Raw genomic sequence first — 57,671 nt, 5'->3', positions numbered from 1 at the left:
CTGCTCCGGCTCGGTATCGAGCAGGCCGAACAGGCTGTGGCAGGCGGTGATGGCGCGCTGGAACTGGTTGTTGACGTCGGTCAGGCTTTTCAGCGGCTTGAGCAACATCATCATGGAGGTGATCATGACAGTGAAGGTACCGGCAGTCAGCTCGCTGCGCACGCTGTCGATGGTGGCCACATAGAGGAAGGCCGCCAGCGCGATGGAGGCAACCATCTGCACCACCGGGCTGCCGATGGCATCGGCGGCGACCATCTTCATGGTCTGCTGACGCATGTTGTTGCTGACCTTGAAGAAGCGTTTCTCTTCCACCTTTTGGCCACCGAACATCAACACCTCTTTGTGCCCCTTGAGCATCTGCTCGGTGGAGGTGGTGATGTCCCCCACCGCCTGCTGGATGTGGCGGCTGATCTGACGGAAACGGCGGCTGATGAGACCGATGATGATGCCCACCACGGGCCCCACCACCAGGAAGATCACCGACAGCTGCCAGGAGTGCCAGAACATCAGGCCGAGCAGACCGATGACCGTCGCTCCTTCCCGTACCAGGGTGACCAGGGTGGTACTGGCGGCCGAGGAGACCTGACTCGCGTCATAGGTCACCTTGGAGAGCAGGTGGCCGGTATTCTGGCGGTCGAAGAAGCTCATCGGCATCGCCACCATGTGGTTGAATACCTGCTGCTGCAGGCGCATCACCACGTGGTTGCCGACCCAGGCCATGCAGTAGTTGGAGAGGAAGTTGGCGACGCCGCGTAGTGCCACGATACCCAGCACGAAGAAGGGCATCCACTTGAGCACGGTCGGATCGTTGCCGTTGATCCCCTTGTCGATCAGCGGCTTGATGGAATAGACGAAGGTGGTATCCACGGCGGCGTAGCCCAGCATGCCGATGATGCCGCCAATCAGGCCAAGCTTGCGGTCACGGACATAGCCGAGCAGACGCTTGAAGACAGGCCAGCTGTCTTGTGAGGTTTCTTGTTGCATGAATAGCCGTTAATAAGGGAAATGACGGGCTATTCTAGCCAAAGCGCAGGATTACACCAAGCAGTGCCCATCGCCAAGACGGCAAATGACGGTCGTTATCCCAGCCAAAGCGCAGGATTACACCAAGCATCGCCAGCGCATGCCCCTCGCCAAGACGGCAAATGACGGCCGTTATCCCAGCCAAAGCGCAGGATTACACCAAGCATCGCCAGCGCATGTCCCTCGCCAAGGCAGGAAATGAAGACCGTTATGCCAGCCAAAGCCGGGTTGACGCTCAGCGCTCAGGCCAGAATGCAGGACGCCACCAGTCGCCATTGCGGCGAAACCAGGGTCCCTGCTTCCGCTCGGCACGGATCCGCAGCCCGTCCGGCGCTGGCTCGACCAGGATCTCCCCGTCCAGCCCGGTGACCCATTGCTGCGCCTCCCTGTAGCGAGCCACCACCTCGGGGCGGGGAAAGCCCCACTGGTTCATGAAGCCGGCGCTGTGTACCACATAGCGGGGGGCCACCGCCGCCACGAAGGGGGCCGTGGAGGAGGTGCGGCTGCCGTGATGGGGGCTTACCAGCAAGGTGCTGGCAAGCCCCTCCCCTTCCAGCGCCAGCAGCCGCTGCTCCGCCTGCCGCTCGATGTCGGCACTGAGCAGGATGCGCCGTTCCCCGTCGCGGATCTGCAGCACACAGCCGTCGTTGTTGTGACCGCCTCCCGGTTGCTGTGGCCAGAGCACCGCCATCTCGAGCCCCTGCCAGCGCCACTGCTGGCCACGCCGGCACAGGGTCGTGAAGCGGCCGAAGTCGAAGGAAGAGAGCTCGTGGCGTACCGGCAGAGCCTGCAGGATGGCACGCCGGTTGCCGGCGTGATCCCGGTCCTTGTGGCTGATGACCAGATAATCCAGCACCCGCACATCGAGCCGGTTGAGCAGCGGCAGGATCACGGCATCCGCCATGTTGTAGCCGCCTGGGTAGCGATCGCCGGTGTCAAACAGGATGCCGCGCTCACCCCGGCTGATCAGCACCGCCAACCCCTGCCCCACGTCCAATACCCTCAGTTGCCAGTGGGTCGGCGCCGGCCAGGCCGCCAGCAGCAGGGCCACGCCCCCCGGCAACAGCAAGGGACGACCGCCCGGCACATGCCAGGCGCACCAGAGCAGGGTCAGCAGCGCTGTGAGCGGCAGCACCCAGCCCGGCACCGGCCACCAGAGCTGCCACTGGCTGGCCAACCTCTCCAGCGCCCACAATATCCACTGCAGGCCGACATCGGCCAGCCAGAACAGCAGGTGGGCCAGCTCCCCCGAAAGCGGCGCCAGCAACACCCCGACCAGCGCCAGCGGTATGATGCCGATGCAAAAGAGCGGCAATGCCAGCAGATTGAGCAGCAGCGACAACGGCGCTATCCCCTCGAACAGCGCCAGTTGCAACGGCAGCAGCCCCAACAGCAACAAGCCCTGCAGACGGACGAGCCCGGGTTTGGCCTCCAGCAAGCTCGCCACCAGCAGCAGAGCCACCGCCAGGAAGGAGAGCCAGAATCCGGTCGAATAGAGGGCAAAGGGATCCCAGAGCGTCAGCACCACGAAGGCCCACAACCAGACGCGATGGGCCGGCCACTCCCGCCGTCGCCAGCGCAGCAGGCTCCACACCAGCACCATGATGAGGGCCCGTTCGGTGGCCACCGCAAACCCGGCCAGCCAGCTGTAGAGGGCGGCAAACAGCAGGGCGAGCAGAATCGCCCCCCGCAGTCCGAACAGCCGCCCCAGCCACCAGCCGAGCACCGCCACCAGCGCGATGTGCTGCCCCGAGATGGCGATGATGTGGGTCAGCCCGCCGCCGCGAAACAGGCTCCACTGCTCAGTCGTGATGCCGCCCTGCTCACCGAAGGTAAGCGCCGCCAGCAGCGGCCCCTGGTTCAGATCCTGCCAGTTGGCAGCGGCCCGGGCCAGCCAGCGCTCGCGCAGCCCCGCCGGCACCGCTTCAATCAGGATCACCCGGCGCAAGTTGCCGGTGGCGGTGATCCCCTTGCCGAGCAGCAGGCGCCGCCCGTCCATCCCCGCCTCGTTGGCCAGGCCGTGGGCCGGCTTGAGGGAGACCTCCATGGTCAGGCGACTGCCTGCCGTCATGGTGGGCAACACCTGGTAGGCATTGATGCGCACCAGGGGCGCCGGGGTGAGCGCCTGCTCATCGAGCCTGTTCACCCGCAGCACCAGCCGGACAAATTTATCGCCCTCGGGTTCTGCACTTTGCAGTTGTGCGGTTATGATGTGGCTCGTTTTTTTGCCAAGCTGATCCAGCCAGGCGAGCCGGTGGTGCAAATTCCCCTGCATCCAGAGGATGCCGAGCAGCAGAAACAGCAGCCGCCAGCAGCGGCAACCGGCGAGAGGGAACGCGAGCAGCAGCATCAGGCCACCCCATTCCCATGAAGGCAACCATGGCCAAAGCAGTGAGGAGCTTGCCCCGAGGGCAAACGACAGCAGGCGCAGATCCATGGTGCAAGTATTTAGCAAGGTTTCAATATGCCCAAACGACTCATACAACGCTGGTTGCCTGATCCGGCGACACTCAAGGAACACAAGCACTTGCGGCTGTTTGGCAAGCTGCTGCTGGACGCCAACCTGTGGCACCTCAATCGGCGCTCGGCAGCTGGTGCCTTCGCGGTGGGGCTGTTCATGGCCTGGGTGCCGCTCCCCTGCCAGATGCTGCTGGCGGCCGGCGGCGCCATCGCCTGCCGGGTCAACCTGCCGCTCTCGGTAGCCCTGGTCTGGCTCTCCAACCCCTTCACCATGCCGCCGCTGTTCTACGGTGCCTACCTGACCGGCTGTCAGCTGCTGGGGCAATCCTCCCAGCACATCGAGATCGAGTTCACCTGGGCCTGGCTGGTGTCGGTGTTCGAGACCGTGGCCCCGCCGCTGCTGCTGGGTTCGCTGGTGCTGGCCCTGCTCAGCTCCCTCATCGGCTACGCCCTCATTCGCACCTGCTGGCGCATCAGCACCGTGCGTCAGTGGCAGAAACGCAAGGTGGCACGCGCATGCTGAATCGCTGGTTTGCCCGCTTCAAGATAGACCCCGATACCCTGCGCCAGCAGAAGTGGTTCGCCCTGTTTGGCGAGCGCCTGCTCGCCCCCGCCCTCTGGCAAGGGGGGCCGCGCGCCCTGAGCGGGGCGGTGGCGGCCGGCATCTTCGCCTGCTGGTTTCCCATCCCCATGCATTCACTCATCGCGGTCGGGCTGGCGCTGGCGTTCAGCCTCAACCTGCCGCTGGCACTGCTGGCGGTCTGGTTCAACAACCCGCTGACCCTGCCCTTCATGTACCTCTACGCCTATCGCACCGGTTGTCTGGTGCTGCACAAGACGCCGGAACCATTTCACCTTACCTGGACCCTGCACTGGCTGGAGCACGAGGCGGCTACCCTGGTGCCTCCCTTCCTGCTCGGCAGCCTGCTGCTGGCGGTGCTGACCGCCGCCAGCGGCGGCCTCCTCACCCTGCTGCTGTTGCGCCTCGGCAAGCTGGTCCGCCCCCGCTGATCCCCCGCCTCGTCAGCCTCTGGCGCGCTGACGAGGCACTGCCTTGCCATCCCCTGGCCCCGCTACCACACTCCTTGTAACCCGTTGTTTTTCGTCCCCCATTTGCCACAAGGAGCCCACCATGGCCGAACCGCTCACGCTGGCCCATGCCAGTGGTCATCCCCTCGCCCTGCTGCCAGCCATGGCCAATCGCCACGGCCTCATCACAGGGGCCACCGGCACCGGCAAGACAGTCACCCTGCAGGTGCTGGCAGAGGGGTTCTCCCGCCTCGGCGTGCCGGTTTTCTTGGCGGATGTGAAGGGGGACCTGAGCGGCCTTGGCGCCGCCGGAGCTGGCTCTGCCAAGCTGGATGCCAGGCTGGCCCAGCTCGGCATCCCGGCCCCCGCCTTTGCCGCCAGCCCCACCCTGTTCTGGGATCTGTTTGCCGAACAGGGCCACCCGGTGCGGGCCACCATCTCCGACATGGGGCCCCTGCTGCTCGCCCGCCTGCTCGGCCTAAATGACACCCAAAGCGGGGTGCTGGAGCTGGTGTTCAAGGTGGCGGACGACGAGGGGCTGCTGCTGCTCGATCTCAAGGACCTGCGCGCCATGGTGCAGTTTGCCGGTGACAACGCCAAGTCCCTCACCACCCGTTACGGCAACGTCTCCACCGCCTCCATCGGCGCCATCCTGCGCAACCTGCTCACCCTGGAGAGCGCGGGCGGCGATCACTTCTTTGGCGAGCCCATGCTGGACATCCAGGATCTGCTGCAGACCGATGAGGCCGGCCACGGCCATATCAATGTGCTGGCCGCCAGCAAGCTGACCCAGTCCAGTCGCCTCTATGCCTGCTTCCTGCTCTGGCTGCTCTCCGAGCTGTTCGAGCAGTTGCCGGAGGTGGGGGATCCCGACAAACCTGTGCTGGTGTTCTTTTTCGACGAGGCGCACCTGCTGTTCAACGACGCCCCCAAGGCGCTGCTGGAGAAGATTGAACTGGTGGTGCGCCTCATCCGCTCGAAAGGGGTGGGCGTCTACTTCGTCACCCAGAGCCCGGCCGATATCCCCGACAGCGTACTGGGGCAGCTTGGCAACCGGGTGCAACACGCCCTGCGCGCCTTTACCCCGAGCGATCAGAAGGCGGTGCGGATCGCCGCCAACACCCTGCGGGCCAACCCGGCCTTTGATGCCGCTGGCGTCATCACCGAGCTCGGGGTCGGCGAGGCGCTGGTCTCTCTGCTCGACGAGAAGGGGCGGCCCAACATGGTGGAGCGCGCCTTCATCGCCCCGCCGGCCAGCCGCATCGGCCCCTTGAGCGACGCCGAGCGGCAGGCGCTCATTCAGGGCTCATTGCTGCACGGCCGCTACGAGACGCCGGAGGATCGCGAGTCGGCCTTCGAGCGGCTCAACGGCGGCAAGCTGACAACCACAAGCGAACAAGCCAGTAAACCGTCATCCAGCGAGGAAGGCGGCCTGCTCGATGCACTCAATGGCATCCTGTTTGGCCGCACCGGCCCCCGTGGCGGCCAGCACGACGGGGTTGTGCAAACCGCCGCCAAGAGCGTGGCCCGCACCATCGGCAGCGAGGTGGGTCGCCAGCTGGTGCGCGGGGTGCTCGGCTCCCTGCTGGGGGGTGGCAAACGCCGTCGCTAAGGCCTGAGCCGAAAAATGAAAAAGCCCGCCGGGTCTACCCGGCGGGCTTGTTACTGAGCGGATGGCGATGACTCGCTTACAGCACCTTGGCGATGGCGTCGCACAGCGGATCTATGTTGGCACGGGTGATACCGGCCACGCTGATCCGGCCGGAGCCGACGATGTAGATGGCGAACTCGCTCTTGAGGCGCTCCACCTGATCCTTGGAAAGACCGGAGAAGGAGAACATGCCGTTCTGCTCGCGGATAAAGCTGAAGTCCTGGCTCACGCCGCGCGCGGCCAGTTTTTCCACCAGCAGCTCGCGCATCTCGCGAATGCGCACCCGCATGGCGGCCACCTCTTCCACCCACTCGGCATAGAGGGCCGGATCGCTCACCACGGCAGTGACGACGGCAGCTCCGTGTGACGGCGGGTTGGAGTAGTTGGCACGAATGACGGTCTTGACCTGGGTGAAGGCCACATCGGCGATCGCCTTGGTCGCGCTGACCAGGGTGAAGGCACCGACCCGCTCGTTGTAGAGGCCGAAGTTCTTGGAGAAGGAGCTCGCCACCAGCAGCTCGTCGTGGCACTCGGCGAAGATGCGCAGACCTTCGGCATCCTCTTCGATGCCGCGGGCAAAGCCCTGATAGGCGAAGTCAAACAGCGGCAACCAGCCGGCGGCGGCACTCTGCCTGGCCAGGGCACGCCACTGATCAGCGGTCGGATCGATACCGGTCGGGTTGTGACAACAACCGTGCAGCAGCACCAGATCGCCAGCCTGCGCCTCGGCCAGAGACGCCTGCATGGCGGCAAAGTCGAGCCCCTTGGTCGCCGCGTCATAGTACTTGTACCACTTGACGGTCAGACCCGCGGCCTGGAACACGCTGACGTGGTTGGCCCAGGTGGGATCGGAGATCCAGATGGTCTTGGCGAGGTTGTTGCGTACCACGAACTCGGCGGCGATGCGCAGGGCACCAGTACCACCCGGCGCTTGCGCCGTCTTGGCGCGGCCGCTGTTGACCAGCGCGGAATCCTGTCCGAACAGCAGTTGCTGCACGATGCGGCCGTATTCGATATTGCCTTCGATACCGAGATAGTTCTTGGTCTTCTCGTCGGTCAAGAGCTTCTGTTCGGCTTTCTTGACGCAGTGAAGAATGGGGGTGGCGCCGGTCTCGTCCTTGTAGATCCCGACCCCCAGGTTGATCTTGTGGCTGCGAGAGTCGGCGCGGAAGGCTTCGGTCAGGCCCAGGATCGGATCCGCTGGGGCGGCAACAACCTTTTCAAACATGGTATTCCCTGTATTCCGTTGAGTTCGTTGGCTGGCAAAGCGTGTTGGCACACCGTCCGTGACACGCAAAACACGTGGCAAACAAAAGCGCCCACTGGCGAGCGCTTCGTCAACTCTTTATATCATCGTGCAGGATGGGGGAAAACCGCTTTTTCGGCCGGATCTGCGGCAATCTCAACCGATGGCATGCCACTGTGGCGCCAACGCGCACACCTCGGCAGACAAGCCACCATTGGACTCAACCAAACCGCTACAAACTGCTAACAATGACTTGGGGATCCGGCTCGGCTCCCAGGGGCGGGAGTCGGCCAACGGCAGGGCATAGGCCGTCATGATGGGAGCCAGCACGGTGGGCAGCCACCAGCTGGCCGGCCGACCCAAACGCTGGGCCAGAGTCAGCACCCGATCCACCCCGCTCGGGTCGAGGGAGGTGAGATGACTCCACTGCACCTGAGGCGGCAGCGCGGCGATCACTTGCTGCAGTGCCTGTTGAGCCGAGGCGGGAGCCCAGATCAGCAGGGTCCCTGCCGGCAGCACCAGCTCGGCAAAGGCACCGACGCTGTCGGTGGTGATCACCCGCAGCAGCTCCCCCTCCCCCCACAGGATCTTGCCAAGGCTGGCCAGGTTGCGTTCCGGCAACGCCACCTCGCCAAGCGCCTGCAACCAAGGGGACGCATCGAGCAGGGTGCCGCCGCTGAAAAACAGGCTGAACGGCTCGGGGGCACGCAGGCGCACCTGTTGATCCAAACAGAGCCGGATCCCCTTGTCTTCGAAGTCGATCTGCTCGTTGGGGGTAAAGCTCACCTCGCTCTTGCGATAGAGCGCGGCCAGCACCCGCTCGTTGACCTGCTCCGCCAGCTGCCAGCCCTGCCCATGGAGCCACTCCTCCGGGGTTGGCGGTGCCGTGGCGATCTCGGCCAGCGTCAGTTCACGGGTCAGGTAGCGGCGGCCGGCGGGGGTGAGCTCATAGTGGTGGTTGCCCAGCGCCAGCAGCAGCTGGTTGTCCTTGAGCAGGCCCAGCAGGGGTTGCCACTGGCGGGCGCGGACCACCGAGGTGGGGTTGTCCAGCAGCTGGCGGGCCAGCTCCCGCCACTGCGGGTGACTAAAGTCAATCAAGCGTCATCCTTCCCTGTCTGCCGAACATCCTGCAACGAGCTGAATAATCTAGCTATTCGCAGACCGGGAGCCAAGTACAGAAAAGAGACAACGTGAACTGGCGCAAGCCAAACAGGAGCAGGAGAGGATCATCAACAGAGGAGAAGAGAGGCAATCAGGTGGGAAGCAGATAAAACAAAACGGCCAAGCAAGCTTGGCCGTTCATCAACTAAATCAGCGCAGAGACTAGATTAGAAGTTGTATTGCAGGGCAACGGTCCACTCGTCGTCCAGTTTGTCGATACCCTGGATCTTGTACTCGGTGTAGGCTTTCAGCTTGGAAGTGAAAGCGTACTGTACGCCCAGCAGGGTTTCGTCAAGCAGGTCTTTGTACTCTGCACCGGCAGTATTGGACTTGACTTTTGCTTCTTTGAAGTTGTAGCCAGCCAGGAAGGTCCAGGCATCAACGTTGTAGGAAGCTGCCAGCTCGTAGCCACGGCCCTTGTCCTTGTCACCACCGGTGGTGTTGTCGTAGCTCAGGTCACCCTGAGTATAAACACCGGCGAAGTAGAAACCGTTGATGGCGTAGTGTGCACCCAGTGCCCACTCTTTCTTGTCACCAGTGTTGTTAGTCTTGGTGTTTTCCAGATCGGAGTAGGAGTAACCTGCGTTCAGACCCAGACCGAAGTCGAAGTCATAACCGGCAGCAGCGGCATAACCGTAGTTACGCTTCACATCGGCACCGTAAACGGCAGTTTCTTTGATACCCTGACCTACGTCAGTAACCTTGACGGCTTTGTCGTCGTTGGTCTGATAGGACAGTTTGCCTTTGAAGCCGCCGTAGGTGTTGGAGTAGATAACCTGACCTTCTTGACGACCGTCATAGAAGTTACCTGCGTCACCCCACTCGTTGAAGATATCGGTCGGTTCCAGCACGTCGTAGAACGCGGTATCGGTCTGACCGAAGATGATCTTGCCGTATTGGGTGCCGTCGAAACCAACGTAGATGTGACGGGAGTCAAACTTGTTGGCGGAGTTTTCAGCAGAAACTTGCCACTCGGTCTTGGCGATACCGGACCAGGTGTTGTTCAGAGCAATCTTGCCGGACCAACCCAGACGGGAAGAACCAACCAGCTCACCGTCAACATCCTTGTAGCCAGATGCAGCGGTAGAGTCGGCGGTATTGTGGTCACCGTAGTAGTTAGCCTGAACACGGCCGTATACGTCAAAAGTGGTACCGTCTTTGTCGTAAACCACTGCAGCGTTAGCGGCGGATGCAAACAGAGCCGGGATAGCAATAGCCAGAATTGTCTTTTTCATAGTTTCCAATGCCTACTGTAATTAAACACTAAGTCGTTGTTATTCCCTGTGTTAGCGATGTACTTTGCATCACTATGGCGCCGAGACTAGCACCGGGTTTTCCAATCCGCAATGAAAAAACTTGGAACTTTTTACGAAAAGCATAGTCACAGCGGAAAAATTGTGACCTGAATCCCACATTGTTTGCACGCCATGGGAAAACGTTTACAGCGATAACCGCTGGCAAAATTCGTCCGAATTGGTGATTTATCACACAATAACGACGACTCGCCTTATAAACAGAAGAAGAGGTCGGATCTGTGCGTTGCCACACACCTCGACCCAGGTTGCCGGTTGCAGGTATCCTGTCTTCCTTCACCCTGTGCAACGGTCATTTTCTTCATGCTGTCTACCCGTCTCAAAACCACCATTCGCAATACCTATCGGCAGATTGCCGATGGTTTACCCGGTTTTGTGCCGCGCAAGGAGCAGAATTTTCTGGTGGCCGAAATAGCCAAGACGCTGACCGGGGAGTATGACAAACAGCGTCGCATCCTGGTGGCCGAAGCCGGCACCGGTATCGGCAAGTCCCTCTCTTATGCTCAGGGGGCCATCCCGGTGGCTCGCCTTACTCAAAAGAAGCTGGTGATCTCCACCGCCACCGTAGCGCTGCAGGAGCAGCTGATCCACAAAGACCTCCCCTTCTATCATCGCCACAGCGAGCTGCCGTTTCGTTTCATGCTGGTCAAGGGGCGCCAGCGCTATTGCTGCGAACACCTGCTGGAGCAGGCCGCCAGCGGCAGCGAGATGGCCAACTTCGAGTTCGACTTCGGAGCCCTCAGCAAACACAAGCCGTCAGACGCCGACAAGGATTGCTATCAGGCGTTGTGGCAGGCCTACACGGAAGGCAAGTGGGACGGTGATCGGGACAACTGGCCCAAACCCATCAACGATAACTGCTGGGATCGTATCGCCGCCGACCGCCACACCTGCAACAAGGCGCTGACTCATCATCAACACTGCCCCTTCCACCGCGCCCGCAACGACATGGATGCGGCCGACGTGCTGGTGGTCAACCACGCCCTGCTGCTCTCCGACCTCACCATGGGGGGCGGCATCATTCTGCCGCCACCGGACGAGTGTCTCTACGTGCTGGACGAGGCCCATCATCTGCCCACCATAGCCCGGGATCACGGCGCCGCCTCGGCCAGCGTCAAGGGCTCACGCCGCTGGCTGGAGAAGCTGGCGCAGGGGGCAGGCAAGCTGGCCAGAACCCTCAACAAGGAGAGCCTGCTCGATCCCCAGCTCAAGCTGCAGGACGCGCTGGCCTCCCTGCAGCCGGATCTGAAGGCGCTGGAGCAGTGGCTCGCCGCCAACGACCGCTTGTTCAATGAAGAAAAACAGTACCGCTTCGCCGATGGTGTCTTGCCCGACCCCCTGCCCATGCTGGCGGAGAACCTCAAGGAGGCGAGCAAGAAGGCTCTGCGAGCGCTGGACAGAATGCAGGGCGCCATCGGCGAGGCGCTGAAGGATGGCGAGATCCGTCGCAAGGATGCCGAACCCCTGCTGGCGGAGAGCGGCTTCTATCTGCAGCGGCTGGAGGGTTTCTGCGCCCTGTGGGAGATGCTGGGGCGGCACGTGGCAGAGGGCAAGACGCCGCTGGCCCGCTGGATGGTCAAGAGCGATGACGGCGACATCTGGCTGCACGCCTCCCCCATAGAGGTGGGCTACCTGCTGGAGGAGTGGCTCTGGTCCAGGTGTCTTGGCGCCGTGCTGGTATCGGCGACCCTGACCGCCCTCTCCTCCTTCAGCTATTTCCGCCACCAGGTGGGGCTCAAAGAGCACGACGGTACCCGCTATCTGCGCCTGCGCTCCCCCTTCGATTACCAGAAGGCCGAACTCTATCTGCCCAGGATGGAGCACGAGCCCAGCGCCCCCGCCTTTACCCAGGAGCTCGTCAGTATCCTGCCCCGTCTGCTGGCCGGCAAGGAGGCGAGCCTGGTGCTCTTCTCCTCCTACCGGCAGATGAACGAGGTGGCGGTGGGTCTGCGGGCCAAGGGGCTCTCCCTGCTGGTGCAAGGGGAAGCCTCCCGCAACGCCCTGCTCACCCTGCACAAACAAAAATGCGATGGCGGCCAGGCCAGCATACTGTTTGGTACCGGCAGCTTCTCGGAAGGGCTGGATCTGCCCGGTCACTACCTCACCAACCTGGTGATCACCAAGTTGCCGTTCGCGGTCCCCAACTCGCCGGTGGAAGAGGCCACCGCCGAGTGGGTCGAGAAACGGGGCGGTAATCCCTTCTTGCAACTGACGGTGCCGGAGGCGTCGCGCAAGCTCATCCAGGCCTGTGGTCGCCTCATTCGCAAAGAGGCGGACAGGGGCCGGGTCACCATTCTCGATCGCCGTCTGCTGACCAAACGCTACGGCAAGGGGCTGCTCGATGCCCTGCCGCCATTTCGACGCCGGATTGAGTAACGCCGGGGTTGACCAGGGTAGCCAACCCCACTGGCCCGATGAGTTTGCTTCGGGAAAGCCCGAGCCCAGACGCGACAGGGGCGCCATAAACGCCTATTGCCGCCCTCTGGCAAACCTGCAAAAATGAGCCCCTGTTTTTCAGTGGGCACTCGCCTGACTGTTCAAGGAGATGAAATGAAACTGACTGTTCTGGTGCCAGCCTTGGCTGGTCTGTTGTGGGCAGGTAGTGCCCTGGCCGATGCCCAACTGGAAGTGAATAACCCCTATGTGGTGCAGCTGATCGATGGCCAATCCATCAATCCCAAGCTGCTCGACAAGACGAGTACCTATCCTATCAAAGCCGGCAAGCACCAACTGGTCGTCGCCTTCGAAGGCAACTACTCCAGCCGCAGCGACACCAAGCTGGTCACTGCCGAGCCGCTGGTGATCAACTTCACCGCCGCCGACAACCAGAAACTGGTGCTGGACTACAAGAAGCCGCGCAACGAATCCGAAGCCAACCAGTTCGTCAAGGAACAGAAAGTCGCGCTCAAAGACAAGAGCAGCGGCCAGGTCGTCGCCACCGAGCAGTTCGTGCTGCCGAAGGTGGAAGGCTTCCAGCTGACCCGTGACTATCAGCAGGAGCTGATCAACATGGGCAAGGCGTTCAACCAGCCCAAGACTGTCGCTGTCTCTACCGCTGCCGTCATGGCCGCCAACAGCGTCCCGGTTCAGGTAGCCCCGAGCAAGGCCCAGAGCAACCCGGAAGCCCTGACCCAGCTGCAAAACTGGTACAACAAGGCCGATGCGGAGACCCGCAAAGCCTTCCAGATCTGGGTGATCCAGCAGCAGTAATTGCATCTGTTCGTCCCGAATTATCGGGCATGACAAGGGGAGCCTGGCTCCCCTTTTTCATATCTGCTCACAAGGCCCCGGCGTCATGTCACTGCGCATCTTCCATCATCCCCTCTACTCCGCCCTGGCCCTGCCAGCGCGCCATCGCTTTCCGCTGGCCAAATACCAGGCGCTGTTCGAACAGCTGGGAAACCTGGGTTATCCGCTGGCAGAGGCCGCGCCCGCCAGTCGTACCCAGATAGAGAGTGTGCACGATGCGGCCTATGTGGAGGCGGCCCTCACCGGCACCCTGGATGCGGGCGCCATTCGCCAGCTGGGGTTTCCCTGGTCCCCCGTGCTGATTGAACGCACCCTGCGCTCGGTGGGGGCCACCCTTGCCGCCAGCCGCCACGCCCTTGCGCAAGGCTGCGGCCTGCAGATCTCCGGTGGCTATCACCACGCCCACCGGGACGTTGGCAGCGGCTTTTGCCTGTTCAACGATCTGGTGATCGCCGCCCAGACCTGTCTGGACGAAGGGCGCTGCGAACAGGTATTGATCGTCGATCTCGATGTCCATCAGGGGGATGGCAGTGCCGCCCTGTGCCAGGGGCGGCGCGACATCATCACCCTCTCTCTGCACGGGGAGCACAACTTTCCCCGCCACAAACCCGCCTCCCACATGGATTTCCCCCTGCCAAGCGGCATGGAGGACGATGCCTACCTCACCACGCTGGCAGAGGCGCTCAATCTGGCGCTGCGGCTCTACACCCCCGATCTCATCCTCTATCAGGCCGGGGTGGACGTGCATCATGCCGACGAACTCGGCTATCTCGCATTAAGTGATGAGGGGGTGCGCCAGCGCGATGCCATGGTCTTTGACTGCGCACAACGGCACGGGCTGCCCATTGCCGCCGTACCGGGCGGCGGCTACCGCCGTGACTGGCAACAGCTGATCCCGCTGCATATGTCCTTGTTTGAAGAGGCGCACAGGCGCTACGGCTAGCCGTTGAGCTCTGCCTGGCCACCGTTGCAGACAACAAGAAGGCGGCCCCTTGGCCGCCTCTGCTTTATATGCGTGCCATCCAGCCCCCTATCGGGAAGCGAGGATGGAGCCCTCTACCGCCGACCACAGTTCAGGCGTGGGCCACCGGTGTCGAGTGTTTCCCCATGGGGCGCAGCAACATCAGCAGGTAGAGCAAGGCCACACCGGCGATCATGATGAACAGCAGATTGTCCGAAAGGTGCTGCATCAGGAGCGCGGTATAGGCCGGGCCGAGCAGGCTGCCAATGGTGTAGCTCAGCAGCAGCGCCTGGTTCATGGCCACCAGCTGATGGTGCTCGACCTTCTCGCAGGCCCACGCCATGGCCACCGGATAGAGGGTAAACCCGGCGGCGCCCAGGATGAACAGCGCCGGCCCCATCGCCACGCTGCCGAGCATGGCCCCGCACCCCAGGATCACCACCAGCACCTGCACCCGCAGCACCGGCAGACGGCCGAACCTGTCCGCCAGCCGACCCACCGGCCACTGCCCCAGGATGCCGGCACTCACCATCACCGCCATCCAGTAACCAATGCCGGCATCGCTCACCCCCTGATGATTCAGGTAGAGCGGCATCAGGCCGTAGAGGGAGCCCAGCACGATGCCGGAGATGATGCAGCCATCGACCCCGAGCCGTGCCTGACGCAGCCGCAACATGGACCAGACCCGGGTTGAGCCCTGCGCTTCGCTGCGCTCACTGACGATGCGGGTGAACAACAGCGGCAGGATAGCCGCCAGGATCAGCCCACTCGCCCAGGGCAGTACCTCCATCAGGCCGGTCGGCAACTTGCTGACCAAGAGCTGGCCGAGCACTGTGCCCAGGTAGTAGACCATCATGTAGGCGGCCAGCAGACGGCCCCGATTGTGCGCGTTGCCGCTGCACATCAGCGCGCTCTCCACCACCACCCAGATCATGGCGCAGCCTATACCGGCGATAAATCGCCAGCCGAGCCAGCTCCAGAAATCAAGGGTAATGCCGAGCCCGACACAACCGGCGGCAAAGAGGGCGGAGGCCAGGTAATAGCTGCGGTTGAAGCCGCAACGCCTGATCAAGGTGCCCGCCAGCAGGGTGCCCAGCAGGTTGCCGCTGAAATAGGAGGAGCCGACCATGCCCACCTGCCAGGTCGGCAGCTGTTCATGGGCAAGCCAGAGCGGTACCAGGGTATTGAGCACCGCGATGGAGAGGGTCAGCAGCAACAGGCCACAGAGCAATAACAGCACTGGCCGGGTGTATATGGTCATGGGTAAAACCGTGAGGAGAGTCAAAAATGCGAGCGCATCATGCCACCGCCAATGCCATTGTCAATCGGCACTGAAAGCAGGATCGCAAGGTTTTAGCGAATGCTGCTGGTGCGGTGCAGCACGGCACCGTTCGGCGCCTAGCTTATCCCCTTGATTCACGGACTCTTTGGCCATGATGACGGGCAGATGCCGGTTGCCTGTCGGCCTCTTGGCCTCCCCCTCAATCCAGGACGCCATAACGAGAAGAGGCGACCCCGGGTCGCCTCTTCTTTATACCTGGCACAAGGCCGGTCAGCGCTGACGCTTCTTGGCGTACTTGCGGCGGGCCCGCGCCTGACGCTCCTCTTCCCGCTCCGCCTTCTCCTTGGCCTTCTGTTCGGCCTCGGCATCGGCCTCCACGATCTCGCTGCTCACCATCTGCGGGGTCTCCAGCGAGATGCGGCCCAGCAGGCCAGAGCGGAACTCGTTGACCAGGATCTCGGACGCCTTGTGCAGATCCGACAGCCCCCCCTTGCGCATGAAACCGCGCTGGCGGGCAATCAGATCCAGCAGCTCGATCTCGGTCTCGGGCAGCGCGTCAATCTGATAGCGCGCCTGGATCCGCTCCGGATAGGCCTTGAGGAAGTAGTCCGCGGCGAACATGGCGATGTCCGCATAGTCATAGACGGTGTCCTTGATGGCGGCCGTGATGGCCAGCCGATAGCCGCAGGAGGGCGGGTTGAGTTTGGGCCACAAGAAGCCCGGGGTGTCGGTCAGGATGACATTGTTGTCGAGCTTGATCCGCTGCTGGGACTTGGTCACCCCCGCCTCGTTGCCGGTGCGGGCGATGATGCGCCCGGCCAGGGTGTTGATCAGGGTGGATTTTCCCACGTTGGGAATGCCCATGATCATGGCGCGCACGCCGCGCAGCTCCAGATTGCGCTCCGGCAGCATCTCGTGGCAGAGGGTCAGCAGCTGCTTGATCTTCTCCGGCTCCTGCTGGGTCAGGGGCAGCGCCTTGATCCCCTTTTCCTGTTCCATGTGGGCCACCCACAGCGCGGTGATCTCGGGGTCAGCGAGATCCGCCTTGTTGAGCACCTTGATCACCGGAGTATCGCCGCGCAGCTCGGGCACCAGCGGGTTTTCGCTGGAGAAGGGGATGCGGGCGTCGAGCATCTCTATGATGACATCGACCTGGGGCATGACCTCGGCAATCTCTTTGCGGGCCTTGTGCATGTGGCCGGGGAACCAGTTGATGGACATATCCGTTACTCTCATCTAGGGACTGCGGGCGCGGGCTTGCGGTGGCGCGAGCGGCGGGCGATGGCGGACGCAGGGCGTCGCAAGGGGGCGCATTTTACCTGCACCCGCCCCGATTTGACAGGCCATTCTAGCCGCCAGCCGGCAAACCGGCCAGATTTTCGCCCGCCCCCTCCCCTCGTCAGCCGGTGTGGCCAGTCTCTGCTATTGATAGATAAGTGATTGATACAACATAACATTCACGCAACACCTTCATCGGATTGTCATCCAGTTTCACTAAAAGTGTCATCTGCGACCTCTAGGCTGCGCTCAGGTTTTACAAGGAGCGAACCCCAATGAGAAAGATGGCAGGACTTGCATTGATGATCGGCGCCGCCCTGGCCGCCGGCTGCAACTCCAACAACGACAGCAGTGCGCCCGAGCCCGGTGCCAAGAACGTGATCTTCTTCCTCGGCGACGGCATGGGTCTCAACACCCTGACCGCCGCCCGCATCTACGGCGTCGGTGAAGAGGGCAGCCTCACCATCGATACCCTGCCGGAGACGGCCTTCATCAAGACCTTCTCCCACGACGCCCAGGTGACCGACTCGGCTCCCTCCATGTCCGCCTACATGACCGGGGTCAAGAGCAACAACGGTGTCATCAGCATGGACGGCGATGCCACCCAGGAGAACGACTGCAGCAAGAGCGCCGGCAAGCCGGTCACCACCTTGCTGGAGCTGGCCAAGGCAGCCGGTCGCGGCACCGGCGTGGTCACCACCACCCGGGTGACCCACGCCACCCCGGCCGCCACCTACGCCCACCTCTGCAACCGGGATCTGGAAGCGGACATCGCCGCCCAGCTGGTACCCGGCGGCGCCGGTTACAACAGCGCCCTCAAAGAGGGGGTGGACGTGGTACTCGGCGGTGGCAGCAGCTTCTTCTTGCCCAAGGCCGACAAGGGCAAGCGCGAGGATGGCCGCAACCTCATCGACGAGATGAAGGCCAAGGGCTATCAGTTTGCCGCAACCCTGGACGAGCTGAACCAGGCCGATGCGAGCAAGCCGCTGTTGGGGCTGTTTGGCTCAAGCCACATGAAATATGACCTGGACCGACCCGCCAGCGAGCCTTCCCTGACCCAGATGACCCTGGCCGCCATCAAGCAGCTCAAGGACAAGAAACAGGGCTACTTCCTGATGGTGGAAGGGGGGCGCATCGACCATGCCCTGCACGACACCAACGCCAAGCGTGCCCTGCAGGACACACTCGCCTTCGACAACGCCATCAAGGCGACCATCGACGAGGTGAAGAAAGCCGATCCCGAGCTGAAAAACACCCTGATCGTGGTCACCGCCGACCATGACCACACGCTGGTGCTGAACGGCTACGCCAAGCGGACCGGCAAGACCACCGCCGACAACCCAGGCGTACTCGGGCTGGTGAAGAACTACGAAACCGGCGAACCGAGCAAGGATGCCGACGGTATGCCCTACACCATCATCGGCTTTGGCAACGGCTACAACCGTGTGGATGGTCCGCGCAGCAGCGTGGCACCGCTGGACGACGCCACCGTCTCTGCCAACGACTATCACCAGGAGGTGGTGGTCAAGGTAGGCGAGATAGGCAACGAGACCCACGGCGGCACCGACGTCTTCCTCGGCGCCATCGGCCAGGGAGCGGAGAGCTTCCACGGCTCACTCGACAACACCGCCGTGTTCGGCAAGGTCAAGGCTGCGGCCGGGCTGTAAGGAGCATTCCCATGAAAAGCGCCATGAAACAAAAACTGCATAAAACCCTCGTCAGCACGGCCCTGCTGGCCGCCCTCGGCGGCGCGGCCCAGGCACAGGCCAGCGACGCCAAGAACGTCATCCTGTTTATCGGCGACGGCATGGGCCCCACCGTGCTCACCGCCACCCGCCTCTACAAGGTGGGGGAAGAGGGCAATCTGGAGATAATGAAGCTGGCCCGCAGCGCCCGCATCAAGACCTTCTCCAACGACGCCCAGACCACCGACTCGGCCCCCTCCATGGCGGCCTACACCACCGGGGTCAAGATGAACAACGAGGTGATCGCCATGAGCAGCGACACCAAGGCCGTCGCGCCCGGCAAGGACGTCAACGGCAACAAAGGCATCAACAACTGCACCAGCGACAACGGCAAGCCGGTGCCCACCATTCTCGAACTGGCCAAGGCAGCCGGCAAGTCGGTGGGGGCCGTCACCACCACCGAGCTGACCCATGCCACCCCGGCCGCCACCTACTCCCACATCTGCCATCGGGACGCTGCCTACGCCATCGCCGAGCAGGCGGTACCGGGCGGTGCCGGCTTCAACACCGCGCTGGGGGATGGGGTCGACGTGCTGATGGGAGGCGGCGCCAACCACTGGACGCCCTACAACAGCACCAGCAACAAGGGCGGTCGCGCCGACGGACGGGATCTCACCGCCGAGCTGACTGCCCAGGGCTACCACTACGTCACCACCAAAGATGATCTGGCTGGCGTCAACTCGGGCAAGGTGCTTGGGCTGTTCAGCGCCAAGTCCCACCTCGACTACGAGCTGGACCGGGTCGCCAAGGGGGCGGCAAGCACCCAGCCCTCTCTTTCGGAGATGACCGCCAAGGCGATCGATCTACTCAGCCAGAACAGTCAGGGTTACTTCCTGATGGTGGAAGGGGGTCGCATCGATCACGCCCTGCACGGCACCAATGCCAAGCGCTCGCTCACCGACGCGGTGGCGCTGGACGAGGCGGTCAAGACGGCGCTCGGCAAGGTGGATCTGAAAGATACCCTGATCGTGGTCACCGCCGACCATGACCACACCATGACCATCAACGGCTACTCCGCCAAGGGCAACAAGGTGCTGGACCTGGTGAAAAATGGCGACGGCTCGACCCAGAACGATGTGGATGGCAAGCCGTTCACTACCCTGGTGTTCGGCAACGGCCCCAACCGCGCCGACGTGCGCCCCACCCTCACCAGCGATCAGGTGATGGCGGACGACTACCTGCAAGAGACCGGGGTCAAGCTGGGCTCCGAGACCCACGGCGGCGGCGATGTGATGCTGTTTGCCGACGGCGCCGGCAGCAGCCGCTTCAAGGGGACGCTGGATAACACCAAGGTGTTCGGCAAGCTCAAGGAGGCGCTCGGTCTGTAAACGACAGGGCCCGGCCAGATGCCGGGCCCTGCTCGCTCGAGCGAGACGGCATGATGCGATATTTATTACCCTTGTGGCTGCTTGGTTGCAGCCTCTCTTTTTCCCTCCTGGCCGATGAAGTCCCCGACCTGGCTGCCCGCATCCGCTATCAGGACAGGGTGACCAGCAGCGACGGCATCAGCAAGGAGAGCCAGTGGCAGGAGAAGTGGCTGCGGGTCGGCGACCAGGTGTGGAGCCAGCGGCTCATTCCCCTCCCCCTGGCCCGTGCCTACCACGCCGCCCACGATGCCACCCCGGGCCACAAGCACTTTACCCACCAGATGGCGGCGCGCTGGGTGACCCGCAACCAGCAGGATGAGCTGCAGCTGCGCTACGCCGACAACTGGCACAACCAGCTGGTGGAGGTACCGGAGGAGGAGTATGGCCAGGTGGCCTTCAAGCCCGACTGGCCCAGGATCCGCCACCTCATCAACCCGGCCCTGCTGCAGGAGATGACCCCCCTCGACGAGGCGGCCCCCGAGCAGGCGCGCTGGTATGAGAAGCGCGAGGGCAAGCAGCGCACCCGCATCCTCTGGTCGAGCCGCTGGCAGCTGCCGCTGGTGGTGGAGTCGGCCAGCCTCGACGGCTATCGCAGCTACCGGATGGAGGTGACCCTCAAATCCCTGCCCAAAGCCCTGCCCTGGCAGCAGCTGGAGGGCTACCAGACCCTGGATCTGCGAGATTTCTTCGACTGACGGGACGCCCCGAACAGGGTGGGCTGACTTGTGCCGACGGGGTGGTACACTCTGTGTACTCATCCCGGATCAGGTCTGCCATGCGAATTTCCGCTCTCCTGCTGCTGTTTTGCTCCCTGCTCTTTTCCGCCCTGCCGGCCCGGGCCGTGGTGGTCATCGCCGCCGAGATCCCGCCTTATGTGATCCGCTCCAATCAGGGGGCCCCGAGCGGCATGGTCATCGAGGTGCTGGAAGAGGCCGCCCGCCGGCTCAAGGAGCCGCTGACCATCGAGCTGATGCCGCTGGCCCGCGCCCTCAGCCAGGCCCGCTATCGCCGGAATGTCTTGCTGGTGCCGCCGGTGCGCAGCCCCCAGCGCGACCCTCAGTTTCTCTGGATTGTCCCCCTGATGGACGAGGCCTTCGTGCTGGTCAGCCATCGCCAGTACCACCCGACCCCCCTCACCATCAACGCCCTGCCCGGCCTCACCGTCGGCGTGATGCGCGGCTCCTTTGGCCAGAGCCTGCTGCGACCCTATCCGCAGGTGAAACAGGCGCTGGTGGCCGAGGAGATCCACAACGCCGACAAGCTGGCGCTCGGCCGCATCCAGGGCTGGGCGGTGGCCTGGAACAGCGCCCGCTACAACCAGCAGCAGGCCGGCCTGCCGCTGGCGGATCTGGTGCGCGGCGAAACCCTGCAACACTCTCCCCTGTACCTGGCTGCCAGCCCCCATTTTCCAACCGCCGAGGCGACCCGCTGGTACCAGACCATCGCCGCCATGCGCGACGACGGCAGCCTGGCGCGCATCATCAAACAGTACGATTACCAGGCGCCCTGACAAGCTTGTCAGGATAATTGCCAAAGCAGTTCAGAATGGTTATGGTATCCCCATGAAAGCGCTCATGATTTTGTCAAGTCTGCTCACACCCCGTTGAGCCCCCGCCCTCGCCCCTGACAGCGAGTCGTTGGGGGCATCGCATTCCCGATCTGTTTTTTCGTATCGCACACTCTTTTTTCGGCCAGCTTGCCCGTCATCCTGGCCATCAGACCCATTGATAAGGAATATCTTATGAAACAGCCACATCTCGTGATTTCCAGCCTGGATCTCGATCGCATCGAGCAGCTGCTCGGCAACCATCCCCAGCACCTGGCCCTGCAGGAGGAGCTGGATCGCGCCGAGATCCGCGAACCGGCCGACATGCCGCCGGACGTGGTGACCATGAACAGCACGGTGCGCTTCAAGATGCAGAGCAGCGGCAACGAATTCTGCCTGACCCTGGTCTACCCGCGGGACGTACAGGGAGACGAGTCGAAGATCTCCGTGCTGGCCCCGGTCGGCAGTGCTCTGCTTGGGCTCAAGGTGGGTGACAGCATCGCCTGGCCGGGCCCGGCCGGTCGCACCATCCAGGTGGAGATCCTGGAGGTGGTCTACCAGCCGGAGCGTGCCGGCGAGCTGCACCGCTAGCCCTCCCGGGCACGCGCCGGCCTGCATGACGGCGCCGGGCGTGCCCCTGCAGCTGATCCCGATCAAGCTTTGCCGCAGAAGTGGCGCCAATCCTGCCCTCCAGCCCCGCTTTCACTTGAGCCGGGACGAGGGGGCAGGTATCTTGTTGGCCGCGCCAGCACCCTGGCCGCAGATTTCAGGCTGACATCATGATTAAGATTGCCCTCATCGACGATCACCAGATCGTCCGCTCCGGTTTTGCCCAACTGCTCAATCTCGAACCCGACCTGCGGGTGGTGGCCGAATTCGGCTCCGCCGCCGAGGCGCTGGCGGGTCTGCCCGGCAGCGGGGTACAGCTGTGCGTGTGCGACATCTCCATGCCGGATCAATCCGGGCTGGATCTGCTCAAGCGCCTCCCCTCGGGGCTGGCCGTGGTGATGCTGTCGGTGCACGACAGCCCGGCCCTCATCGAGCAGGCCCTGCAGGCCGGCGCCAAGGGGTTCCTCTCCAAGCGCTGCAGCCCGGACGAGCTGATCGCCGCGGTGCGCACCGCCGCCCACGGCGGCTGTTACCTCACCCCGGACATCGCCCAAAAGCTCGCCTGCAACAGCCAGGATCCCCTCACCAATCGGGAGCGGGAGGTGGCGCAGCTGCTGGCGCGGGGACTGGAGGTGAAGGCCATCGCCGAGCAGCTCGGCCTCTCCCCCAAGACGGTGCACGTGCACCGCGCCAACCTGATGGACAAGCTCAAGGTCAGCAACAACGTGGAGCTGGCCCACCGCATGCTGGACAGCTGGTGATCGCTCGTCTGGCCAGCTATGTCGCCATCTCGCTGGCGGCCTGCTTCATCTTTGCCGCCGGCTGGTTTTGCCTGTGGAGCATTGGCCTGCATCTGGCGGGCTCCCCCATGCTGGCAGCCCTGCTGTTTCCCTTCGGCCTGCGGCTGGGGCTGCTCTTGCAAAGCCCGCTCGCCTACTGGCCACCGCTGCTGCTGTGCGAATCCCTGCTGCTCTACTGGCTCAACCAGGAGGTGGGACTGCCGCTGTGGCCGCTCATTCAGGCGGGCAGCCTGCTCACCCTGTTGCCGCTGCTCATCGCCCGCCGCCAGCCGGTGCGCAACGACTGGCAGCAGCTGCTGGTGCTGCTGGCCACCGTCACGGTGGCGGCCGGGCTGCAATCCCTGCTCTGGCACCTGGCCGGCGAGGATGGCCTCACCGCCCTGCTGCTCACCCTCACCGGCGGGCTGACCCTCACCTCCACCTGCATGCTGATCTGGCATTACCTCACCCGCGCCACCTGGGTGCCGCTCGGTCCTGCGCTGGTGGATCAGCCGGTGGACTGGCGCTTTCGTCACCTGGTCTGGTATCTGCTGCTGTTCGTGCTGAGCCTCTGGCTGCAGCTCGGCCTGCCGGCCTCGCTGGTGCGCTTCACCCCGTTTTGCCTGGCCATTCCCATCATGGCCATGGCCTGGCGCTACGGCTGGCAGGGGGCCCTGCTCGCCACCCTGATGAACACGGTGGCGCTGATGGCCGGCCAGGCCTGGCACGATCACCCCCTCGATCTGCTGCTCTCCCTGCTGGCCCAGAGCCTCACCGGCCTGCTGCTCGGCGCCGGCATCCAGCGCCAGCGCGAGCTCAACCAGGCGCTGACCCGCCAGCTCGCCCACAACCGCCAGCTCACCGAGCGGCTGCTGGAGACCGAAGAGAGCATCCGCAAGGAGGTGGCGCGCGAGCTGCACGACGACATCGGCCAGACCATCACCGCCATCCGCACCCAGGCCGGCATAGCGCGCCGCCTCGCCCCTGACAACGCCGGGGTGGGCCAGAGCAGCGCCCTCATCGAAACCCTGTCGCTTGGCATCTACGACGCGGTGCGCGGCCTGCTCGGCCGGCTGCGCCCCCGCCAGCTCGACGACATGAGCCTGGAGCTGGCGGTGCGCGCCCTGCTGCGCGAGCTTGAGCTGGAGCGCCGCGGCATCGTCACCCGGCTGGAGTGGCAACTGGCGGACACCGGCCTCTCCGATGCCCAGCGGGTCACCCTGTTTCGGGTCTGTCAGGAGGGGCTCAACAACGTGGTCAAACACGCCAACGCCAGCTCGGTCACCATCCGGGCCCAGCGCCAGGGGGAGCGACTGACCCTGCTGCTGGAAGACGATGGCTGCGGCCTGCCCGAGCACCGCACGCCCCAGGGCTACGGCCTGCTCGGCATTCGCGAGCGGGTGCAGGCGCTGGGGGGCTCGCTGCAACTCTCCTGCGTACACGGCACCCAGCTGACCGTGACCCTGCCCGATCGCAAGCGGGAGGAAAACCATGAATAAGCCAACTCTCCGACCGGGAGCGCTTCCATGCTGAGCTTTATGCGCAGTGCGCCGCCCCAGCCCCTCATCCGCGATCAGGCCGAGATCGACGCCTGTTATCGCCACTGGCGGCTGCACATACTGCTGACCATGTACCTGGGCTATGCGGTCTTCTACTTCACCCGCAAGAGCTTCAACTTCGCCATGCCGGACATGCTGGCAAGCGGCATGCTGGCCAAGGCCGACATCGGCATGCTGTGGACCCTGTTCTACATCACTTACGGCTGTTCCAAGTTCTTCTCCGGCATCATCAGCGACCGCGCCAACCCGCGCTACTTCATGGGCCTCGGCCTGATGGCGACCGGGGTCATCAATATCCTGTTCGGGCTCTCGTCGTCGCTGTGGCTGTTTGCCGCCCTCTGGGTGGCCAACGCCTTCTTCCAGGGCTGGGGCTGGCCCCCCTGCTCCAAGCTGCTCACCAGCTGGTATTCGCGCAGCGAACGCGGCTTCTGGTGGTCGGCCTGGAACACGGCCCACAACGTGGGCGGGGCTCTCATCCCCCTCATCGTCAGCACCCTCGCCCTGCAGCACGGCTGGCGCTACGGCATGATAGTGCCCGGCCTCATCGCCATCCTTGCCGGGCTGTTTCTCTGCTGGCGGCTGCGGGATACCCCGAGCGCCATGGGGCTGCCCACGGTGGGCGAGTGGCGCAGCGATGCGCTGGAGCTGGCCCAGCAGACTCAGGATGCGGGGCTCTCCCATCGCCAGATCCTGCGCAAGTACGTGCTCGGCAACCCCTACATCTGGCTGCTGGCCTGCTGCTACGTGCTGGTCTACGTGGTGCGCACCGCCATCAACGACTGGGGCAACCTCTACATGACCGAGCAGCGCGGCTTCAATCTGATGAGCGCCAACTCGGCCATCTCCATGTTCGAGGTGGGGGGCTTTATCGGTGCCCTGGTGGCGGGCTGGGGATCGGACAAGCTGTTCAACGGCAACCGTGGGCCCATGAACCTTATCTTCGCGGTGGGGATATTGCTCTCGGTGGGGTCGCTGTGGCTGATGCCCTTCTTCAGTTACGTGATGCAGGCGGCCTGCTTCTTCACCATCGGCTTCTTCGTGTTCGGCCCCCAGATGCTGATCGGCATGGCGGCGGCAGAGTGCTCCCACAAGAACTCGGCGGGGGCCGCCACCGGCTTCGTCGGCCTGTTCGCCTACATGGGGGCGGCGCTGTCGGGCTATCCGCTGGCCAAGGTGATGGAGATCTGGCACTGGCAGGGCTTCTTCGTGGTGATCTCGGTGGCGGCCGGCGTCTCCGCCCTGTTGCTGCTCCCCTTCCTCAAGGCGCAGGCCCCCCGCCCTCGCGAGGCGGCCTGACTCACCCCGGCCAGCAGACCCGTCTCTTGATTTGATCGCGGCGCAGTCGGTCTACGCCTGTCACCCACACCTCTCTGCCAACCCCCTTTACCACTCATGTGAAGCTGATTGTGGGCGCACGCCAGCCGGCTGAGCAGCAATTGGCACTGCTGACGGCGGGTCCCCTTGTAACAAAATGTGCTGAATACATTTTGGGCTTGAACCCGCTCCATTAGATAGATATGTTGTTTTCGTGTGATTTTATGAGTGTCGCCACGGGGAAAATGCGCCACTAACCTATTGAGTCATCTGGCACAATCGGCATTTGGTACATTTTTCACTCAGCTGGTGGCGAATAGAATCCCATATGGGGCTTTCGCCTCGTTCAAGACAATAATCCTGTCTTGCCCTGTTGCCGGATGCAGCAGTCTCTTGTGCCACGGAGTCGCACGGGATCAGGTTCAAGGCTGAACACACTTTTGACAGAGACGTCACTTATGATCAAAAAACTCATTCTCTCTACCCTGCTGCTGTGCGGGCTGGCCAACGCGGCCCCCAGTTCCACCCTGGATGCCGTGCTGGAGCGCGGCGTGCTGCGGGTCGGTTTCGACGCCGGCTATCAACCCTTCGAGATGACCAACAAGCAGGGCCAGTACATCGGCTTTGACGTGGATCTGGCCAAGATGGTCGCCAAGGAGATGGGCGTGAAGGTGGAGTTCGTCAACACCGCCTGGGATGGCATCATCCCCGCGCTCTTGACCGACAAGTTCGACGTCATCATGGGCGGCATGACCGTCACTCCCCAGCGCAACCTGCGCGTCAACTTCGCCGACCCCTACATCGTGGTCGGGCAGACCATAGTCCTGCGCAAGGACAAGGCTGGCGAGATCAAATCCTTCACCGACCTCAACGACCCCAAGTACAAAATTGCGGTCAAGCTCGGCACCACCGGCGAGCAGGCGGTCAAGCGTCTGATCCCCAAAGCCACCCTGCTGCAGTTTGAAACCCAGGATGACGCCAAGCTGGAAGTGATCAACGGCAAGGTCGACGCCTTCGTCTACGACCTGCCCTACAACGCCATCTTCGCCACCCAGAACAAGGGCGCCGTGGTGCATCTGGACAAGCCGTTCACCTTCGAGCCGCTGGCCTGGGCCATCCGCAAGGGGGATCAGGACACCCTCAACTGGTTCAACAACTACCTGCGCCAGATCAAGGGCGACGGCAGCTACGACCGCCTCTACAAGAAGTGGTTCGAATCCACCGCCTGGCTTGATCAGCTCAAGTAACCTCGCAAGGGGCGGCCCGCCGCCCCTTCACGCAGATCCCCACACAATAACTACAACGAGGTTGCGACAGTGCACAACCCAACAAGACAGATGGAAAAACAACCCAATCAACTGCTCTGGCACGGCGTCTTCCTGCTGATCGTGCTGGCCGCCCTGTTCGGCATCTACAAGGCCGTGCAATCGGTGGATTACACCTGGCGCTGGGAGCGGATCCCCCAATACATCGCCTACCAGGCGGAGCAGAAAAATTACGCCGAGTTCGACGGCACCGTGGTCGCCGGCACCACCGAGGCCGACAAGGGCAAGCTGTTCCTGCAAAACGATCTCGATCCCAACCAGCGCCAGCCCATCGCCGTCAGTGGTGGTCAGGTGGCGCAAGGGGATACCGTCTTTCGCGGCGACACCCTCGACACCCAGCTGAGCTGGACCGCCGGCCCCATCGCCTGGGGCGTCTGGATGACCATCAAGCTCTCGCTGGTAGCGGGCATCTTTGCCATCCTGCTCGGCACCCTGGCGGGGCTGGCACGGCTCTCCCCCAATCCGGCCCTGCGCAACCTGGCAATCACCTATGTGGAGCTCATCCGCGGCACCCCGCTGCTGGTGCAGATCTTCATCGTCTACTTCTTCATCGGCACAGTGCTGAACCTCGACCGATTTACCGCCGGGGTGGCGGCACTGGCGGTCTTCACCGGCGCCTACGTGGCGGAAATCGTCCGTGCCGGCATCAGCTCCATCCACAAGGGGCAGATGGAAGCGGGCAGAAGCCTTGGCATGACCTCGGCCCAGACCATGCGCTACGTGATCCTGCCGCAAGCTTTCAAGCGGGTACTGCCGCCGCTGGCGGGCCAGTTCATCAACCTCATCAAGGACTCCTCGCTGGTCTCGGTCATCTCCATCACGGATCTGACCAAGGCGGGACGGGAGGTGGTGAGCTCCACCTTCAGCCCGTTCGAGGTGTGGTTCACCGTGGCCCTGCTCTATCTGGTGCTGACCGGCACTCTCTCCTTCCTTGTACGCCGTCTGGAGGTGAAATATGCGCGCAGCAACTGATCCGATTATCAAGGCAAGCTCAGTGGAGAAGTTCTACGGCAGCGAGGTGCACGCCCTGAAAAACGTCAGCACCCAGGTAGCCGAAGGGGAAGTGGTGGTGATCGTGGGGCCAAGCGGTTCTGGCAAATCCACCTTCCTGCGCACCCTCAACCAGCTGGAGACCATCAACGACGGCCAGATCGTGGTGGATGGCATCAGCCTGACCGAGCCTGGCGACGTCAACAAATTGCGGGAAGAGGTGGGCATGGTGTTCCAGTCCTTCAACCTCTTTCCCCATCTGAGCGTGCTGGACAACATCTGCCTCGCGCCGCAAAAGGTGCGCGGGCTGTCGCGCAAGGATGCCGAGGACAGAGCCAAGGCCCTGCTGCTCAAGGTTGGGCTCTCCAACAAGGCCCAGAGCTACCCCTCCCAGCTCTCCGGCGGCCAGCAGCAGCGGGTGGCCATCGCCCGGGCGCTCGCCATGCAGCCGCGCATCATGTTGTTTGACGAGCCCACCAGCGCACTCGACCCCGAGATGGTGGGCGAGGTGCTCGACGTGATGAAGGGGCTGGCCCGCGAGGGGATGACCATGGTGGTGGTCACCCACGAGATGGGCTTTGCCCGGGAAGTGGCGGATCGGGTGCTGTTCATGGAGAGCGGCGAGCTGCTGGTGGACGAGAAGCCGGCGGATTTCTTCGACAATCCCCCCTCCCCACGCCTGCGCCAGTTCCTGAGCCAGGTGCTCTAAGGGATAACGCACAAAAAGAAAGAGGGAGCCCATGGCTCCCTCTTTGCGTTGATACCCTGCCGACTGCGTCTATTTTGTCGCTTTGCGCTTTGCTTCATCCAGCATGGCTTGCAGTGCCGGCATGTTGCGCTCGGCCAGGGATTTACCCACCAGTGAGCTCTCCTGAAAGATGGCCGGCATGGTATCCAGGGATTTTTTCCCGACCGGGCTCTGATAGAAGGCGATCAGCTCCTTGAGCTCGGCTTCGGTGAAATGCTTACGGTAGATGGCGGCCACCTCGGCACTCATGGCTGGCCAGGAGAGGTAACGGTTCACCCAGGCCTCCAGTACATCGCGGTGCTGGGCCAACTCCTGTGCATGTTCGCCGGCGCCTCGGATGATCAGCGGGATCATCTGTGCCTGCATCTGGGCCTGCAGCTGCTCCGCCTGCTGCTCGCTGTTGAGCAGACTGACCAGCTCCTGAGCGGGATCGGCCCACACACCGCCACTCCACAACAGGGCGATCACAGCCCCTCTTTTCACCCACTGCATAACTGCCTCTCTAACCATTTGAAAACAACAGGTTACATTGAATTTTCAAACAGACCAGTCGCCAGATGGTGATGAGGCATGAAGGAGTGCGGTTGTCATATGGGCAAGTTCAAGCTGACTATAAAAGCAACAGAGGGACTCATAGTCCCTCTGTTGCTTGGCCGATACGACGGGAAGGCTGAATCTGACCGGCTCCATCATCAGTTCAGCGCGGGGACTTTCCCAGGTATTGCTCCACTATGGTCCGGATCCCGTCCCGCTTCTTGAGTTCGTAGAGATGCTTGTCGAACTGCTCGACAAAGTCCTCCTTGAAGTCGAACTCCCCCTTGCGGCTGTAGCCGAGAAACCCCTGCTCCCGGCTGAGCACAGGCCCCTGCTTGAGCTGGGACATATCGGCCACTGCCAGCTGGTTGCCCTTGATCATGCTGAGCAGCTCATAGAGCAGCGAGAGCCGGTCGTTGACGGTGCAGTCCACCCGGCCGCGCACTATCTTGAGCAGGTTTTCCCGGTTGCTCTTCACCTCTTCCAGCCCGATCTTCTGCTCTTTGATCGCCTGCCAGAAGGGGGCGCCGCCGATGGTAAAACCGGCATTCATGCCAAAGCGCAGGCCGTAGTAGTCGGTCGGGAACTGCGCCTGCGGGGTATTGACGGCCACCCCGGCGCCGCACATCACCACCAGCTCCTCGTCGAGCAGGGGCTGGGAGTAGGGCCACATCCAGGGACGACCATCGGGCTGGTAGTAGGGCGGGAAGATGGCGAAGGCGCTGCCCTGCTCCACCATGCTCAGACCCCGTCGCCAGGGCATGGCCTTGATCACCACCTCGTAGCCATCCATGGACGCCGTCACGCTGCGCACTATGTCGGCATAGATCCCCTTGACCTCCTCTCCCTCCTGCCAGGAATAGGGGGGATAGTTGGCATCGGCCAGGATCTCGACCCGGGTCTTGGCCTGCGCCAGCAGGCAGACCCCCATCAACAAACAACACCACAGCCGCATCATCTGCCACTCCAGAGGTAGAAAGCCTCATCAAGCATAGTCACTGCACCCGCCGCTCAGGGAGTCGTCATACCAATTGATGGGCCGCCGCTGGCCACATGTCACATCCAGCTCCAGCTGAACACATCCACTGCAGCAAAATGTTAATGAAAGTTTGCATTCATCCTTTATGCTGGAGAGCAATTGCTCTGACTGGATACCCGACATGGATGTGCAACTGCTCCTGCTCTACCTCTCGCCGATCTTTGTGGCCTTTATCGGCTGGGAGATGCTCTACCTGCGCAAGCATGGCGCCGCCTATCCCACTGCCGGTTATCAGTGGAAGGATCTCTTCGCCAACACCACCCTGGCGCTGATGCATCAAGGGGGCGACGCGCTGGCGGCCATCGCCATCGCCTACCTCTACGACGCCCTCTGGGGCTGGCGGCTGCTGGACATAGATCTCAACCTCTGGAGCCTGTTGCTGCTCTTCCTGCTGCAGGATCTCTGCTACTGGCTGTTCCACTTCGCCAGCCACCACGTGCGCTGGCTGTGGGCCTCCCACGTGGTGCACCACAGCTCGGAGCGGCTCAACCTCTCCACCGCCTTTCGCCAGAGCCTGATGTACCCGGTCTCCGGCATGTGGTTGTTCTGGATCCCGATGATCCTCATCGGCTTCCCGCCCGAGGCCGTGGTGGCCACCGTGCTCTTGAGCCTGGGCTTCCAGTTCTTCGTCCACACCCAGGTGGTGGGCAAGCTTGGCTGGCTGGAGTGGATCTTCAACACCCCCTCCCACCACAGGGTGCACCACGCCAGCAACACCAAATACATCGATCGCAACTTCGCCGGGGTGCTCATCATCTGGGACCGGCTGTTCGGTACCTTCGTGGAAGAAGACTTAGGCGAGCCGTGTCGCTTCGGCATCACCAAGCCCATCCACAGCTTCAACCCGCTCACCCTCACCTTCCACGAGTGGCGCGACATGCTGCAAGAGGCCCGGGGCCTGCCCTGGCGGCAGAAGCTCGCGGTGCTGTTTGGCAAGCCGGCCGGCCCCGCCAGCCGCTGAGCACGCACTGCAAGCAATCAGCAGACAAAAAGAGAGCGCCCCCTTGGGCGCTCTCTTGCATTGCCGGTCACAACCCGGTCAAACGTGGGCAAAGGACCAGACGGCGGGAATGAGGCTCAGCAGCGTCACCCCGGCCAGCAACCGCTCGCGTCCGCTCAGGGGCTGCTCGGCCCCCAGCTGGCGCCGGCTGTAGAGGAACAGCAGCAGACCCGGCCCGTAGAGCAGCAAGGAGAGCAGCAGGTACTCCACCCCGGCGGCGTAGAGCAACCAGAGACCATAGCCGCTCGACACCAGCGCCACCGCTCGCATCAGGAGGTTCCCCTGCCCGCTGAAGGCGAGCTTGAGCAGGAACAGGCCGATCAGCAGGTAGGGCACCAGGATCATGGAGGTGGAGACGAGCAGCAGGTTGGTGTAGCCCTTGCCAAGCAGCCACACCAGCAGCAGACACCCCTGCACCGTCAGGCTGGTAAGCCAGAGCGAGGCAATGGGGGTGCCGTTGTGGTTCTGGCGCCGGAAGATGGCCGGGAAGGCGCCATGGCGCGCCGCACTGAACGGCACCTCGGCCGAGAAGAGGGTCCAGCTCACGTAGGAGGCGAGCACCGAGACGATAAGGCCGGCGCTGATAAGCAGCTTGCCCCAGGAGCCCGTCATCTGGGCCATCAGCCCCGCCATGGAAGGGTTGGGCAGGGCCGCGAGCTCGGGGCGGCTCAATATCCCGAGCGCCAGCACCGAGATGAGCACATAGAGCAGCAGCGCCAGCACCACCCCGAGCACGGTGGCCGTGCCCACGTCCCGCCTGTTTCTGGCCCGGGCCGACAGCACAGCCGCCCCCTCGATGCCGGTGAAGACCCAGAGGGTGATCAGCATGGTGTTGCGCACCTGCTCGGAGACCGGCGTTGCCAGAGTGCTGCCCTGCTGATCCGCCGCGAAGGTGACCGGGTCGAACCAGTAGCAGGCAAACAGGATGAACAACAGCAGCGGCAGGCTCTTGGCCAAGGTCGCCATCAGGTTGAACAGGGCCGCCTGCTGCACGCCGCGGGCCACCAGCAGGTGCACCGCCCAGAGGATGCAGGACTCGCCGATGAAGGCCGCCAAGGTGTTGCCCTCGCCAAACCAGACCCGCTCCGGGGTGTCGACGAAGCTGCCCAGCGCCGCGAAGGCGATCACCAGATAGCCCACCACGCCGATGGTGGCGCACAGCCAATAGCCCCAAGCGGAGAAGAAGCCCACCAGATCGCCGAAACCGGCCCGGGCATAGCTGTAGATGCCGCCATCGAGCTCCGGCCTTAAGCGCGACAGATAGAGAAAACTCATGGCGAGCGCCAGGATGCCGACCCCGGTGACGGCCCAGCCGATCAGCACGGCGCGAGCGCCCGCCACCTCGGCCATGTTCTGGGGCAGGCTGAAGATGCCGGCCCCTACCATGGAGCTGAACACCAGGGCGGTGAGGGACCAGAGCCCGATCTTGCTCTCTTTCATGGGCGCTCCTTAACGCAGCCGGCTGGCCAGCGCCTCAATGTGTTCCGGGCCGATGCCGCAGCAGCCGCCGATGAGGCTTGCCCCGGCAGCGCGCCAGCGCTCGGCCCAGCCCAGATAATCCAGCGGTCCCAGATCGGTGCGGATCTCGTCCAGCCCGTCGTTGGCGGTCGCCTCCTTAGGCTGGGGCGGGAAGGCGTTGGCATAGGCGCCGAGGCGAACGTCGGTGCGCCCCAGGACCTGCAGGCCGGCCCTGGCCACCTTGAGCGCGGCGTCGATCACCTCGGGCTGGCAGCAGTTGAACAGAATGGCGTCCACCCCGGCATCGGCCAAGGCGGCGACGGCGTCCGCCACCCGCTCGCCAGAGCGCAGGGTCGGCTCGCTGCCCGGCGCCTCGTCCTCCAGGGTGAAAGAGACCCAGAACGGCTTGCCATCCTCGGGCAGCAGGGCCTTGAGGGCCAGCGGCTCGGCGATGAGGCTCATGGTCTCCGCCAGCCAGATATCCACCTGGGATGAGAGCGCCCGGATCAGCGGGGTCGCCAGCTCGCTCACCCTGCCAGCGTCGAACAGGTCGGCACGGTAGGAGCCAAAGAGCGGCGGCAAGGAGCCGGCCACCTGCACGCTACCCGGCTGCTCGTCGGCCACCTCCCGGGCCAGCTGACCGGCCAGGGTCGCCAGCCGCTCCCCCTCTGCCGCAAAGCGCGCCTCACCGATATGAAACGGCACCAGCGCATAGCTGTTGGTGGTGATGACCCGTGCCCCGCTCGCCACATAGGCCCGATGCACCTCGCGCACCGTCTCGGGGGCCTCCATCAGGGCCAGCGCCGACCATTCCGGCTGGCGAAACGGCGCGCCCCGCCGTGCCAGCTCGCGCCCCATGCCGCCATCCAGTATCCACAATGCCTGCGTATCCATCTGTCTCGTCTCTTGTTGCGTTGTTGTCTTGTTGTGCGGGTCTGTGCGCTTTATCCGTTGCGCCTGCCCCGGCGGCGCGGCAACCCGTCGCCATCGTCACCCTGAACAAATTAGCCATAAAAACATATAGATGTTTAGATGGCCAAAATAAGATAAAGCAAAGCCCACCCGACGGCAACCGGCATCACCGCAAAACCACAAACGCAGAAGGCAGAAAAACAAGAGGCCACCCTAAGGTGGCCTCTTGTGGCAACAGATGAACTGGCGGCTCAACGCCCGGCCAGTACCCGCTTGGTCTGTTTGACCCAGTCGGACACCCGACCCTGCTGGGGATACCCCTGCCAGATCTGCTCCCACTGGGCGGGGCTGAGCGGGCGGCCCAACCGGCGCTGCACCCCGGCATAGAGGTAGTCGTGGGCCGTGGTACGGGCCTGGGCAGAGGTGAGGAACTTGGCCACCGGGTCGGTCAGGCGCACGTCCCGCATGCCCAGCAGCGGGTAGTCGCTGTGCACCGCCGCCAGCATGGTCTCGCGCATGGCCGACTCGATGTAGCCACGGGCAAACAGGGCGGTTACCGACTCGAGCGATCCTTGATCCGGACCGTGATACTCCTCGTCGAACACCGGGCTCGGCTCCGCCACGGCGCTTTGCACCACCGCATCGGGATCCGGCTGCGGCATGACCACGGCTGCCTTGGGGGCGGACGGCTTGGCGACGGGAGTGGCCTTGCGCGGTGCGCTCTGGCTGCAGGCACCGAGTGCCAAGGCGAGCGCCACACAGGCCAGCGCACGGGAATGAGACTGCATCTTCATGATTGCTAACGAGCTCCTTTTACGATTCCTGAGCGGGCTTGTCGGCCGGCGTGGCCTCTACCCGGGTGACCAGCAGCTGGTCAATCTTGTAGCTGTCGATGTCCACCACTTCAAACTTGTAACCGGCATATTTGACCGAGTCGGTTCGCTTGGGGATCTTGCGCAGCATGTACATGATGAAGCCGGCGATGGTTTCATAATTCTGGTTTTCCGGGAACTCCTCGATGTCGAAGGCACGCATCACGTCGGAGATGGGGGTCACCCCGTCCACCAGCCAGGAGTTCTCATCCCGCTGCACGATTTGCTCTTCCACCACGTGGGTGGCCCACTCGCCCATGACGGTACTCATCAGGTCGTTCATGGTGACGATACCCACCACCAGCGCGTACTCGTTCATCACCACCGCGAAGTCGCCGCGATGGTTCTTGAAGTACTCCATCGCCTCATAGAGGTTGAGGGTGTCGGGAATGATGATGACGTTCTGCACCAGGGAGCCGCTGTTGAGATCGATGCTCTGGCCGCTGATGACCCGGATCAGCAGCTCCTTGGAGTCGACGAAGCCCTTGATGCTGTCGAGGTTGTGGTCGCACACCAGGAACTTGTTGTGGGGGTGCTCGGCGATCTTGGCCTTGATGCTCTCCTCCCCCTCTTGCAGGGTGAAGTAGATGAGGCTCTCGCGCGCCGTCATGGCCGAGGTGACACCGAGGGACTGCAGCTCGAACACGTTCTCGATGAGCTGATGCTCCTCACGCTGGATGACGCCGGCCTCGGCCCCCGCATCCATCACCGCATAGATATCGTCGGAGGTGATCTCGTCGTTGCGCACCATGGAGATGCGCAGCAGGCGGAACAGACCGTTGGCCATGCCGTTGAACAGCCACACCAGCGGCATCAGCAGGGTGACGCACAGCAGCATGGGGCGCACCACCACCACGGCGATCCGCTCCGGCATGGTCATGGCGAGGCGCTTGGGCATCAGATCGGCGATGAGAATGAACATGCCGGTGACGAACACGAAGGAGGTCGCCGAGCTGATTTCACTCAGCCAGGGCCCCTGATAAAACTCGGAGACCAGCTCCTTGATGGCCGGATTCAGGGCGGATTCGCCCAGGATACCGCCCAGGATGGCGACGGTATTGAGCCCGATCTGCACCACGGTAAAGAAGTTGCCCGGCTGGGCCTGCAGTGCCAGTACCTTTTCGGCATGGCGGTTGCCCTCATCGGCCATCACCTGCAACTTGATCTTGCGGGAGGCGGCGAGGGATATCTCGGAGAGAGAGAAGAACACGCTGCCGGCAACCAGCAGCATCAGGAAAAATAAACTATCGGCAAAACTCATGATTAACCTATTGCTACACCCGCCTTAGCACAAGACGGCAAACTGGGTCCGGGAGACCGGACCGTGAGTCGATCCGGGACTCACACAGGGGGCATATTCTAGCAGAAAAGCGCCAGTCGGGTGGCGATATCTTGCACTGACTGAAAAGGCAACAAAAAAGGCGCTCAAAGCGCCTTTTTATTCATTTCAGACTCACCCTTTCCCCAGCAGGGTGCCCAGGTCGTCCGCCTTGGTGTGGCGCACGTCCTTGCCTTTCACGTAGTAGACGATGTATTCGCAGATGTGCTGGCAGCGATCGCCGACCCGCTCGATGGCCCGCGCCGCCCACAGCACGTTTAGCACCTGCGGTATGGTGCGGGGATCTTCCATCATGTAGGTCATCAGCTCGCGAATGATGGACTCGTACTCCCGGTCCACCTTGTCATCTTCCTTGTAGACCGCCAGCGCAGCATCGAGATCCATGCGGGCGAAGGCGTCCAGCACGTCGTGCAGCATCTTGATGGTGCGGCGGCCCATGTTCTCCAGCGACACCAGCGGCGGTTGCGGCTTGTTGGCGTTGTCGGTCAGCATGCGGGCGATCTTGTCCGCCACATCGCCGATGCGCTCAAGGTCGGTGATGGTCTTGATGATGGCCATCACCAGCCGCAGGTCGGAGGCAGTAGGCTGGCGCTTGGCGATGATGCGGGTGCACTCCTCGTCGATCGCCACTTCCATGGCGTTGACGTTATGGTCGTTGGCCACGATCTTGCGCGCCGCGTCCAGATCCTGATCGTGGATCGCCGCGATGGCGTCGGTCAGCTGCTGCTCCACCAGCCCGCCCATCACCAGCACCTGGTTGCGCACGCTCTCGAGCTCGGCATTGAACTGACCGGAGATGTGTTTGTTGAGGTTCATATTGTCCATACCAATAATCCTTGATGCTCCGAGTATGCCCTAGTCGTTGAACTGACGGGTAATCTGTTTGTTGATGCTCATCTTGCTCATCCCCATAACCCTTGTTGCACCAACACGCCCTAGTCGTTGAACTGACGGGTAATCTGTTTGTTGATGCTCATCTTGCTCATCTCCATCACCAGCATCCCTTAGCCGTAACGACCGGTGATGTAGTCTTCGGTCTTCTTCTTGGCCGGGGTGGTGAAGATGGTGTTGGTGTCCGAGTACTCGATGAGCTCGCCCATGTACATGAAGGCGGTCTGATCCGACACCCGCGCCGCCTGCTGCATGTTGTGGGTCACGATCACCACGGTGAACTGGCTCTTGAGCTCGTTGATCAGCTCCTCGATGGTGAGGGTGGAGATGGGGTCGAGCGCCGAGGTGGGTTCATCGAGCAGCAGCACTTCCGGCTCGATGGCAATGGCGCGGGCAATCACCAGACGCTGCTGCTGACCACCGGAGAGGCCGAAGGCGTTGTCGTGCAGGCGATCCTTCACCTCGTCCCACAGGGCCGCGCCGCGCAGGGAGCGCTCGGCCGCCTCGTCCAGGGTGCGTCTGTCGTTGATGCCCTGCAGGCGCAGGCCATAGACCACGTTCTCGTAGATGGACTTGGGGAAGGGGTTGGGGCGCTGGAACACCATGCCCACCTGACGGCGCAGAGCGGAGACATCGACGCTCTTGTCGTAGATGTTGTGGCCGTGCAGCTGAATTTCGCCCTCGATGCGGCAGATCTCCACCAGGTCGTTCATCCGGTTGATGCAGCGCAGCAGGGTGGACTTGCCGCAGCCGGAGGGGCCGATAAAGGCGGTGACCTGGCCCTTGGGGATCTTCATGTTGACGTTGAACAACGCCTGCTTGTTGCCGTAGTACAGGTTGAGATCCTTCACCTCCAGCGCGGTCTGCTCCGGGCTCAGGTTGAGCAGGTCGGTCGCGGTATGCTGGGTCGCTGCGGTCGTTACGTTGATCATCTGTTACCTCAAAATCTGTCGATGGCGGCGGGCACTTTCAGGGCCCGCGGCCGGAACGCTTGGCTGGCAGGAAACCCTGTTCCCTGCCCGTCTCTGTAGTGGCTGGCCTATCAATGCTCCAGCGACCGGAATTTCTCACGCAAGTGGTTGCGGATACCGATGGCCGTCAGGTTGAGGCCGACGATCACCGTCACCAGCAGGAAGGAGGTGGCGTAGACCAGGGGACGCGCCGCCTCGACGTTGGGGCTCTGGAAGCCGACGTCATAGATGTGGAAGCCCAGGTGCATGAACTTGCGCTCCACGTGCAGGTACGGGAAGTTGCCGTCCATCGGCAGGGTCGGCGCCAGTTTCACCACCCCCACCAGCATCAGCGGCGCCACTTCACCGGCCGCGCGGGCGATGGCCAGGATGAGGCCGGTCATGATGGCCGGGCTTGCCATGGGCAGCACGATGCGCCACAGGGTCTCGGCCTGGGTAGCCCCCAGCGCGAGGGACCCCTGGCGGATGGTGCTCGGGATCCGGGCCAGCCCCTCTTCGGTGGAGACGATCACCACCGGCAGGGTCAGGATGGCCAGGGTCAGCGCAGACCAGATGACGCCGGGGGAGCCGAAGGTCGGGCTCGGCAGCGCTTCCGGATAGAACAGCTGGTCCAGCGAACCACCGAGGGTGTAGACGAAGAAGCCCAGACCGAACACGCCGTACACGATGGAGGGCACGCCCGCCAGGTTGATCACCGCGATGCGAATGATCTTGGTCAGGCTGTTCTTGCCCGCGTATTCATGCAGGTAGACCGCTGCGATAACCCCCAGCGGAGTCACGATGATCGCCATCAGGAACACCATGAAGACGGTGCCGAAGATGGCCGGGAACACCCCGCCCTCGGTGTTGGCCTCGCGCGGATCGTCGGAGACAAACTTGCCGATCTGGTGGAACCAGTAACCCACCTTGGCCGGCAGGCTCATGTCGTTGGGCCACACCACGTCCAGCACCTTGGACATGGGCATGGTCACCAGTTCGCCACGCATGTCCTTGACCGTGATGCTGTCTCTGTCTGCCTGGGCACGCAGAGAGAAGAGCTCCTTCTCCAGCACCTGATAACGATCGTTGAGGGCCTGACGCTCGCTCGCCAGCTCGGCTTTAAGCTGATCGGTCAGCTTGTCGTCCAGCTCGGCCTTGCGCTCTTTGAGGCGCAGCCGCTCCAGTTGATAGTTGATGCTGCCGATGTCCCCTTTTTGCAGATCGTCGGCTTGGCTTGAGAGGCCGTTGGCCCGCGCCAGCACCCGCTGCAGGGCGGGATGCAGATCCGAAGTGAGCTCGCGGCCATCCTCTTTCACCGCGACGATATAGCCGTAGAAGTTGCCGTTGGTGGCACGCTCCACCATGGCCAGCTCCGCCGGCAGGCTCTGGGACTTGATGTCGGTCTCCAGCACCCAGCGGAAGTCCAGGTCGACGAACTCGCGGTTGCCGGTCTTGACCAGATAGCGGGTCAGCAGCTCGCGCTCCTCCCCTGCCAGCGGCAGGCCGGCGGCCCGCAGCCGCTCGACCGGCACCAGCTCGCGGTCGTTGATTTCGCCGATCAGCACGCTCTTGTTGCCCTGGGCGTCTTCCAATTGCCACTCATAGATGGGGTGGGGCCAGAAGTAGACCAGACCACGCCAGCCGATCAGCAGCAGCAGACCCAGTACCGCTACCAGACTCAGGCTGACGGCGCCGCCGGTCATCCAGATCCAGGGGGCCCCCGATTTAAACCACTTACCCATTGTCGATTCCTCGATCCTTACAGAGCAGCCCATCACAGGGAGCTGTATTTTTCACGCAACCGCTGACGGATGAACTCGGCCAGGGTATTGAACAAGAAGGTGAACACGAACAGCACGAAGGCGGCGAGGAACAGTACCCGATAGTGAGAGCTGCCCACTTCCGATTCCGGCATCTCCACCGCGATGTTGGCGGCCAGAGTGCGCAGCCCCTGGAACATGGAGAAGTCCATGATGGGGGTATTGCCGGTGGCCATCAGCACTATCATGGTCTCGCCCACGGCGCGGCCAAGGCCCATCATCACCGCCGAGAAGATGCCCGGGCTGGCGGTGAGGATCACCACCCGGCTCAGGGTCTGCCACGGTGTGGCACCGAGGGCCAGGGAGCCCTGGGTGAGGTGCTTGGGAACCGAGAATACCGCGTCTTCGGCGATGGAGAAGATGGTGGGAATGACCGCAAAGCCCATGGCGATGCCGACCACCAGGGAGTTGCGCTGGTCAAACTTGATGCCCATGTCGTGAGTCAGCCAGATGCGCGAGTCACCGTGCATGAAGGCGTTCTCGATGAGCGGGCTCACCGCGAAAGCGCCCCAGCCAATCAGCAGCAGCACCGGGATCAGCAGGATGGCGTGCCACCCCTCCGGCAACCAGGCCTTGCCGCGCTCCGGCAGGTAGTTCCACACCAGGGCGGTCAACAGCATCCCCATCGGCAGCAGGATCAGCAGCAGCACCACGCCGGGCAGCGCCCCCTCGATGATGGGAGCGAGCCACAGACCCGCCAGGAAGCCGAGGATAACGGTCGGCAGGGCCGCCATGATCTCCACCGTCGGCTTGACGTATTTGCGCAGCCCCGCCGACATGAAGTAGGCGGTGTAGATGGCGCCGGCGACGCCGAGCGGCACTGCAAACACCATGGCATAGAAGGAGGCCTTGAGGGTGCCGAACACCAGCGGCACCAGGCTCAGCTTGGCCTCGAAGTCGTTGCTGGCGGAGGTGGACTGCCACACGTACTGGGGCTCGGGGTAGCCTTCATACCACACCTGTTGCCAGAGCGCCGACCAGGTCACCTCGGGGTGCTCGTTCTCCACCGCAAACAGCTTGAAGGCGTCCCCCTGCTGCATCAGCAGCACGTTGTGACGGGGGGAGATGGCCAGCGCCGCCAGCGGACCGCCCTCCACCTTCTCACTCAGCAACTTGGTTTCGCCGGTGGCGTGGAAGAAGCTGATGGTGCCACTCTTGTCGGCACTGATGAAGCCCTTGCGAAAATGTTCGGGGGTCAGCTGCGCCACGGCGCCATCGCCCTTGAAGTCGCGGATCTGGGTGAACTGGCGCTTGCCGTCCCGGGCCACTTCGAACCACTGGGAGATGACGCCATTGTCGTTGCCCACCAGTAGGGAAGAGGCACCAGACAGCAGCTCGACCCGGGTCACGTTGGCATCGGGGGCATTGATCTCCAGCACGTTGCGCAGGGAGATGTCGTTCAGGTTGTGAATGTCGTAGACCGAGAGGCGATTGCCCTCGCGCACGAACAGGATGCGCAGGTTGGGGGTCAGCAACATCTGATCCACGTGGCGCGGCAGGGAGGGGATGCTGTAGTTCTGGGCGCTCCACTCGACTTCGCCGGAGAGGAAGTTCTCCTCACCGCTCATCACCATCATGACGCCGCGACCATCGGCGGTCACGGCCGCGGTGGCCATCTTGTCCTTGGTGGCTTCAAATACCATCAGCGACAGCGCCTTGCCCGCAGGGTCCACCACGACCGGCTCTTCGCCGAAGGGGTACTGCAGACTGGGTTCGATGACCCGCACGTCGTTGGGATAGGAGACCTTGAAAGCGGGCTGCACCACCTGGGCCTTGCCGTCGGCAAAACCGTAGGCCATCAGCTTCTGGCCCGGCGACGGTGGCGCGACGGCGGTGATGTCACCCTTTACCTGTGCCTGACCGAGCGACTGGCCCACCTTGACCTTGCCATCATTCTGGACGGCAAAGAAGTTGACCTGGCCCTGGTCGCTGAAGCGATAGCCGATCTCGTTCTGCTCCTCCACTCCGAGCCAGGCGGTCTTGCCCTGAATGGGCAGGGTAAACGATGCGGTCGGCTCCATGGAGGCGCCATTGAAGATGGGTTTCACCACATAGAGCAGATAGAAGAAAATAAGCAACAGGGCGACCAGTACCAGGGCTCCGCCCGTGGTCACCCCGTACTTGGCCAACTTATCCTTGATACGGCGCTTTCTGCTCCCCGCCATAACCAGGTGCAACGATTCCGATGACATGCAAAACCTCAATGTGAGCTAGGCTTGGCGGCATTATATGGCGGTTGCATGACAGTTTTGTTACATGAAGGTCCCGTGAACCGGGCTTATTTGCAGGCAAGAAAGCGGCATCAAAGATGCCATGGAGAAGATGACAACCAACTGTTTTATAAAGTTAAAAATGTAGCGCAAGCGCCGCGGGAGCGCACCGCTTGCGCTGATGCGCCTCAATCGTCGGCGGCCGGGGTTTGTTGCAGTGCCAATCTGGCGGCCTTTTTCTCGGCGCGGCGACGCCTGAAGAAATCCGACAGCTGGGCCGAGCAGGCCTCTGCCAGCACGCCGCCGGTCAGCTCGACCCTGTGATTGTGACGCGGGTCCTGCAGGATCTCGAACACTGAGCCGGCTGCCCCGGTCTTCAAGTCCCGCGCGCCATAGACCACCCGCTTGACCCGGCTGTGGATCAGGGCACCGGCACACATGCAGCAGGGCTCCAGGGTCACATAGAGGGTGGTGTCGAGCAGACGGTAATTTTGCAGCCGCTCGCCGGCAGCCCGGAGCGCCATCACCTCGGCATGGGCGCAGGCATCGTGCTCGCTGATGGAACGGTTCCAGCCCTCTGCGACGATCTCCTCCCCCAGCACCAGCACGGCGCCCACCGGGATCTCGCCGATCCCCTCGGCCCTGGCGGCCAGCGCCATGGCATGGCGCATCCAGCGTTCGTCCTGCTCGTGCTGGCTCGCCTGTGCTGCAACGTCCGATGGTTTCACGCCCTGCTCCTCTCTGACTGGTTGATGACGACAGATCATGCTGTCGGCGAAAGACGGTATCACGGCCCCTTGCCACCGCTCTCTATGGCAGGAGTCCCGCCATCCATGCCAACGGCGGGGCGGCGATTATGCCAAATCCCGCTGGCGCCCCCAAGTTCCATCTGTGCTGAGCAATAAAGAAGCAGTCAGCATCTCTATGATAAAAAAGGAGTTGCGTCCAAAGGTGCGGAACATTAGACTTCCTCCCCGTCAGCACAGACTGACCTTGTCGGCGTGTAGCGCAGCCAGGTAGCGCACTGTCATGGGGTGTCAGGGGTCGGAGGTTCAAATCCTCTCACGCCGACCATCATTCCCCGAAAATAGCCCAGTCCAGCGACTGGGCTATTTTTTTGCCCGTCATCCCGATCTTCACCCGCCGCTCTCCGTTAGCCTCTCGTGTCACGCCCTCTCCTTCAAAGAGTCACCAGTCAGTTGCGGTACGGATTTTATTCAGAACCGCTTGAAACCTTTCGAGAGTATCGCTAGGATACGCGACTTTTCCGCCGGCATTTCGTACAGGGAGGTGGAAACCCGGGTGATGGAGTCACCAACCGGCTTGCAATCCAGTGAGGCAAGCACCCATGACGCAAGCAGTTGAAACACAACCCGAACACTCTCCCCTGCCCCAGCCGGCCACCGAAACCGGAGCCAACCAGTATGTGGCCGAGCATGGCCCCGTCGTACGGCTCGACATCGTCGATCTGGCGGCGCCGGACGATGACTACTGAACCGTCAACCCTGGCGTCAACCCTTCCTGTCACGGGAGATCAGGGTCGTGACACTCGGGATCATCTCCCCTTGATACCTCCTTTGAGGGCCAGGATGGCCCGCTGATACAAATAAAAACAATATCCTGCGTAACGAAATAGCGGCAGTCATATCTGCTACCAGCGTTCCTCCCCTCACCTGCACACGCCATCCCCTGAGGTGATACAAACCTACGTTATTGCCCATCACTTTCTCACTCGGCTGCCACCGGACCCCATTTGGTCCCATTGAGCGACTTAAGTTTTAAACAACCGTTCTCCAGCCAATGCCAGAAGGCACCAAGCGCTTGCTGGGTTGCTCAAACGCATTTCATACGGACGTTTTTTGAAAGCTTGGAGTGAGGTCGGGATTTGTTTTTGCATTTGTAATTTTATTACGTAATAAGTTACATCCCATCGACTGTTCTCCCCCCGATATGGGGCCGCCGCAAAGGGGTGGAAAACAAGAGCATAACCATCTGCATAGAGTTTTTGCGCTAATCAAACAAACTCATTTAAAACATATAGTTAACATCATGACCAAAACAGGTGTTTTAAAAAAGCTGTTGACGAATAGAGCAATATTTCGCACCTTATGAATCGTGTTACCCCGTTGTTACGGGAAGATTGAAAAACAGGGATCGACTTTAGTCGTAGTTAATTAGTTCAAAATGTAATTCTCAAAGGAGTGAACACTATGTCGGCACCGGCCCAGACCCACTGTAGCGCCCGTCTGCGCATCCAGGGCGAAATGCATCCCGATTACGCGCAAATTCTGACGCCGGACGCGGTGGCCCTGGTATCCGAACTGGTGGAACGCTTTGCTCCCCAACGGGACGAATTGTTGAAACAACGTGTGGCACGCCAGGCCCGTATCGATGGCGGCGAGCTGCCGGACTTCCTGCCTGAGACCGCCCACATCCGCGCCGGCGACTGGACGGTGCGCGGCATTCCCGCCGACCTGCAGGATCGCCGTGTGGAGATCACCGGCCCGGTCGAGCGCAAGATGGTGATCAACGCCCTCAACGCCAACGTCAAGGTGTTCATGGCGGACTTCGAAGATTCACTGGCCCCCGCCTGGAACAAAGTGATCGAGGGGCAGATCAACCTGCGCGATGCGGTCAATGGCACCATTGCCTACCAGAGCCCGGAGGGGAAATCCTATACCCTCAATGCCGATCCTGCGGTGCTCATCTGCCGGGTACGCGGTCTGCACCTGCCGGAAAAACACGTCACCTTTGATGGAGCCCCCATTCCCGGCGGCTTGTTCGACTTCGCCCTCTACTTCCTGCACAACCACAAGGCGCTGCTGGCCAAGGGATCCGGCCCCTACTTCTACGTACCCAAGCTGCAGAGCCACCTGGAAGGGCGCTGGTGGAGCGAGGTGTTCGCCTGGACCGAAGACAAGTTCGGCCTGCCCCGCGGCACCATCAAGGCCACCGTGCTGATCGAAACCCTGCCAGCGGTGTTCGAGATGGATGAGCTGCTCTATCAGATGAAGGATCACATCGTGGCCCTCAACTGCGGCCGCTGGGACTACATCTTCAGCTATATCAAGACCCTGAAGAATCACCCGGATCGCGTCCTGCCGGACCGCCAGGTGGTGACCATGGACAAGCCGTTCCTCTCCGCCTACTCGCGGCTGCTGATCAAGACCTGTCACAAGCGCGGCGCGCTGGCGATGGGGGGCATGGCCGCCTTCATTCCGGCCAAGGATGCCGCCGTCAACGAGCAGGTCTTCGCCAAGGTACATGCCGACAAACAGCGTGAAGCCGACAACGGCCACGATGGTACCTGGGTGGCCCACCCGGGCCTGGCCGACACCGCCATGGCCGTGTTCAACGCCACCATCCCGGCCGGCGCCAAGAACCAGATCGGCGTGCTGCGCGAGCAGGATGCCCCCATCACAGCCGCCGACCTGCTGGCACCCTGCGAGGGCGAGCGCACCGAGGCAGGCATGCGCACCAACATCCGGGTCGCTCTGCAATACCTGGAGGCCTGGATCAATGGCAACGGCTGCGTGCCTATCTACGGTCTGATGGAAGATGCGGCTACCGCCGAGATCTCCCGCACCTCCATCTGGCAATGGATCCGCCACGGCAAGAGCCTCTCCAACGGCCAGGTGGTGACCAAGGATCTGTTCCGCCAGATGCTGGCCGAGGAGCAGGAGGTGGTCAAACGCGAGGTGGGCGAAGCCCGCTGGCAGTCGGGTCGTTTCGCCGAGGCGAGCGCCCTGATGGAAGAGATCACCTGCGCCGATACCCTGATCGATTTTCTGACGCTGCCCGGTTACGAGCGGCTCTGAATCACGGGCTCCGCAAGGAGCTCGCCAATAACAAGTCAATGGAAACGTGAAATCAATGAAAGAGGGAACTGATATGGCACTGACCCGTGAGCAACAGATCCAGGCTATCGAGAAAGACTGGGCACAGAACCCCCGCTGGAAAGGGATCAAGCGTGGCTACAGCGCCGAGGACGTGGTCAACCTGCGCGGCAGCCTGCAGCCGCAGCACACCCTGGCCCAACGTGGCGCCGACAAGCTGTGGGAGCTGATCCACGGCGGCGCCAAGAAGGGCTACGTCAACTGTCTCGGCGCCCTGACCGGCGGCCAGGCGGTGCAACAGGCCAAGGCGGGGATCGAGGCAATTTACCTCTCCGGCTGGCAGGTAGCGGCAGACAACAACCTCTCCTCCACCATGTATCCGGATCAGTCCCTCTATCCGGCCAACTCGGTGCCGTCGGTGGTGGAGCGCATCAACAACTCCTTCGCCCGTGCCGACCAGATCCAGTGGGCCAACAAGGTCGGACCGCAAGACGAGGGTTTCATCGACTACTTCCTGCCCATCGTCGCGGATGCGGAAGCCGGCTTCGGCGGCGTGCTGAACGCCTTCGAACTGATGAAGGGGATGATCGAGGCAGGTGCCGCCGGCGTGCACTTCGAAGATCAGCTGGCCTCGGTGAAAAAATGCGGCCATATGGGCGGCAAGGTGCTGGTTCCGACCCAGGAAGCGGTGCAGAAGCTCGTCGCGGCTCGTCTGGCGGCCGACGTGTGCGGCACCAGCACCCTGGTGATCGCCCGTACCGACGCCAACGCGGCAGACCTGCTGACCACGGATGCGGATCCTTACGATGCGGACTTCCTGACTGGTGAGCGCACCGCCGAAGGCTTCTACAAGGTGCGTGCCGGCATCGATCAGGCCATCGCCCGCGGTCTGGCCTACGCCCCCTACGCCGACATGGTGTGGTGCGAAACCGCCAAGCCGGATCTGGACGAGGCGCGCAAGTTTGCCGAAGCGATCAAGGCCCAGTTCCCGGATCGCATCCTGGCCTACAACTGCTCCCCGAGCTTCAACTGGAAGAAGAACCTGGACGATGCCACCATCGCCCGCTTCCAGCAGGAGCTGTCCGACATGGGTTACAAGTACCAGTTCATCACCCTGGCAGGGATCCACAACATGTGGTTCCACATGTACGAGCTGGCCTACCAGTACGCCCGTGGCGAAGGGATGAAGCACTATGTCGAGATGGTGCAGCAACCCGAGTTCGCCGCCGCCGAGCGGGGCTACACCTTCGTGGCGCACCAGCAGGAGGTGGGCACCGGTTACTTCGACAAGGTGACCACCGTCATCCAGGGCGGCCAATCCTCGGTGACCGCGCTGACTGGCTCGACTGAAGAAGATCAGTTCCACTGATTAGGCAGAACTCTTTGAGAGAGTCCTTGAGATAGCAAAACCCCGGCCACTGGCCGGGGTTTCTTTTCTTTTTATTCATTGCTTAGGCGTCGCTCACGCTCAAGCACACCCGAAGGACTCAGAGCTCGAGGATCTCTTTAACAAAGGGGATGGTCAGCTTGCGCTTGGCACGAAAAGAGGCGTTGTCGAGCTGATTGAGGGTGGTGAGCAGGGTACGCATATCGCGCGAGAGACGGTTGAGCAGGAAGCGGCCCACGTCGATGGGCAGTTTGAAGCCCCGCAGCTCGGCACGCAGCTGCAGGGCACTGAGCTTGCCCTCATCGTCCAGCTCGTCGAGGTGGAAGCTCACCCCCCAATCGAGACGGGAGGCGAGATCCGGCAGCTGCAGCCCCAGTTTGCGCGGCGCGCTGCAACCGGTCACCACCAGGGTCCCCTCGCCCTTCTCCTTCCAACGATTGTAAAAGTCGAACAGGGCGCGCTCCCACAGGGCATTGCCAGCGATAGCCTCCAGGCTGTCGAGGCAGACCAGCGGCAGGCTTTCGAGGGCGTCGAGCATGCTGGGATCCAGCTGTTCGAACTGATCGAGGGAGAGATAGGCGGCGGCAGCGTCGCGAGCATTGACCTCGGCGCAGGTGGCGTGCAGCAGATGGGAGCGGCCCGATCCCTTGGCCCCCCAGAAATAGAGGAAAGGCGAACCCTGACCAATGGCCGCATTCTTGAGGGCGGTGATCAGATGAGCATTGTTGCCGGGATAAAAACTGACGAAGGTTTCATCATCCGGTAGTTGTACGGCTAAAGACAGTTGGGCCGGTTGCTTCACTCGTTGGGCTTTGACTGTGACATTTGCGGGCAAGTGTATCATCGCGAAGGCGGATAGAGAACCGCCCGGACGATGCCGGGCGGTGTGGATCCTCATAAAGGATCCAGGCTGCGACCATTGCTAACGGGAACGGCTACTCCTTGGCCGGCGCGCTCAAGCCCTGGCAGGAGAGCGCCCATGCCTCACAGCCGAACGGTCAGGATCCTCGGCCAGGATCAGGGCTGCGACCACTGATAGCTCAGCCCCTCTGGGGTATCCGCCAGCTGGCGCAACCGGCTCTCCAGCTGCAGCCCGCGGATGAGCTCGGCCTTGTCCCCCTGCAGGCTCAGGTTGAAGGTCACCTTGTCCCCCTCCAGTTTGCCAATCTCCACCTTGGTGACGCTGGCCATCCCCTGCAGCATTTTCTGCACCGTGATCATGCCGTCGATGCCTGACAACCCCTCCACCACCAGTGTCTGGCTGGAGGCAACACCGGAGATGCGCGCCCCGTAGTTCTGCACCAGCCAGCCTGCCAGGGCATCGGCGAACGTCTGCGCCACCTCGGCCTGGGTGCCAGAACCCTCGCCTCTGGTCAGTTCGCTCAGCTCACCGCCGGCCTTGGGCCCGTAGAGACCCCAGTCGATGCTCCACTTGTCACCTTCAGGGGTGAGCTTGCCCAGCACCACCATCTCGGCACCGTAACGCTGGCTCGCCTTGAGGATGGGATCGGCGAAACGGCCCCAGACGTCGGTGGCATTGACCGCCATGTTGTCGTCCAAGTCCATCAGCGGAATGCTGACCGGCAGCCCCATCGCCTGGGCCTGGGTACGCAGGGCGACGGCCCAGCCATCGCTGGACTGATCCGGCAGAATGCGCCGCTCCCCTTCATTGATCACCAGCCAGATGGCCACTTGCGGCCGGGCCGGGCCCAGCAGGGCGAACTTGCTCTCGGCCACCAGGGCATTGACCTTGGTCACGTCGAAATCGGCCTTGAGAAACTTCACCGGCCCCACGTCCTGATAACCGTAGTGCTGCACGAACGCACCGGGGGCCGCCAGCGCCTTGACCACCGCCGGCTGGGTCAGGATGTCGCGCTTGCCGGTCACCTTGATCAGCACCTCGCCCAGAGCCTGGGACTGGGCTGCCGCCATGTCGCCGCTGGTGGGGGCCTTGCCCTGATAGAGATCGGTCACCTGAGCGGCCGACACCATGAATGACAAGCCGCAGCAGAGGGCGGTCACAACACGTTTGAGCATGAGAAAAGTCTCGAAATGGGAGATGGTGCTTATGGTAGCGGCAAGGCGCGCATGGCAGCAAGCCAGGGGCGGGAGAAACAGCGGAGCCGGCGAGGTGCCGGCTCCATTTGCGCGCCTGCAGGCACGCGATGAGGCGAGCGAGGCTTACTTGGTGCCGAAGATCTTGTCGCCGGCGTCGCCCAGACCCGGGACAATGTAGCCCTTCTCGTTCAGGCCCTGGTCGATGGAGGCGCAGAACAGCTCCACGTCCGGGTGAGCGGCTTCCAGCGCCTTGATGCCTTCCGGCGCGGCAACCAGCACCAGCACCTTGATGGACTGGCAGCCCTTCTTCTTGAGCAGGTCGATGGTGGCGATCATGGAGCCGCCGGTGGCCAGCATGGGGTCGATGACCAGCGCCAGACGTTCTTCGATGTTGCTGACAATCTTCTCGAAGTAGGGAACCGGCTGCAGGGTCTCTTCGTCGCGGTAGATACCGACCACGCTGACGCGGGCGCTCGGCATGTGCTCCAGCACGCCGTCCATCATGCCCAGACCGGCACGCAGGATGGGCACCACGGTGACCTTCTTGCCCTTGATCTGGTCAACTTCCACTGGCCCGTTCCAGCCATCGATGGTAACCTTCTCGGTTTCGAAGTCAGAGGTCGCTTCGTAGGTCAACAAACTGCCCACTTCCTTGGCCAGTTCACGGAAACGCTTGGTGCTGATATCGCCTTCACGCATCAGACCGATCTTGTGCTTGACCAGGGGGTGTTTGACTTCAACGACTTTCATTATTATCTCCTCTAACTGCCGCAAAAAAATCGCGGAATCATACAACAAAAGCCGCCGCTTGTAGAGCATTTCCGCGCAAAAACGCGCAAACGATTTCCTTTCTGGTTTTTCACCGCCACTGTTAGAATACGCCCCGAATTTTACCCTCCACTTCTTTATATGACGGGGAATACGCGTGACTGACAAAACCTCACTGAGCTACAAGGATGCTGGCGTGGATATCGATGCCGGCAATGCACTGGTTGAACGTATCAAGGGCGTGTCAAAGCGCACTCGTCGTCCTGAAGTCCTTGGTGGTCTTGGCGGCTTTGGGGCCTTGTGTCAAATCCCTGCGGGCTACAAGGAGCCGGTGCTGGTCTCCGGCACCGACGGGGTGGGCACCAAGCTGCGCCTCGCCATCAACCTGAAGAAGCACGACACCGTGGGCATCGATCTGGTGGCCATGTGCGTCAATGACCTGATCGTGCAGGGCGCCGAGCCCCTCTTCTTCCTCGATTACTATGCCACCGGCAAGCTGGACGTGGACACCGCCGCGGCCGTGGTCACCGGCATCGGTGCCGGCTGCGAGCAGTCCGGCTGCGCCCTGGTAGGCGGCGAAACCGCCGAGATGCCGGGCATGTATGAAGGGGAAGACTACGACATCGCCGGTTTCTGCGTCGGTGTGGTGGAGAAGAGCGAGATCATCGACGGCAGCAAGGTCGGCGAAGGGGATGCCCTGATCGCCCTGGCCGCCAGCGGCCCCCACTCCAACGGCTTCTCCCTCATTCGCAAGATCCTGGAAGTCTCCAAGGCCGACGTGCAGCAGCCACTGGGTGATACCACCCTGGCCAATGCCCTGCTGGAGCCGACCCGCATCTACGTGAAACCCGTGCTCAAGCTCATCAAGGAGTGCGAGATCCACGCCCTCTCCCACATCACCGGTGGCGGCTTCTGGGAAAACATCCCGCGCGTGCTGCCCGCCAACACCCAAGCGGTGATCGACGAGCAGAGCTGGCAGTGGCCGGCGGTGTTCAGCTGGCTGCAAGAGGCCGGCAACGTCACCCGCCACGAGATGTACCGCACCTTCAACTGCGGCGTCGGCATGATCATCGCCCTGCCGGCGGATCAGCTGGAAAAAGCGCTGACCCTGCTCAAGGCGGAAGGCGAGAACGCCTGGCATATCGGCCATATCGCCAAGGCGGCCGATGGTGAGGAGCAGGTCATCATTCAATGAATGACCGGATCAACAGCCAAATGACCTCCCCTATGAAACGCATCCTGGTGCTGATCTCCGGCAACGGCAGCAACCTGCAGACCATCCTCGACGGCTGTGCCGACGGCAAGATTGCCGGTGAGGTGGTCGGTGTCATCAGCAACAAGGCCGATGCCTATGGTCTGGTACGTGCCAAAGAGGCGGGGGTGGCCACCGCCATCCTCGCCCAGCAGCAGTTTGCCAGTCGGGAGGAGTATGACGCCGCCCTGCTGGCGCTGATGAACGACTATCAGCCCGACCTGGTGGTGCTGGCCGGGTTTATGCGGATCCTGAGTGCCGACCTGGTGCGGCACTTTGCCGGGCGGATGGTCAACATCCACCCCTCCCTGCTGCCCAAGTACCAAGGGCTGCACACCCATCAGCGCGCCATCGACGCCGGTGACGACGAACACGGCGCCAGCGTCCACTTCGTCACCGAAGAGCTCGACGGCGGCCCGGTGATCCTGCAGGCGCGCGTTCCCATCTTCGAAGGGGACACAGCCGAGGAGGTGGCGGCCCGGGTGCAGGTGCAGGAGCACAGCATCTACCCGCTGGTGGTGCAGTGGTTCTGTGAAGGCAGGCTGCAGATGCTGGAGGGGGCCGCCCTGCTCGACGGCGCTCTGCTCGGCCCCGCGGGTTATGCCAGCGAGTAACGGTTAACCGCAACATGCAAAATAGAACAAGGGAGGCTTCGGCCTCCCTTGTCATTTCTATCTACCAGCGCACTTGCTGCAGTCAGGTCCGATTACCCCGCTACGCGGCTAAACGAACCTAGACCGGATTGTCGATATCGATAAAGGTGACATCCAGCCCGTGCACCGTCGCCAGCCACTCCCCCAGCGCCTTGACACCGTAACGCTCGGTGGCGTGGTGACCGGCAGCGTAGAAGTGCATGCCCATCTCGCGGGCGGTGTGGATGGTCTGCTCGGAGGCCTCGCCAGAGATGAAGGCATCGATGCCCTGCTCCGCCGCCAGATTGATGTAGCTCTGGCCGCCACCGGTGCACCAGGCCACCGAGCGGATAAGCTCGGGGCCGCTGTCGCCACAATGGAGCGGTTCACGGCCGAGGCGCTCGGCAATCAGCTTGGCAAAATCGGCGCCGCTCATGGGCTCTTCCAGCTTGCCCACCATGGCGACGCTCTTGCTGTTCCAGGGCTCGAGGCCACGGCGCACCTTGATGCCCAGCAACTGGGCCAGCTGGGCGTTGTTGCCCACCTCGGGGTGCACGTCCAGCGGCAGGTGATAGGCAAACAGGTTGATGTCGTGGGTCAGCAGGGTCTTGATGCGGCGCTGTTTCATGCCGGTGATCTGGGCCGGCTCGCCGCTCCAGAAGTAGCCGTGATGGACCAGGATGGCATCGGCCCCGGCAGCCACGGCCGCGTCGATCAGAGCCTGACTGGCGGTCACGCCGGTCACCACCTTGCGAATGCGCTCACGCCCCTCCACCTGCAGGCCATTGGGGCAGTAATCCTTGATGGCGTGGGGTTCGAGCAGATGGTTGAGTACGCTTTCCAGTTTTCGATGAGAGATCATAGGGGTCCCTTATAAAGGCGCCGACCCCTGTGCTGCGATACAGGCAGGAATCGGGCTCATAACGCCGAGGCCCCATGATAATCGAGGCGGGCCGGCAAGACCATGATGCCTCCCGCACTGCGGCCCCTGGTCGGGCCCGGAATGGCCTCAGGCCGGCAGGTCGATCCCCGCCTCGCGCATCTGGGCCAGCTTGTAGCGCAGGGTGCGCGGGCTGATGCCGAGCCGGTCGGCCACCGCCTTGCGGCTGCCGTTGCAATCCTGCAGGGTGTCGAGAATGATCTGGTGCTCCTGCTGCTTGAGCTCGCTGCCCAGGTGTTCGCTGCCGCTGCTGCGCTCGTTGCTGACCAGGCGGATCTCCTCTTCCTCCACCTCTTCCAGAATGAGGTGCTCGCAGCCGATGAGGCCGTCGGGGCTCAGAATAAGGGCGCGCTGCACCACGTTGTCGAGCTCGCGCACGTTGCCGGGCCAGGGGTGAGCCAGCAGCCGTTCGCGGGCCGCCTCCGTCAGTTGCGGCGTCGGCAGTCCCTGCTGACCAGCATGCAGCGCCAGCAGGTGTTCCGCCAGCGGCAGTATGTCGCCGGGGCGCTCCCATAGCGCCGTCCAGCGCAGCGGGAAGACATTGAGGCGATAGTAGAGATCCTCGCGAAACAGGCCATCCTGCACCGCTTTTTTCAGATCCCGGTTGCTGGTGGCGATGACCCTCACATCGAGCGGGATCAGCTTGCGACTGCCGAGCCGCTCCACCTCTTTCTCCTGCAGCACCCGCAGCAGCTTGGCCTGCAGCCCCAGATCCATCTCGGTGATCTCATCGAGCAACAGGGTCCCCCCCTGCGCCTGTTCGAACTTGCCGGGGCACCCCTGCACGGCGCCGGTAAAGGCCCCCTTCTCGTAACCGAACAGGGTCGCCTCCAGCATGTTTTCCGGAATGGCAGCGCAGTTGATGGCGACGAAGGTCTGCTCGGCGCGGCTGGAGTTGTCGTGGATGTAGCGGGCCAGCACCTCTTTACCGGTCCCGCTCGGGCCGGTCACCATCACGGTGGCCTCGCTTCTGGCCACCCGGGTCGCCAGCTGGAACAGCTCGGCAGTCTTTGGATCGCCGTAAACCACGGCCCGTTTCTCCACCTTCTGGGCCGGCACATAACGACTGACCTGATTGAGCAATACCTCGGGGGAGAAGGGCTTGGCCAGATAGTCGATGGCGCCTTCGCGCATGGCACGCACCGCACCGTCGATGTTGGCGTAGGCGGTCATCAGGAGCACCGGCACCTGGGAATATTGCTGGCGGATATTGGCCAGCAGGGTCAGGCCGTCCATCCCCCCCATCTGGATATCCGAGATCACCATGTCGAAGCTCTGGCGCGACAGGGCCAGCAGGGCCCGCTCGCCGCTGTCCACCTCGCGGCACTCATAGCCGCCGAGCAACAGGGTATCCATCAGCGCTTCGCGCAGGCCATTGTCATCTTCCACTACCAGGATCCGGGCCTGAGTCATGCTACACCTCCCACCACAGCCAGCCTGGCCGCATTGATATTGATCCCTGCCGGATGGCGCTGACGCCCAACATGTCTCATGCGACACCTCCTAACTGCACCGCCTGCTGATGCAGGGGGAACGACAGGGTAAAACAGGTGCCCTCGCCGGGGACTGAGGCCACGCTGACCTCCCCCTGATGGGCACGGACGACGGATTGCACCACCGCCAGCCCAAGGCCTGTGCCCTGGGAGCGGGTGGTAAAGAAGGGTTCGAAGATCTGGCTGAGCAGGTGGGCGGGCATCCCCTTGCCGTTGTCGAGGATGCGCAGCTCCACCCGGGCGCCGCTGCGCACCGCGCTCACCAGCAAGGAGGTTGCCCCCGCCTGCTGGGCGTTGGCGATAAGGTTGTTGACTGCCCCCGCCAGCGCACTGTTGTTGGCCAGCAGGCAGAGATCGGGCTCCGGCGCCTCCATGTGCAGCTCGCAGCCCTGCTGGGCGCAGAAGGCTTCGGCACCCGCCTGCACTTCGGCCAGCAGTCCCTGTACCGAGGTGGGGGTCACCACCTGGTTGTCGCCGTTGCGGGCAAACAACAGGATGTCGTTGATCTGCTTCTCGAGATCCTGCAGGCGTGCCATCAGCTTTTGCTGGAACTGGCTGCGGGATTCGGGCTTGAGGGTGCGGTTGGCCAGGTTGGCGGCATAGAGCATGGCGGCGGAGAGCGGCGTGCGGATCTGGTGGGCCAGCGAGGCGGCCATGTTGCCAAGGGCCGACAACCGCTTCATGTGGTTGATGCGGTCTTGCAGCTGGCGGGTTTCGGTCAGATCGTTGATGAACACCAGCTGGCCCGGCTGATCCGGCAGCGGCTGGGTCGAGAGCTGGACCCGGCGCCCATCGCGCAGGGAGATCTCGTGGCCGTCATCCTCGCGGGGCTGAAAGCAGCGGTCGATGATCTGGCGCCAGGCCTGCCCTTCCAGCGGCTCCCCCAGCAGCGCCTTGGCGGCCGGGTTGGCGCGGGTGATCCGGCCCTCGCCGTCGAGCAGCAAGACACCGGTGGGCAGCGCCGTGAAGATGGCGTAAAGCTGGCTCACCTCGTGAGACTGGAGCGGGGTTTCTTGCGGCTGGGCTGTCATAAAGCTGACCTCAAACTAGCGACTGAGTCAGCTTATTCAATTTCCATGCCACTAAAATTTATACTTTAAATCAAAGCCTTGAAGCCAGGCGTCAAGGCTTTGACCCTTATGCTTCCTTGCTCATTCCGTATTTTTTCATCTTCTCCACCAGGGTGGTACGGCGCATGCCGAGCAGGTCGGCGGCGCGGGCAACCACCCCGTCCTGGGACTCCAGCGCCTGGCGGATCAGCTCCACTTCCAGGTCAGCCAGCATCTCCTTGAGGTTGACCCCCTCCTCCGGCAGTTGCATGGCGCGGGCGTGGCTGGCGGGCAGATCCAGCTCGGGCGGATCCTGGAACACCGCGGCCAGCGCATCGCGCTCGTCCATCTCGGTCAGCCGCTCGTCCCGCGGCTCGCAGGGCAGCAGCCGATAGCGGCTCGGCAGGTCGGCCACATCGACGATCTGCTGCGGGTAGAGGATGAGCAGCCGCTCCAGCAGGTTGGAGAGCTCGCGCACGTTGCCCGGCCAGGGGTACTGCATCAGGGACTCCATGGCGCGCTGGGTCAGGCGGATCATCCCCTGGTGCAGCTCGGCGTGGCGATTGAGCAGCTCCTGCAGCAACAGCGGGATGTCGTCGGCCCGATCCCGCAGCGGCGGAGTCTCGATGGGGAAGACGTTGAGGCGATAGTAGAGATCTTCACGGAAGACCTGGGTGCGGATCATCGCCTCCAGATCCCGGTGAGTGGCTGCGATGATGCGCACGTCCGCCTGAATGGGCTTGCCACCGCCGACCCGATCAAACATCCGCTCCTGCAGCACCCGCAGCAGCTTGACCTGCATCGGCAGCGGCATGTCGCCGATCTCGTCGAGAAACAGGGTGCCCCCCTGGGCCAGCTCGAAGCGGCCGCGCCGGGCGGCGATGGCGCCGGTGAAGGCCCCCTTCTCGTGGCCGAACAGCTCGCTCTCGAGCAGCTCGGCCGGAATGGCACCGCAGTTGATGGGCACGAAGGGGCCCGCGCTTCGGGCCGAGAGTTCATGGATGGCGCGCGCCACCACCTCCTTGCCGGTACCCGATTCGCCGAGGATCAGCACGTTGGCATCGGTCTCGGCCACCTGGCTGATGAGCCGGCGCACCTCCTGGATCCCCTTGCCCTTGCCCACCAGCAGGCGCAGCAGCGCCTGCCCCTTGTCATGGGTCTGCTGACGGGGGTGGAGGGAGACGAAGGCCTGGCAAAAGTGCAGATGGCGGGTCAGGGATTCGTAGGTGAAGGGAGACTCGGCCACCCCGATGAAGTTGCTGTTGGGGAAGTCGGCTTCCACCAGCGACAGGAAAGGCACCCGGGGAAAACCGGTCAGCAGCTCGCCCAGCGGCCGGCCATTGAGGGCACCGGTCAGTACCCCCTGCAGCGGGCCGGATGACTCGATGGCAACCTCCAGATCACCCTCGGCAACCTCCTGCCAGGGGATCCCCATGAACGAGAGAACTGTCCCCAACTGTTGGCGCCGCTGCGCATCGGCGTCAACAATCAACACTCCCATTGCCATCATATCCATCCCTCTATTCTCGACGTAACTTATTGTTTTATTGTGCTTATGTGGTCAAACCACGCACTTTATGCAGGATGCACAAAGTGCCAAAATTCCGACGCATTGTCAAAATTTGTCGCATTTCACCTAAGTTTATCGACCCAACGGCGCCACAAGATAAATTTTGTCGACACTTTTTTTGGGGTAACGCGGGCAGGCCGCAGGCAAACAAGAGGATGAGAGGAACAGGAGCGAGAGCGCCTGCTTGCGGCCCGTAGCGGGCCGCAAGCAGGCAGGATGGTCAATGGCGGGCGTGAGTGTGGGGCGCGGCGTAACGGCACTCGGGGAAGCGGCTGCAGGCCAGGAACAGGCGGCCGGCATGGGGTCCCTTCTTGGCTTCCCGCTCCACCAACGGCGCATCGCAACGGGGGCAGTGCGGCACTTGATGGGGAGCCTCGTCTTCGTCCTCTTCCACCTCGGCAAACAGATTGTCCACCAGCTCGGCGTCGGCCGCCGGCAGCGGCGCACTGCGTGGCGATACGATGGCCTTGATGGGGGCCACAGCCGGGGCTCGGCCACCATGGTGGGGCTCTTCCACCTCGACCCTGTCCAGCTGCAGAGGGCTGAAGGTGGGTTCGCGGCGCTCGCCCGGCAGCAGATCCTCTTGCGGCAGATCCGTGCTGCGGTTCAGCAGCGGCAGGATCTGTTCGCGCAGCTCCTCGACCTGATAGTGGCTGCTAGCCGGGATCTGCAGCAGCGGCAGACCGGCACTGTCAAAGGCGGCCTTGAGGAAGCTATCCCGCGCCTTGCGCTTCTGATGGCGGTGGGAGCTGTCATCGAGCTCGATGGCGCAGATGAAGGAGAGATCCGAGGGGTGGCAGAGCAGATAGTCCACGTGCTTGGCGCTGATCTTGTTGAAAGCCTGCTGCCACTTGCTCTTGCCCATCCCCGCCTCCGGCGTCAGCACATCGGCCACCCGCACCTTGGCAAAGACCCGAGCCTGGTCGCCCACCGCCAGATCCAGCACACCGAGGAAGGAGCGCTCCGCCGGGCTGAACAGGGTCTCCTGCAGCTCATAGGGCAGCGCCTTGCCCTTCTTGCCCCTGC

General features: G+C 62.8%; 49 protein-coding genes and 1 tRNA gene (2 of these 50 only partly in view). 24 read left to right on the top strand and 26 right to left on the bottom strand.

The genetic code is table 11. The features are described from left to right. Together msbA and PG897_RS15630 are read right to left on the bottom strand one after the other, a co-directional pair. A protein-coding gene (gene msbA, locus PG897_RS15635; RefSeq protein WP_019838876.1) for a lipid A ABC transporter ATP-binding protein/permease MsbA crosses the window boundary here: on the bottom strand, positions 1-984 show its 5' portion. It extends 786 nt beyond the left edge of the window; 984 of the gene's 1,770 nt are visible here — the first part of the coding sequence; it begins with the start codon at positions 982-984; its stop codon lies off the left edge, out of view. Positions 985-1,258: 274 nt separating this feature from the next. After that, complete coding sequence (locus PG897_RS15630) at positions 1,259-3,550, bottom strand: DNA internalization-related competence protein ComEC/Rec2 (RefSeq protein ID WP_333563749.1); 2,292 nt, start codon at positions 3,548-3,550, stop codon at positions 1,259-1,261. Here PG897_RS15630 and PG897_RS15625 point away from each other — a divergent pair. From PG897_RS15625 to PG897_RS15615, 3 genes are all read left to right on the top strand, one after another. Then, positions 3,488-4,006: a DUF2062 domain-containing protein gene (locus PG897_RS15625; RefSeq protein WP_011706585.1), complete on the top strand. Its 519-nt coding sequence runs from the start codon at positions 3,488-3,490 to the stop codon at positions 4,004-4,006. The two genes, PG897_RS15630 and PG897_RS15625, sit on opposite strands and share 63 nt — an antisense overlap. After that, complete coding sequence (locus PG897_RS15620; protein ID WP_019838874.1) at positions 4,000-4,494, top strand: DUF2062 domain-containing protein; 495 nt, start codon at positions 4,000-4,002, stop codon at positions 4,492-4,494. The genes PG897_RS15625 and PG897_RS15620 overlap by 7 nt, the downstream gene beginning before the upstream one ends. A 121-nt stretch (positions 4,495-4,615) precedes the next feature. Then, entirely contained in the window at positions 4,616-6,124 is a 1,509-nt protein-coding gene (locus PG897_RS15615; protein WP_201885340.1) for a helicase HerA-like domain-containing protein, read from the top strand. Positions 6,125-6,200: 76 nt separating this feature from the next. On the opposite strand, the gene PG897_RS15610 is transcribed toward PG897_RS15615, so the two are convergent. From PG897_RS15610 to PG897_RS15600, 3 genes are all read right to left on the bottom strand, one after another. Continuing rightward, complete coding sequence (locus PG897_RS15610; protein WP_139397934.1) at positions 6,201-7,391, bottom strand: amino acid aminotransferase; 1,191 nt, start codon at positions 7,389-7,391, stop codon at positions 6,201-6,203. A gap of 174 nt (positions 7,392-7,565) precedes the next feature. Beyond that, complete coding sequence (locus tag PG897_RS15605; protein ID WP_043169655.1) at positions 7,566-8,507, bottom strand: hypothetical protein; 942 nt, start codon at positions 8,505-8,507, stop codon at positions 7,566-7,568. A gap of 230 nt (positions 8,508-8,737) precedes the next feature. Next, the gene (locus PG897_RS15600; protein WP_043160279.1) at positions 8,738-9,805 is read right to left on the bottom strand and encodes a porin; all 1,068 of its coding nucleotides are present in this window, start codon (positions 9,803-9,805) and stop codon (positions 8,738-8,740) included. A gap of 381 nt (positions 9,806-10,186) precedes the next feature. Between PG897_RS15600 and dinG the strand changes: the two genes are divergently transcribed. The 3 genes from dinG (at position 10,187) to PG897_RS15585 (ending at position 14,075) form a co-directional block, all read left to right on the top strand. After that, on the top strand, positions 10,187-12,259 hold the full coding sequence (gene dinG, locus PG897_RS15595) for an ATP-dependent DNA helicase DinG (RefSeq protein WP_201885341.1): 2,073 nt from the start codon (positions 10,187-10,189) through the stop codon (positions 12,257-12,259). A 174-nt stretch (positions 12,260-12,433) separates the two neighbouring features. Next, the gene (locus PG897_RS15590) at positions 12,434-13,093 is read left to right on the top strand and encodes a YccT family protein (protein WP_201885342.1); all 660 of its coding nucleotides are present in this window, start codon (positions 12,434-12,436) and stop codon (positions 13,091-13,093) included. Positions 13,094-13,178: 85 nt separating this feature from the next. Next, the gene (locus PG897_RS15585) at positions 13,179-14,075 is read left to right on the top strand and encodes a histone deacetylase family protein (RefSeq protein WP_201889371.1); all 897 of its coding nucleotides are present in this window, start codon (positions 13,179-13,181) and stop codon (positions 14,073-14,075) included. A gap of 130 nt (positions 14,076-14,205) precedes the next feature. On the opposite strand, the gene PG897_RS15580 is transcribed toward PG897_RS15585, so the two are convergent. Together PG897_RS15580 and ylqF are read right to left on the bottom strand one after the other, a co-directional pair. Then, positions 14,206-15,354 carry an MFS transporter gene (locus tag PG897_RS15580; RefSeq protein ID WP_201885344.1) on the bottom strand — a complete coding sequence of 383 codons (1,149 nt, stop codon included), beginning with the start codon at positions 15,352-15,354 and terminating at the stop codon, positions 14,206-14,208. A 291-nt stretch (positions 15,355-15,645) separates the two neighbouring features. Continuing rightward, positions 15,646-16,596 carry a ribosome biogenesis GTPase YlqF gene (ylqF, locus tag PG897_RS15575; protein WP_010633500.1) on the bottom strand — a complete coding sequence of 317 codons (951 nt, stop codon included), beginning with the start codon at positions 16,594-16,596 and terminating at the stop codon, positions 15,646-15,648. A gap of 332 nt (positions 16,597-16,928) precedes the next feature. On the opposite strand from ylqF, the gene PG897_RS15570 reads away from it, so the two are divergent. From PG897_RS15570 to PG897_RS15520, 11 genes are all read left to right on the top strand, one after another. Then, the gene (locus PG897_RS15570; protein ID WP_042888886.1) at positions 16,929-18,320 is read left to right on the top strand and encodes an alkaline phosphatase; all 1,392 of its coding nucleotides are present in this window, start codon (positions 16,929-16,931) and stop codon (positions 18,318-18,320) included. Positions 18,321-18,331: 11 nt separating this feature from the next. Then, entirely contained in the window at positions 18,332-19,726 is a 1,395-nt protein-coding gene (locus tag PG897_RS15565) for an alkaline phosphatase (protein ID WP_017765593.1), read from the top strand. A gap of 50 nt (positions 19,727-19,776) precedes the next feature. Beyond that, positions 19,777-20,460 carry a hypothetical protein gene (locus tag PG897_RS15560; RefSeq protein ID WP_139397932.1) on the top strand — a complete coding sequence of 228 codons (684 nt, stop codon included), beginning with the start codon at positions 19,777-19,779 and terminating at the stop codon, positions 20,458-20,460. Positions 20,461-20,540: 80 nt separating this feature from the next. Further along, on the top strand, positions 20,541-21,275 hold the full coding sequence (locus PG897_RS15555) for a substrate-binding periplasmic protein (RefSeq protein WP_005302720.1): 735 nt from the start codon (positions 20,541-20,543) through the stop codon (positions 21,273-21,275). A 231-nt stretch (positions 21,276-21,506) separates the two neighbouring features. Continuing rightward, positions 21,507-21,902, top strand: coding sequence for a nucleoside diphosphate kinase regulator (gene rnk / locus PG897_RS15550; RefSeq protein WP_005302721.1), 396 nt, complete (start codon positions 21,507-21,509; stop codon positions 21,900-21,902). A gap of 188 nt (positions 21,903-22,090) precedes the next feature. Next, a complete protein-coding gene (uhpA, locus tag PG897_RS15545; protein WP_005302722.1) occupies positions 22,091-22,681 on the top strand; it encodes a transcriptional regulator UhpA in 591 nt (196 codons plus the stop codon). Next, positions 22,678-24,198, top strand: coding sequence for a signal transduction histidine-protein kinase/phosphatase UhpB (gene uhpB, locus PG897_RS15540; protein ID WP_201885345.1), 1,521 nt, complete (start codon positions 22,678-22,680; stop codon positions 24,196-24,198). Before uhpA ends, uhpB begins: the two co-directional genes overlap by 4 nt. 27 nt (positions 24,199-24,225) lie before the next feature. Then, on the top strand, positions 24,226-25,554 hold the full coding sequence (locus PG897_RS15535; RefSeq protein ID WP_043169673.1) for an MFS transporter: 1,329 nt from the start codon (positions 24,226-24,228) through the stop codon (positions 25,552-25,554). A 476-nt stretch (positions 25,555-26,030) separates the two neighbouring features. Continuing rightward, on the top strand, positions 26,031-26,819 hold the full coding sequence (locus PG897_RS15530; protein ID WP_019838861.1) for a transporter substrate-binding domain-containing protein: 789 nt from the start codon (positions 26,031-26,033) through the stop codon (positions 26,817-26,819). 90 nt (positions 26,820-26,909) lie between these two features. After that, entirely contained in the window at positions 26,910-27,869 is a 960-nt protein-coding gene (locus PG897_RS15525; RefSeq protein ID WP_041203158.1) for an amino acid ABC transporter permease, read from the top strand. After that, positions 27,853-28,596, top strand: a complete 744-nt coding sequence (locus tag PG897_RS15520) for an amino acid ABC transporter ATP-binding protein (RefSeq protein ID WP_005302727.1) — start codon at positions 27,853-27,855, stop codon at positions 28,594-28,596. Before PG897_RS15525 ends, PG897_RS15520 begins: the two co-directional genes overlap by 17 nt. Positions 28,597-28,665: 69 nt before the next feature. Here PG897_RS15520 and PG897_RS15515 read toward each other — a convergent pair whose 3' ends face one another. After that, entirely contained in the window at positions 28,666-29,103 is a 438-nt protein-coding gene (locus PG897_RS15515) for a DUF2059 domain-containing protein (RefSeq protein WP_226013991.1), read from the bottom strand. A gap of 229 nt (positions 29,104-29,332) precedes the next feature. Continuing rightward, entirely contained in the window at positions 29,333-30,100 is a 768-nt protein-coding gene (locus PG897_RS15510) for a substrate-binding periplasmic protein (RefSeq protein WP_025201435.1), read from the bottom strand. Positions 30,101-30,329: 229 nt separating this feature from the next. Between PG897_RS15510 and PG897_RS15505 the strand changes: the two genes are divergently transcribed. Next, the gene (locus PG897_RS15505; RefSeq protein ID WP_201883889.1) at positions 30,330-31,169 is read left to right on the top strand and encodes a sterol desaturase family protein; all 840 of its coding nucleotides are present in this window, start codon (positions 30,330-30,332) and stop codon (positions 31,167-31,169) included. Between the two features lie 78 nt (positions 31,170-31,247). Here PG897_RS15505 and PG897_RS15500 read toward each other — a convergent pair whose 3' ends face one another. The 9 genes from PG897_RS15500 to tadA form a co-directional block, all read right to left on the bottom strand. Further along, on the bottom strand, positions 31,248-32,648 hold the full coding sequence (locus tag PG897_RS15500) for a basic amino acid/polyamine antiporter (protein WP_201883888.1): 1,401 nt from the start codon (positions 32,646-32,648) through the stop codon (positions 31,248-31,250). A gap of 9 nt (positions 32,649-32,657) precedes the next feature. Further along, on the bottom strand, positions 32,658-33,560 hold the full coding sequence (locus PG897_RS15495) for a homocysteine S-methyltransferase family protein (RefSeq protein WP_201883887.1): 903 nt from the start codon (positions 33,558-33,560) through the stop codon (positions 32,658-32,660). Positions 33,561-33,829: 269 nt separating this feature from the next. Continuing rightward, positions 33,830-34,372 (bottom strand): hypothetical protein, encoded by a 543-nt coding sequence (locus PG897_RS15490; RefSeq protein ID WP_017765605.1) that lies wholly within the window; start codon positions 34,370-34,372, stop codon positions 33,830-33,832. 19 nt (positions 34,373-34,391) lie between these two features. Then, positions 34,392-35,711 carry a hemolysin family protein gene (locus tag PG897_RS15485; protein ID WP_010633484.1) on the bottom strand — a complete coding sequence of 440 codons (1,320 nt, stop codon included), beginning with the start codon at positions 35,709-35,711 and terminating at the stop codon, positions 34,392-34,394. Positions 35,712-35,903: 192 nt separating this feature from the next. Further along, the gene (phoU, locus tag PG897_RS15480) at positions 35,904-36,614 is read right to left on the bottom strand and encodes a phosphate signaling complex protein PhoU (RefSeq protein WP_005302735.1); all 711 of its coding nucleotides are present in this window, start codon (positions 36,612-36,614) and stop codon (positions 35,904-35,906) included. Between the two features lie 179 nt (positions 36,615-36,793). After that, positions 36,794-37,612: a phosphate ABC transporter ATP-binding protein PstB gene (pstB, locus tag PG897_RS15475; RefSeq protein WP_005302736.1), complete on the bottom strand. Its 819-nt coding sequence runs from the start codon at positions 37,610-37,612 to the stop codon at positions 36,794-36,796. A 110-nt stretch (positions 37,613-37,722) separates the two neighbouring features. After that, positions 37,723-39,372: a phosphate ABC transporter permease PstA gene (pstA, locus tag PG897_RS15470; protein WP_017778548.1), complete on the bottom strand. Its 1,650-nt coding sequence runs from the start codon at positions 39,370-39,372 to the stop codon at positions 37,723-37,725. A gap of 32 nt (positions 39,373-39,404) precedes the next feature. Next, entirely contained in the window at positions 39,405-41,642 is a 2,238-nt protein-coding gene (locus PG897_RS15465; protein ID WP_043169684.1) for an ABC transporter permease subunit, read from the bottom strand. 206 nt (positions 41,643-41,848) lie between these two features. Beyond that, on the bottom strand, positions 41,849-42,388 hold the full coding sequence (gene tadA / locus PG897_RS15460) for a tRNA adenosine(34) deaminase TadA (RefSeq protein WP_017783968.1): 540 nt from the start codon (positions 42,386-42,388) through the stop codon (positions 41,849-41,851). A gap of 269 nt (positions 42,389-42,657) precedes the next feature. Here tadA and PG897_RS15455 point away from each other — a divergent pair. The 4 genes from PG897_RS15455 (at position 42,658) to aceA (ending at position 46,865) form a co-directional block, all read left to right on the top strand. Beyond that, positions 42,658-42,734: transfer RNA gene (locus PG897_RS15455), tRNA-Pro, on the top strand. A gap of 274 nt (positions 42,735-43,008) precedes the next feature. Then, the gene (locus PG897_RS15450) at positions 43,009-43,155 is read left to right on the top strand and encodes a hypothetical protein (RefSeq protein ID WP_005302740.1); all 147 of its coding nucleotides are present in this window, start codon (positions 43,009-43,011) and stop codon (positions 43,153-43,155) included. 715 nt (positions 43,156-43,870) lie between these two features. Then, entirely contained in the window at positions 43,871-45,478 is a 1,608-nt protein-coding gene (aceB, locus tag PG897_RS15445; protein WP_005302741.1) for a malate synthase A, read from the top strand. Positions 45,479-45,551: 73 nt separating this feature from the next. Next, positions 45,552-46,865: an isocitrate lyase gene (gene aceA / locus PG897_RS15440; protein ID WP_005302742.1), complete on the top strand. Its 1,314-nt coding sequence runs from the start codon at positions 45,552-45,554 to the stop codon at positions 46,863-46,865. A 118-nt stretch (positions 46,866-46,983) separates the two neighbouring features. On the opposite strand, the gene hda is transcribed toward aceA, so the two are convergent. From hda to upp, 3 genes are all read right to left on the bottom strand, one after another. Continuing rightward, a complete protein-coding gene (gene hda, locus PG897_RS15435; protein ID WP_010633474.1) occupies positions 46,984-47,685 on the bottom strand; it encodes a DnaA inactivator Hda in 702 nt (233 codons plus the stop codon). 215 nt (positions 47,686-47,900) lie between these two features. After that, on the bottom strand, positions 47,901-48,920 hold the full coding sequence (locus PG897_RS15430) for a DUF2066 domain-containing protein (protein WP_043169686.1): 1,020 nt from the start codon (positions 48,918-48,920) through the stop codon (positions 47,901-47,903). Between the two features lie 144 nt (positions 48,921-49,064). Beyond that, a complete protein-coding gene (gene upp / locus PG897_RS15425; RefSeq protein ID WP_005302745.1) occupies positions 49,065-49,691 on the bottom strand; it encodes a uracil phosphoribosyltransferase in 627 nt (208 codons plus the stop codon). Positions 49,692-49,866: 175 nt separating this feature from the next. On the opposite strand from upp, the gene purM reads away from it, so the two are divergent. Beyond that, positions 49,867-50,904 (top strand): phosphoribosylformylglycinamidine cyclo-ligase, encoded by a 1,038-nt coding sequence (purM, locus tag PG897_RS15420; RefSeq protein ID WP_043169688.1) that lies wholly within the window; start codon positions 49,867-49,869, stop codon positions 50,902-50,904. Between the two features lie 32 nt (positions 50,905-50,936). Further along, positions 50,937-51,575 (top strand): phosphoribosylglycinamide formyltransferase, encoded by a 639-nt coding sequence (purN, locus tag PG897_RS15415; RefSeq protein ID WP_043169690.1) that lies wholly within the window; start codon positions 50,937-50,939, stop codon positions 51,573-51,575. 118 nt (positions 51,576-51,693) lie between these two features. Here the strand turns inward: purN and PG897_RS15410 are convergent, their stop codons facing one another. The 5 genes from PG897_RS15410 to PG897_RS15390 all read right to left on the bottom strand — a co-directional run. Further along, on the bottom strand, positions 51,694-52,455 hold the full coding sequence (locus PG897_RS15410; RefSeq protein WP_043169692.1) for a Nif3-like dinuclear metal center hexameric protein: 762 nt from the start codon (positions 52,453-52,455) through the stop codon (positions 51,694-51,696). A gap of 147 nt (positions 52,456-52,602) precedes the next feature. After that, positions 52,603-53,946 (bottom strand): sigma-54-dependent transcriptional regulator, encoded by a 1,344-nt coding sequence (locus tag PG897_RS15405; protein ID WP_201883886.1) that lies wholly within the window; start codon positions 53,944-53,946, stop codon positions 52,603-52,605. 76 nt (positions 53,947-54,022) lie between these two features. After that, positions 54,023-55,057 (bottom strand): sensor histidine kinase, encoded by a 1,035-nt coding sequence (locus tag PG897_RS15400; protein WP_005302750.1) that lies wholly within the window; start codon positions 55,055-55,057, stop codon positions 54,023-54,025. A 106-nt stretch (positions 55,058-55,163) separates the two neighbouring features. Continuing rightward, positions 55,164-56,585, bottom strand: coding sequence for a sigma-54 dependent transcriptional regulator (locus PG897_RS15395; protein ID WP_005302751.1), 1,422 nt, complete (start codon positions 56,583-56,585; stop codon positions 55,164-55,166). A gap of 280 nt (positions 56,586-56,865) precedes the next feature. Beyond that, positions 56,866-57,671: the 3' portion of a DUF2726 domain-containing protein gene (locus PG897_RS15390; RefSeq protein WP_041203635.1), read on the bottom strand. Its footprint extends 64 nt past the window's final position; only the last 806 of its 870 coding nucleotides appear in the window; its start codon lies beyond the right edge, outside the window; the stop codon is at positions 56,866-56,868.

The sequence above is a fragment of the Aeromonas sp. QDB20 genome, from assembly GCF_027707805.1.
Taxonomy (GTDB): domain Bacteria; phylum Pseudomonadota; class Gammaproteobacteria; order Enterobacterales; family Aeromonadaceae; genus Aeromonas; species Aeromonas dhakensis.
This window is presented reverse-complemented; position numbering and strand designations above follow the sequence as displayed.

Bases quoted from the DNA above. Each gene is read 5' to 3' on its own strand.
- purN (WP_043169690.1), top strand. From the start codon at position 50,937: ATGAAACGCATCCTGGTGCTGATCTCCGGCAACGGCAGCAACCTGCAG.
- PG897_RS15530 (WP_019838861.1), top strand. From the start codon at position 26,031: ATGATCAAAAAACTCATTCTCTCTACCCTGCTGCTGTGCGGGCTGGCC.
- PG897_RS15395 (WP_005302751.1), bottom strand. From the start codon at position 56,585: ATGATGGCAATGGGAGTGTTGATTGTTGACGCCGATGCGCAGCGGCGC.
- phoU (WP_005302735.1), bottom strand. From the start codon at position 36,614: ATGGACAATATGAACCTCAACAAACACATCTCCGGTCAGTTCAATGCC.
- PG897_RS15520 (WP_005302727.1), top strand. From the start codon at position 27,853: ATGCGCGCAGCAACTGATCCGATTATCAAGGCAAGCTCAGTGGAGAAG.
- PG897_RS15620 (WP_019838874.1), top strand. From the start codon at position 4,000: ATGCTGAATCGCTGGTTTGCCCGCTTCAAGATAGACCCCGATACCCTG.
- PG897_RS15500 (WP_201883888.1), bottom strand. From the start codon at position 32,648: ATGAAAGAGAGCAAGATCGGGCTCTGGTCCCTCACCGCCCTGGTGTTC.
- PG897_RS15580 (WP_201885344.1), bottom strand. From the start codon at position 15,354: ATGACCATATACACCCGGCCAGTGCTGTTATTGCTCTGTGGCCTGTTG.
- upp (WP_005302745.1), bottom strand. From the start codon at position 49,691: ATGAAAGTCGTTGAAGTCAAACACCCCCTGGTCAAGCACAAGATCGGT.
- pstA (WP_017778548.1), bottom strand. From the start codon at position 39,372: ATGGGTAAGTGGTTTAAATCGGGGGCCCCCTGGATCTGGATGACCGGC.
- PG897_RS15560 (WP_139397932.1), top strand. From the start codon at position 19,777: ATGATGCGATATTTATTACCCTTGTGGCTGCTTGGTTGCAGCCTCTCT.
- pstB (WP_005302736.1), bottom strand. From the start codon at position 37,612: ATGATCAACGTAACGACCGCAGCGACCCAGCATACCGCGACCGACCTG.
- PG897_RS15525 (WP_041203158.1), top strand. From the start codon at position 26,910: ATGGAAAAACAACCCAATCAACTGCTCTGGCACGGCGTCTTCCTGCTG.
- PG897_RS15405 (WP_201883886.1), bottom strand. From the start codon at position 53,946: ATGACTCAGGCCCGGATCCTGGTAGTGGAAGATGACAATGGCCTGCGC.
- PG897_RS15590 (WP_201885342.1), top strand. From the start codon at position 12,434: ATGAAACTGACTGTTCTGGTGCCAGCCTTGGCTGGTCTGTTGTGGGCA.
- aceB (WP_005302741.1), top strand. From the start codon at position 43,871: ATGTCGGCACCGGCCCAGACCCACTGTAGCGCCCGTCTGCGCATCCAG.
- PG897_RS15450 (WP_005302740.1), top strand. From the start codon at position 43,009: ATGACGCAAGCAGTTGAAACACAACCCGAACACTCTCCCCTGCCCCAG.
- PG897_RS15535 (WP_043169673.1), top strand. From the start codon at position 24,226: ATGCTGAGCTTTATGCGCAGTGCGCCGCCCCAGCCCCTCATCCGCGAT.
- aceA (WP_005302742.1), top strand. From the start codon at position 45,552: ATGGCACTGACCCGTGAGCAACAGATCCAGGCTATCGAGAAAGACTGG.
- PG897_RS15510 (WP_025201435.1), bottom strand. From the start codon at position 30,100: ATGGGGGTCTGCCTGCTGGCGCAGGCCAAGACCCGGGTCGAGATCCTG.
- PG897_RS15465 (WP_043169684.1), bottom strand. From the start codon at position 41,642: ATGTCATCGGAATCGTTGCACCTGGTTATGGCGGGGAGCAGAAAGCGC.
- PG897_RS15490 (WP_017765605.1), bottom strand. From the start codon at position 34,372: ATGAAGATGCAGTCTCATTCCCGTGCGCTGGCCTGTGTGGCGCTCGCC.
- dinG (WP_201885341.1), top strand. From the start codon at position 10,187: ATGCTGTCTACCCGTCTCAAAACCACCATTCGCAATACCTATCGGCAG.
- PG897_RS15430 (WP_043169686.1), bottom strand. From the start codon at position 48,920: ATGCTCAAACGTGTTGTGACCGCCCTCTGCTGCGGCTTGTCATTCATG.
- PG897_RS15625 (WP_011706585.1), top strand. From the start codon at position 3,488: ATGCCCAAACGACTCATACAACGCTGGTTGCCTGATCCGGCGACACTC.
- uhpA (WP_005302722.1), top strand. From the start codon at position 22,091: ATGATTAAGATTGCCCTCATCGACGATCACCAGATCGTCCGCTCCGGT.
- PG897_RS15485 (WP_010633484.1), bottom strand. From the start codon at position 35,711: ATGAGTTTTGCCGATAGTTTATTTTTCCTGATGCTGCTGGTTGCCGGC.
- PG897_RS15600 (WP_043160279.1), bottom strand. From the start codon at position 9,805: ATGAAAAAGACAATTCTGGCTATTGCTATCCCGGCTCTGTTTGCATCC.
- PG897_RS15585 (WP_201889371.1), top strand. From the start codon at position 13,179: ATGTCACTGCGCATCTTCCATCATCCCCTCTACTCCGCCCTGGCCCTG.
- PG897_RS15505 (WP_201883889.1), top strand. From the start codon at position 30,330: ATGGATGTGCAACTGCTCCTGCTCTACCTCTCGCCGATCTTTGTGGCC.
- ylqF (WP_010633500.1), bottom strand. From the start codon at position 16,596: ATGTCCATCAACTGGTTCCCCGGCCACATGCACAAGGCCCGCAAAGAG.
- PG897_RS15400 (WP_005302750.1), bottom strand. From the start codon at position 55,057: ATGACAGCCCAGCCGCAAGAAACCCCGCTCCAGTCTCACGAGGTGAGC.
- PG897_RS15565 (WP_017765593.1), top strand. From the start codon at position 18,332: ATGAAAAGCGCCATGAAACAAAAACTGCATAAAACCCTCGTCAGCACG.
- PG897_RS15570 (WP_042888886.1), top strand. From the start codon at position 16,929: ATGAGAAAGATGGCAGGACTTGCATTGATGATCGGCGCCGCCCTGGCC.
- PG897_RS15615 (WP_201885340.1), top strand. From the start codon at position 4,616: ATGGCCGAACCGCTCACGCTGGCCCATGCCAGTGGTCATCCCCTCGCC.
- PG897_RS15410 (WP_043169692.1), bottom strand. From the start codon at position 52,455: ATGATCTCTCATCGAAAACTGGAAAGCGTACTCAACCATCTGCTCGAA.
- PG897_RS15610 (WP_139397934.1), bottom strand. From the start codon at position 7,391: ATGTTTGAAAAGGTTGTTGCCGCCCCAGCGGATCCGATCCTGGGCCTG.
- PG897_RS15555 (WP_005302720.1), top strand. From the start codon at position 20,541: ATGCGAATTTCCGCTCTCCTGCTGCTGTTTTGCTCCCTGCTCTTTTCC.
- rnk (WP_005302721.1), top strand. From the start codon at position 21,507: ATGAAACAGCCACATCTCGTGATTTCCAGCCTGGATCTCGATCGCATC.
- PG897_RS15495 (WP_201883887.1), bottom strand. From the start codon at position 33,560: ATGGATACGCAGGCATTGTGGATACTGGATGGCGGCATGGGGCGCGAG.